This is a genomic window from Chelativorans sp. J32 (genome assembly GCF_000518985.1).
Classification (GTDB): domain Bacteria; phylum Pseudomonadota; class Alphaproteobacteria; order Rhizobiales; family Rhizobiaceae; genus Chelativorans.
In genome coordinates, this window is sequence record NZ_JAEQ01000003.1 from 336559 (window position 1) to 378795 (window position 42237).

A 42237-nucleotide genomic window follows, 5' to 3' on the forward strand; every position below is an offset into this window, starting at 1 on the left:
TGCGTCGTACCGTTGATCGTACCGCGCACCCAACCCCTGCGGGTGCGATCCTGCCACTTCCCGATGACATGCAGGAGACGCCGCTCCTCGCGCCCCTCCGCGCCGAACGCCTTCACCACCGCATTGCAGGAGACGGCGTCGGCGAGCGCGCCGCCAAGCCGTGTATCCCAAGCGTTTGCGAGACTTGCGGCAGGCGCCACATAGCCAAGCGAAAGGGAAACCGTCAGCGCGACATATATGATCGAGCCTATGGCGATGATGGCACCCATCAGAGGCCAGTACCAACCCAATATGATGGTGGAACCCACCAGCATGACAAGCGAGGGGAGCAGGGCCATCAGGAGCGTGTCGTTGAGGAGGTCGAGCGCCCACATGCCACGCGTAATCTTGCGCACGGTCGAGCCGGCAAAGCTGTTGGCATGCCAGTCGGTCGAGAAGCGCTGAATGCGGTGGAACGCATCGGACGCAACCTCCGACATCATCTTCAGCGTAAGATTGACGATCGCGATGAAGGCGATGTGCCGCAGGACGATGGCCCCGGCCGAAAGGCCGAGCAGCACCAGAAACGCGGTGATTGCCGCGTTCCAGGCCAGTTCGTCCGTGGCCGCCCCGCGCGCCACCGCGTCAACGAGCCGGCCTGAATAGAGCGGGGTCAGAACGTCGGCCATCGTAGACAGCAGAAATGCGCCGACGATGACGGCCAGCCTGCGCGGCTGCCGGCGCCAATGCAGGCCACAGAAACGAAACACGTCGCCAAAGGCATTGCCTTTGAGGGCATTGCGAAAAGAAGCCATGATGTTCACCGGATACGCAGGGCATCCGGTCCCAAATAGAGATTTTGAAGAATGGCGTTGGACAGAAGACTGTCCAAAAGCGCTGCCGGTTTAATGAAAATGCGCTTCCTGGTGGAGGCGCACGGGCGGCAGTCGCCTTGAGAACCCGGCGTGGCCGGCGGTCTGTGACCTAACCGTGATGCCGGAACATCAAGCCGCTGCCTTCATGGGAAGAGCCGAATGCTGGCATTCGTGACCTCCTTGGAAGGGCTAAACGGGAGGAGGCTTCTTATACAAAGAAGATGCCCAGGCCAAGCCCTTGGAACCGGTTCGTCCGGATATGTGGCCGTCTTGCAACATATCGACGCCCGGCCCGGGCTGCCGAGAGTAACTTTGAAATTCCAGCTTCTCATGCGGAAAAGTACTTGAAAGGCCGTAGCATTGCCTTATTGCCTGAGAAGTATTTCTGACGGCGAGTCGTCGGACGCGCCGCCGCGTTAAGCCAAATCAATCTGGAACATCATCGTGAGTAGCGAAGCCATCGGCAGCGCGACGAAGCCTCGGGACGCGCTTGCGCATGTGAATGCGGCGAGCTGGGGCAAAGGCCTCAACATACTGGCCCGCATCACGCGCATGAATTTCCGCCATCCCTGGCAGGTGACGTTTGCGATCGGTTCGACCATCATCGCAGCGACCCTGCAGCTGTCGATCCCACAACTTTTGGGCCGCGCGGTCGACCAGGCCCAGAGCGTTTTCGCAGGAGGGGCGGCGGGGGCGGTTGCCGAGCAGGCGCTTTGGACCTCCGCTCTGCTGCTTCTTGCGGTCAGTACGCTACGCGGCCTGTTCACCATGTCGCAAAACTATTTCGCCGAAGCTGTGGGCCACCATATCGGCTACGAATTGCGGCTCGCCTGCTACGAGAAGATCCAGCGGCTTTCTTTCTCGTTCCACGATCAGGTGCATTCCGGCGATCTCATCACCATCGGCATGCTCGATCTGGAAGGCGTGCGGATGTATTTTTCCACCGGCCTGGTCCGCGCCGTGCTGCTGTTCATGCTGATCGGCATCGGCGCCTATTTGCTTCTTTCGACAGATCTCGTGCTCGGTCTTCTGGCTTTGAGCTTCGTGCCTTTTGTGGCGTGGCGCTCCTCGGTGACGCAACTCACGTTGCGCGCCACCTGGCTTGATCTGCAGGAGCGCTTGTCGGTCCTGAGCCGTGTCATGGAGGAAAATCTCGGCGGCATCCGCGTGGTGCGAGCTTTCGCCAGCCAGGCCTACGAGATGCTCAAGTTCGACCGCGCCTCCAAGAATGCGCTCGATCTTGCCCATGAGCGCGTCAACATTCGCGTCCGCAACACGTCGGCCATGACGTTCTCCTTCTTCTTTTCCATGGGGTTGGTGCTGCTCTTTGGCGGCAGGAAGGTGATGGCAGGCGAAATCAGCGTCGGCACGCTCGCCACCTTCCTCACCTTCATGACCATCCTGCAGATGCCGGTCCGGCAGATCGGTCTGATGGTGAATTCCTTCGCACGCGCGTCGACATGTGGCTCCCGGCTGTTCGGTCTTCTGGACATGGAGGTGGCCATCAAGGATGCGCCGGACGCAAAGCCGCTCGAGATCGAGAACGGCACGCTCCGGTTTGAGGATGTCTCCTTCGCTTATCCCATGGCGGCGGAACGGCCGATCCTTAGGAACGTCAGCTTCGAGGCGAGGAAGGGTGAAACGATCGGCATTGTCGGCCCTCCCGGCTCGGGCAAGTCGACCATCGCGCATCTGATCCCGCGCTTCTACGACGTGACGGGTGGACGGATCACGCTCGACGGCCAGGATATTCGCGACGTCACGCTCGGCTCCCTGCGCAAGGCCGTGGCGGTGGTCCAGCAGGATGCGTTCCTCTTCACCACGACCATCGAAAACAACATCGCCTATGGTGACCCCTGGGCGCATGAGCAGCGTATCGAGCGCGCAAGCGGATATGCCCAGCTCCACAATTACGTCCTCGGATTGCCGGCCGGCTACAAGACGGTGGTGGGCGAACGCGGCGTTTCGCTTTCGGGCGGGCAGCGCCAGCGCCTCACCATCGCTCGAACCATGATGCTGCGGCCGTCGGTCATCATCTTCGACGATTCCACCGCTGCCATCGACGCGGCAACCGAGCAGCGCATCCGGTCGGCCATGCGCCAATTTGCGAAGGATCGGGTGACCATCATCATCGCGCATCGGCTGAGCTCCCTCATGCATGCTGATCAAATCCTGTTCGTCGAAAACGGTGAGATCGTCGAGCGCGGCACTCATGAGGATCTTCTGGCCAAAGGCGGCCGCTACAAGGCCCTCTACGATCTGCAGGTGCGCCCGGGCGACGAGGTGCTGAACGAGTATGGGGAGGCAGGCTGATGGCACAGGGCCATGCCGGAGAGCTGGAAGCCGAACGCAATGATGTGCGAGATGACGGACGCCGGCCGCCGCGCGCGGTGGTGGGCTCGCACCGCATCGAAGAGGAGATGTTCGGCAGGGCGTTCGACAAGAACATCGTCAAACGCATCTGGGCCTTTGTGAAGCCCTACCGCGCCAAAGTCTATGTTGCGGTGGCGGCCGTGCTGATCTTCACGGCCACCCAGCTCGTCATTCCGCTGATCATCCGCTACGCGATCGACCACGGCATGGCGCTCGGCGGGATCGACCTCCTGCCGCTCTTCATTGCCTGCGGCGCTTTCCTGCTTGCGATCCTGATCAATTATGCTGCCAGCTACACGCAGGAGACCGTGGTCGGAAAAGTGGCAGAGAATGTCCTCTTCGACATTCGCCGCGCGATGTTCGGTCATCTGCAGAGGGTGTCGCTTTCCTTCATGGACAAGACGGAGGTGGGGCGGCTGATGTCGCGCCTGCAGGGAGACGTCAACTCCATGCAGGAATTCCTGGAAACCTGCGTGCTCTCGGTTGGCGACATCGCACTGCTCTTCGGCATCGTCGTCGTGATGCTGTGGCTCGATTTCCGCCTTGGCCTGCTCACGCTTTCCGTGTTGCCCGTCCTCTTCATCGTGCGGCTCTTCTGGCTGCCGCGCGCCCGTAACGCCTTCATGGCCGCGCACGAGACGAACTCCGTCGCGAACGGCGCGCTCGCCGAGGCGATCCACGGGGTACGTGCCGTGCAATCGATGGACCGGCAGCAGGTGAACTTCGTCCTTTATGACGACAAGGCGCACGCCAATCTGAAGACACATCTGACCGCCGCCAGATACGCCCAGGTGATGGTGCCGATCGTCGACACGCTCACGGGCATCGCCATGGCCGTGGTGATCGTGGTCGGCGGCTCGATGGTCGTGAATGCCAGCCTCGATATTGGCGTGATGGTCGCATTCCTCTTCTACATCCAGCGCTTCTTCGACCCTATCCGCTCGCTGACGCTGCAATATTCGGTGATGCAGCGCGCCATGGCTTCGGGCAAGCGGCTGACGGATGTACTCGACGTCAAGGTGGACGTTCAGGACAAGCCGGACGCCAAGGTGCTTTCGCCCGACATGGACGGCTCGGTCGAGTTCAAGGATGTGACCTTCGGCTACAATCCCAAGCACCCGGTGCTGAAGAACGTCTCGTTCCGGGTCAATCCGGGCGAGACGGTGGCATTGGTCGGGCCGACCGGTTCGGGAAAGTCCAGCGCCATGGCGCTGGTCCATCGCTTCTACGATGTACAGCAGGGGCAGGTTCTGGTCGGCGGCCATGACGTGCGCGATCTCACGCAGGAATCGCTCGGCCGCCAGATCGCCATGGTGCTGCAGGAGCCATTCCTCTTCACCGGCACCGTGTTCGAGAACATCCGCTATCACATGACCGACGCCACGCGCGAGCAAGTCATCGAAGCGGCGAAGGCGGTGGGCGCACACGACTTCATCATGACCCTGGCCGGCGGTTATGATGCGATGCTGGAGGAGCGGGGCGGCAACCTGTCTCTCGGCCAGCGTCAGTTGATCAGCTTCGCCCGTGCGCTCGTTGCCGACGCGAAAATACTGGTGCTGGACGAAGCCACTGCCAATATCGATAGCTATACGGAGATGTTGATCCAGAAGGCGCTGGTGAAACTGCTCGAAGGGCGTACCGGCCTCGTCATCGCCCACCGTCTCGCGACCATCCGGGGCGCCGACCGCATCATCGTCCTGCAGAACGGTCAGCTGATCGAAACCGGCAACCACGACCAGCTCATGGCAAGAGGCGGGCTTTATTCGAAGCTCTATAACCTGAACTATGCTTCCTTCGACGATATCCCCGAAGAGGAACTGCAGGCGAGCGCGCAGAGCGGATCAACGACATGAATGAGGCCCACCCTCCTCAGGGAGGGTGGAGCGGGATCATGGCACTTCGGGATTTTCCTTAATCGGCATGTCGTCATGCATGGGGACTGTCTGGCGTTCGATCATACGGTGAACGCGAGGGGGCCGGTCACCGCGATGCAGCCTTCTGAGCTTTGCGGTGATCTCTGCATCCGCTTTGGTCCGGCGCAGATTGTGGCGGATATATTCCACCCAAGTGGGCACGTGGTAGGTTTCGGTCCAAAGGTTCGGATTTTCCAGGTCGCGAAGAAGCGCCCACTGGCGCGCACCGTCGCGAAGCCGGATACGCCGCCGTTCGGCCATCGCCGCCAAAAAGGCAGGCACGTCCTGCTGCTCGATTTCATAGTCCACCATGATCATGATCGGACCGCTGCGGGCGCGCAGATCGAGTCTCAAGGCGGGTTCCTCGAACTCGCCCAGCGGGTCCAAATTGAGCTTGGCGAATTCAGGCAGTGCAAAGCGCAAGCTTATGACCACTGCGAAGATCAGCGTGGCAGCCGAGGCGACGAGGGCCGTGGTCGGCCCGTAAGTATCTGCCACGAGACCCCAAAGCCAGCTTCCCGCGGCCATGCCGCCGAATGTCGCCGTCTGGTAGATGGAGAGCGCACGGCCGACCACCCAACGCGGCGTGGAGAGCTGCACCGAAACGTTGAAGAGCGAAAGGGTCAGCACCCAGCATGCACCGGCAGGCAGCAGGCTGAGGCAGCTCAGCCAGACCTGCCCGCTCAAGCCCAATATGGTTGCGCTCAGCGCGAATACGACAAAGGCACCGCGCGCGATCGTCTCGTTGTTGAAGGTCTCGCGGACGCGGGTGTTCAGCAGTGCACCGCCGATCGCGCCTATTCCGAAGCTGCCGAGCAGGAGGCCGTAGGTGATGGCACCGCCGCTTATAAGGTCTCGCGCTACAAGGGGCAGCAGCGCCAGGATCGCGACACCGCCAAGGCCGAAAAGGAAGCCTCGCGAGATGACCCGCAGCAGGTTGGGCGACATCACGACATAGCGGACGCCCGCAGACACCGCATGGCCGAAAGCCTCCCGGGGAAGGGACGCCGGAAGCCGGCGATGCTTCCAGCGCAGAAGGGCCAGGATGAGCGGTAAGTAGCTAATCGCGTTGAACGCGAAGGCCATTGCTGCTCCAGCAGCGGCAACGATGACACCGCCTATCGCCGGGCCGACGCTGCGCATCAGGTTGAAAGCCATGCTGTTCAGCGTAACCGCCGCGGGGATGTCTTCCCTGGGAACGATATCGCCCATGGAAGCCTGCCAGGAGGGATTATGAAGCGCGGTGCCGCAACCGATCAGAAAGGTGAAGGCAAGAAGCAGCCAAGGCGTCATCACGCCCAGGATGGTCATCACGGCCAGGGCGACGGAGACGATCGTCATGAGGGTCTGCGCAACCAGCATGATGAGCCGCCGGTCGAAGCTATCTGCCAGCGCTCCGGCCGCAAGCGAGAAGAGCATCACAGGCAGCGTGGTTGCCGATTGAACCAGCGCGACCATGTCGTCGGAGGCGGCGATGGTCGCCATCATCCATCCGGCGCCGACCGCCTGGATAAGGCCGCCTAGATTGGAAACCAGGCTCGCTGTCCAGAGAAGGCGGAAGTCGATGCTTTGAAAGGGCTTTGCGAGAGGCGATCCGGGCACCGTATCCGACCTTGAACGTGACAGCTTGCATAGGGTTCAGGTTGCAGCATCAGGCGTGACGATTAACGACTCGTTCTCGAAGCGCAATCCCCAAGGAGATATAGCGCAGGTTCGGTTTTTGAACCGCCGCCATCGGCGATGCGCCGGTGAAGCTTGCGCTTCGCCTGGTCGGGGTTTATCAACGAGCCCGTATGGTGGCCCTTGCGCTGCCGGTCTGTCCTGTCCTGATTTCACGTCTGGAAGAAAATGCCAGCTTATCGCTCTCGCACGACTACCCATGGCCGCAACATGGCCGGAGCACGCGGCCTCTGGCGCGCCACCGGCATGAAGGACTCCGACTTCGGCAAGCCGATCATTGCCGTCGTCAACTCCTTCACGCAGTTTGTGCCGGGGCACGTGCACCTGAAGGATCTCGGCCAGCTCGTGGCGCGCGAGATCGAGGCGGCGGGCGGCGTGGCCAAGGAGTTCAATACGATCGCGGTGGACGACGGCATCGCCATGGGCCATGACGGAATGCTCTATTCGCTGCCGTCGCGCGAGCTGATCGCGGACTCGGTCGAATATATGGTGAATGCGCACTGCGCCGACGCCATGGTCTGCATCTCCAATTGCGACAAGATCACGCCGGGCATGCTCATGGCCGCATTGCGGCTCAACATTCCTGCCGTCTTCGTCTCCGGAGGGCCGATGGAAGCGGGCAAGGTCGTCCTCTCCGGCCAGAAGAAGGCGCTGGACCTCGTAGACGCGATGGTCGCCGCCGCGGATGACAGCGTAAGCGACGAGGACGTGCAGGTGATCGAGCGCTCGGCCTGCCCTACCTGCGGCTCCTGCTCGGGCATGTTCACCGCCAATTCGATGAACTGCCTGACCGAGGCGCTGGGCCTTGCGCTTCCGGGCAACGGCTCGACACTTGCCACCCATGCCGACCGGCGGCGGCTTTTCGTCGAAGCGGGGCACCTGATCGTGGACCTTGCGCGCCGTTATTACGAGCAGGACGACGAGAGCGTTCTGCCGCGCAAGATCGCCAGCTTCGCCGCCTTCGAGAACGCGATGACGCTCGATATCGCCATGGGCGGCTCGACCAACACCGTTCTGCACCTACTAGCGGCGGCGCACGAGGCGGAGGTGGACTTCACCATGGAGGACATCGATCGCCTTTCCCGGCGGGTACCGGTGCTTTGCAAGGTCGCTCCCGCCACTTCGAATGTGCATATGGAAGATGTGCACCGGGCCGGTGGCATCATGGCGATCCTGGGCGAACTTGATCGTGCGGGCCTGATCACCCGCGATCTTCCGACCGTCCATTCCACCACGCTTGGCCATGCCATCGAGCATTGGGACGTTGCGCGCACGAACAGTCAGAAGGTACGCGAGTTCTTCATGGCCGCGCCGGGCGGCGTGCCGACCCAGCAGGCCTTCAGCCAGGACCGGCGCTGGGACGAACTCGACCTGGACCGCGAGAACGGCGTCATCCGCAGCGCAGAACATCCCTTCTCCAGGGATGGCGGACTTGCCGTTCTGAAGGGCAATCTGGCCGAGGACGGCTGCATCGTGAAGACCGCAGGCGTGGACGAGTCCATCCTCACCTTTACCGGCCCAGCCAGGGTTTTCGAAAGCCAGGACGCGGCTGTCAAAGGCATCCTGAGCAATGAGGTCAAGGCGGGCGATGTGGTCGTCATCCGCTATGAAGGGCCGAAGGGCGGACCTGGCATGCAGGAGATGCTCTACCCCACCAGCTATCTGAAGGCGAAGGGGCTTGGAAAAGCCTGCGCGCTGGTGACGGATGGGCGCTTCTCGGGCGGCACTTCGGGCCTTTCCATCGGGCACGTGTCACCGGAAGCTGCCAATGGCGGGCTTATCGGCCTGGTGCGGGAAGGTGACCTCATCGAGATCGACATTCCGAACCGTAAGATCCGCCTGGCCGTGGACGATGCCGAAATCACGCGCCGTCGTGCGGAGCAGGATGCCAAGGGCTGGAAGCCGGCGGAAAACCGCAGGCGTCAAGTGACAACCGCTCTCAAGGCCTACGCCGCCTTTGCCACGAGCGCCGACAAGGGGGCCGTTCGCAAGCTGCCGGACTGAACCTGCAGCTTGCGTCGCCCATCGCTTCACGCACCCAATTGCGGAAACGATGGCCGATTGCGTGGAAGCCTATCGCTGATCGCCCGGGGGTGTCTGGCACGCAGGCTCCCCCTTTGCGTCCCGTGCCATGCATTCGGCACGATCGAAGCTCTCGCCGGTGGTCCGAACGGCACTCGCCATCCCGCCCATCCCGCAGCCGGAAAGGAACCCGGCAATTGCCGGGAACAGGACCAGGGAGCGGAAAGTCATATTGCGAGACCGCACCGCTCGAAATCTTGCTCTGCCGTCCATCCTAGCGCCTCTGCCATGCCTCATGGAAGTCAGGTAGCGTTAGTGATCCCAAGCTTCAACTGGTGGACGGCGTTTCACGTCGGCGAAGGGGCATCTGGCAGGAATTTCCCCTGCATCGCTTCTCGGAAGCATTTCTATCCCTCCATCAGACTGGCAGTTCCCCCGAAATGGACATAATCCTCATGGGCGCGGGAGAATGCCGCGCTGTTTTCGGAGCCATGCCATGACTGTTCACGATCTCTCACGCCGCTTGCTGCTCAAGGGGAGCACGTTTCTGTTCGCCTCGACCGTGATGCCCAAAATCGCTTTCGCCCAGGCTCCGGGCGGGCGCCTTGTCGTGGCGGCGGATTCGGAACCGAAGAATCTCAATCCGGCCATCGTGGCCTCGAATGGCGTGTTTTTCATATCGAGCAAGATTGTCGAGCCTCTGGCGGAAGCCTCCTACGATGGGCCGGAGGGCCTTGCGCCGCGGCTGGCGGTTTCGTGGGAGGGCTCGGATGACGGGCTTTTCGCGACATTCTGGCTTAGGGAAGGGGTGACCTGGCACGACGGCCAGCCCTTCACCTCGGCAGATGTCGCCTTCTCCGCGCTCCAGGTTTGGAAACCGCTGCAAAATCTCGGCAGGTTGGTCTTCGCCAATCTGGAGGCGGTCGATACGCCCGACGAGCATACGGCGATCTTCCGCTTCTCCAAGCCTACTCCCTTCCAGCTCATCCGCAATGCGCTTCCGGCCGTCACGGCGGTGATACCGAAGCATGTCTTCGCAGACGAAACCGATATCGCGACGAGCCCGAAGAACAACCAGCTCATCGGCACCGGTCCTTTCAAATTTGCGGAGTACCGGCCAGGCGAATACTACCGGCTGGTCAGGAACGAGGATTATTGGGGCGAGGGCCTGCCCAAGCTCGACGAGATCATCTACCGCGTGCTGCCGGATCGTGCGGCGGCTGCCGGCGCGCTGGAGGCCGAGGAGATCCAGCTTGCCGCTTTCAGCCAGGTGCCCCTCTCCGATCTCGCGCGCATTTCCAAGGTGGATGGCATCGTGGTCTACACCAAGGGCTATGAGGCGCTCACCTATCAGCTCGTCGTGGAGATCAACCATCGGCGCAAGGAACTCGCAGACTTGAAAGTCCGGCAGGCGATCGCCCATGCAATCGACAAGGATTTCGTCGTAAACACGATCTTTCTCGGTTACGCGACCGCGTCGACCGGCATCGTTCCGAAGAATGCGCCGGAATTCTACGATCCTTCCGTGCCGACTTACGATTTCAACGTCGAAACGGCCAATGCGCTGCTGGACGAAGCGGGTTATTCCAGAGACGCGAACGGCACCCGCTTTTCGCTGAAGCTTCTGCCCGCGCCCTATTTCAGCGAGACTCGCCAGTTCGGGGATTATTTGCGCCAGGCGCTGGCCAAGATCGGGATCGATGCGCAGATCGTGAACAATGATTCGGCAGCGCACCAGAAGGCCGTTTACACCGATCATGATTTCGACCTGGCGGTGGCTCCTCCTGTCTTCCGCGGCGATCCGGCCATCTCGACCACAATCCTGGTGAGGAGCGGCATTCCCGCGGGCGTGCCCTTTTCGAACCAGGGCGGTTTCCAGAATGGCAAGCTCGACGCGCTGATCGACAAGGCCAACACGACCGTCGATACGGCGGAACGGACTGAACTCTTCAAGCAGTTCCAGAGACTTGTCGCCGAGACATTGCCGCTTATCAATGTCGCGGAATGGGGATTCGTTACCGTGGCACGCAGCAACGTCAAGAATGTCTCGAACAATCCGCGCTGGGCCGTTTCCAACTGGGCGGACACCGAAGTCTAGGAACCTTCGGAGACATCGGCAGAGGGTCTGCGTTCCTTCATGCCTCCCTCTGGCCTGCCTGGTCAGAGAGGGGTACGAATGGGTATGTGTTCCTCCGGCTGAATTCAGCTGAATACCGCTCCCCATCGAGATCCATATGAAACGGGCGTTGCGATTGCTTAGGCGGAGACTGGTGAGCAGCATTCCGGTGCTGCTCATCGTCATCGTCGGCACATTTTTCCTGCTGGAACTGGCGCCCGGAGATGCCGTCGACGCCTATCTCGTCACCATTGGCGGGGGGGATCCGGCGCTCGTCCAGGCGCTCAGGGAGAGCTACGGCCTCGACCAGTCGGCACTGGTGCGCCTCTGGGTCTATCTCACTTCGCTCGCGCATCTCGATCTTGGATGGTCGGTGCAGTTCGGGCGACCTATCCGTGACCTGATCCTCGAGCGGCTGCCGAATACAATGTGGCTGATGGGAGCTGCTCTCGCACTTTCCTTCACACTGGGCTCCTTGCTCGGCATCATCGCCGGGGCGCGCCCGGGCAGCGTGTTTGACCGGTTCTTCTCGATCGGATCCCTTGCGCTTTATGCGGTGCCGAGCTTCTGGCTCGGGCTTGTGCTCATCATCATCTTCGCCGTCCAGCTACGCTGGTTACCGACGTCCGGGATCGAGACCATCGCGTCCGGCAAGACGGGGCTGGCACGGGCAATCGATATCACTCGTCATCTGGTTTTGCCGGTGAGTGCATTGGGCCTCATTTATCTCGCACTCTTCCTGAGGATGATGCGCGCCGGCATGGCCGAGACCTGGCGGCAGGATTTCGTGCTTGCAGCCCGGGCCAAAGGGCTGGCCCGGCGGCGGATCGTGCTTAGGCATGTGGCGCGCAACGCGCTGCTTCCTCTCGTCACGATGCTTGGTCTCCAGGCGGCGGCCATGCTGGGCGGCAGCGTCGTCATCGAGAGTGTTTTCGCGATACCGGGATTTGGCCGGCTGGCGCAGGAGGCGGTGGCTGGGCGCGACGCGCCGCTTTTGATCGGCATCATCATCGTGAGTGCCGTGCTGGTGCTCATCATCAATCTTCTGGTCGACATCGCCTACGCCTTGCTTGATCCTCGCGTCGGCGCATCGGAGGGGAGGGCGTGAAGACGGTCTCTCGCCTCATCCGCTCTCCCGAGGGCCTGGCTGGGCTGATCCTTCTGGCCCTGCCGATTGCAGCGGCCATCTTCGCGAATGTCCTCTTCCCGGCCGATCCGCTCTCCATCGCAGGGCCGGCATTGGTTCCTCCGTTCAGCGATCCGGCGTTTCCGCTGGGAACGGATCGCCTCGGCAGAGATGTGCTCGCAGGCCTTGTCCATGGGGCGCGGGCTTCACTGGCGGTCGGGCTTGCCGCGGCTCTGGTCGCGCTCGCCATCGGTTCACTCGTAGGCACCGTCGCGGGTCTGGCTGGGGGCTTGGCGGACGAGGTCCTGATGCGCGTGGTCGAAGCATTTCAGATCGTACCCGGCCTTCTCCTGGCGCTTGCCTTTGTGAGCGTCCTTGGAGCTTCTCTTCCTGTCGTGGTGCTTGCCATTGCACTCGGCGCCTGGACTGGTCCGGCCCGGCTTGCCCGTGCCGAGGTCCTTTCGATCCGCGAGCGTGACTATGTCGCTTCCGCGCGCGTGATCGGCATGCACCCGGCGGAGATCGCCTTCCGCGAGGTGTTGCCGAATGCGCTACCGCCTGTGCTGGCGCTGAGCTCGGTCATCGTGGCGGGCGCCGTGCTCATCGAAGCAGCCCTTTCCTTTCTCGGTCTTGGAGACCCGAACACGGTCACTTGGGGTGCGATGATTGCGGAGGGCCGCAATGTGCTTCGCTCCGCACCTTATCTCTCGATCATCCCGGGCATTGGCCTCGTTATCACAGTCCTCGGCGTTTACTTCTTCGCGGAAGGCTTGAACAATGCCCTCGCTGTGCGTGGGATCCGCTCATGAGCCTGCCGATCGCTATCCTTCACGGCCTTTCGGTGCGCTACCGTGCGGGCGGAGTGGCGCATGCCGCGCTTTCATCGGTAAATCTCGAGATTCTCGAAGGCGAGCGGCTGGCGATCATCGGCGAGAGCGGTTCGGGGAAGAGCACGCTGGCACTCGCGCTAGCAAGCCTGCTGCCGGAAAACGCAGTCCAGGGAGGTGTGATTTCATGGCCGGGGCTCGGCCGCGAGCCTGTTGCGGGCCGGGATATCGGTTTCATATTCCAGGATGCGAGTGCAAGTCTGAACCCGGTGCTGACAATCGGCGAGCAGATTGCCGAGGTGGTGCGACGGCACAAGGGGCTGGGCTGGCGCGCAGCCTTGGCGGAGGCGCAAGAACTGCTCGCAAAACTGCGGATTCCGCGATCCGAGCAGGTGCTTCGGTCGTTTCCACACCAGTTCTCCGGCGGTCAGCGTCAGCGGATCGCCATCGCTGCGGCAATTGCCGCCGGCCCGAAATTACTGATTGCCGACGAGCCGACCAGCGCGTTGGACACGATCGTGCAGGCCGAGATCATCCGTTTGCTTAACCAACTTGTGCGCGAAGCGGGCACGACGCTCGTGTTCATAACGCATGACATAGCGCTTGCTTCCGGCTTTGCCGACCGCATCGCCGTTTTTCACCAGTCTCGCCTTGTGGAGACGGGGGAAGCACGGCGTCTCCTTACCGATCCGAAGGAGAACTATACGAGGCGGCTGATCGAGAGCAGCATCGACCTGACGACACCGTCTATGGTAGCTTCATGATGCTGCTGTCGGTCGAAGGCCTATCGAAGACCTATCCGAGCGGAGCGCGTCAGGTGCCGGCGCTCAAGGATGTCTCGCTAACGCTCGATCGGGGCAGGACGTTGGGGCTGGTCGGTCCGTCGGGCAGCGGCAAATCCACGCTCGCTCGCGTTCTTCTACAACTGGTGAAGCCTGATGCTGGCAGCGTCGTATTCCGGGGCACCGATCTCTGCGCTTTGAGAGGCGCTGAGCTTCGGGCAATGCGCAAGCATCTCCAGATGGTGTTCCAGGAGTCGCTCACAGCCTTCAATCCGCGCGCAACCGTGGCTGATGCCATCGGCGATCCGCTCCGTATCCATCGGATTGCCGGGCGCCGAGAGCGGCCGAGCCATATCGCGGCGCTGCTGGAGCGGGTGGGCCTGTCCCCTGCGCTCGCGCTTCGCTCGATCCACGAAATCTCCGGCGGACAGCGTCAACGTGTTGCAATCGCTCGCGCCATTGCCACCGGCCCGGATCTCATCGTGCTCGATGAAGCGGTCTCGGCCCTTGATGTGACGGTCCGAAGCCAGATCCTGGAATTGCTGGTTTCGCTTCAACGCGACAGGGGTATCGCTTATCTCTTCATCTCTCACGACCTTGCCGTGGTGCGGGCGATTTCTCACGACATCGCCGTAATGGATGGTGGGCGGATCGTTGAGCATGGACCTTCAGCGGAGGTGACCGACAATCCAAAGTCGGACACGGGACGGGCCCTGGTGGCAGCCGTTCCTCGCATCAATTATCAAGCCGGCGGTGCCAGATAGGTCTTGAGATTATCGGCCTGAGTATGAAAGCTCCGGGCCTCCCTGACGGAGCGACCCGATCCATGTTGCCGTCCCGCAGATCAGCGCCCGGCCAACCAGCTGTTGCATTGTTTATAATAGCCGTTGTTCATGCCGATCCATTTCAAGCCGCCATTGCCGCCGGTGGCCTTATTGGCGCGATACTGGTCCAAGCAAGTAAGCATGCGTGCCGTTCTCGGAGGTTCGTCTGAGTACTGTTCGGAGATGGCAGACGGGAAAACAACATCTCCTGTCCCTGGACTAATGTCGTCGTCGGTGTTTTCCTGGACCTTGATGCTCGACGTTACTTCTTCGCCGGCATCTACCGGCATCATCAGGACCGCCGCGCCGTGCCTATCGCTTTTAACGATGGCGGCATTCCCGCCGCATTCAGTTTTGCGGAATTCGCTCCACCTCCTGGCCTTGAGGATACCAGCCTGCTGGGCTGTTTGATGTTTCGCGCATTCCAACACTGCCATAGCGTTGGATGGTGCCGAAACGGGAAAATGCAACGAGGTAGCCGTGGCAAAGAATATGCTTGCAATCCAAACTATCATAACGCCCTCTAAACGAAACGTCGGAGATTTGCCGCGGCCATGAGCCTGGCAATCCGCCGGCAGGGCTCAGGAGAACGCAAGCAGGCGCCTATCTCAAGGATGTTTACGCATTTGGGTTTAGGGCAACGTAACGGTGCGATTTCAGTTTGCTTAAAGATATTGACAGGTCCGTGCTATTTTACCGCGCCTTCGGTGAGACCGCTGACAAAGCCGCGCCCGACAAATGCAAAGAGCGTTACGACGGGAATGATAGCTACGGAAGCACCTGCCAGAAGCAGGCCCCAGTCGATCTGGTACTGGCCGATAATGCCCGAGAAGCCGACCGGCAGAGTGCGCTTTGCATCGGAAAGGATGAGTACGGAAGCGAAGACATATTCCGTCCAGGCCGTGATGAAGGCATAGATGCCGACGCTTGCGATGCCCGGCGCAATCAGCGGGATCATGATGTGGCGAAGCAGGGTCAGCGTCGGCGCGCCGTCCATGACGGCTGCTTCTTCGATCTCCTTGGGGATGCCGGCCAGGAAAGATCGAAGCATCCAGATCGCAAATGGCAGGGCAAAGGCTGTGTTGACCAGGATCAATGCGGGCAGACGATCAACAAGTCCTACTTTGGCGAAAAGGCCGAAAAGCGGGATCAGGACCACGATCGATGGGAAGGCGTAAGCGAGCAGGATCGTCCGATAGGCGATTGCACGGCCGGGAAAACGCAATCGGAAGAATGCATAGGCCGCCGGCAGGGCAAGGAGCAGGGTGAGTACGGTCGAGGCGGTCGCGACGATAAGGCTGTTTATCAAATAGACCGGATAGTCCGAAGCCGAAAAGAGCTTCTGGTAATGCTGCAGCGTAAAGGAATGAGGGATCATCGTCGGCATGCGCGCGATGATTTCCTGCGGTATTTTGATAGACCCGGTGAGAACCCACCAAAAGGGCAAGCCGATCAAAGCCGCGAAGAAAAGAAGACAGGCGGCAAGAACGACATTCCAGCCGAGACCACGACTCATCGCTCCTCCCCTTTCTCCAAAGTGCGTGTCGCAAGTATGGCGAAAGCCATGAGCAGGACCGTGGCGATGACCGAGATGGCTGCCGCCTCGCTCAGCCGGTAGCCCTTGAAGGCGGTTTCATAGATAAGAACGGGCAGGGTGCGCGAGCCGCCGGCCGGCCCGCCGGCCGTCAAAAGCCAGATGATGTCGAAAACGTTGAAGGAGAGCAGCGTGCCGATAACGGCCAGCACCGAAAGGGTGGGAGCAAGCAGCGGCCAGGTGATGCTTTTGAAGCGTTCCCAGGCATTGGCGCCGTCAATGCGCGCGGCCTCGTAAAGCTCTTCGGGCACGCGTGTGAGCCCTGCCAGTACCATGAGCGCGATGAAGGGAAACCAGCGCCAGGAATTGATGAAAACGAGAGTGGCCATCGCCGTCCAGGGGGTTGCGAAGAAGCCCACCGGCCTTTCTATGAGACCGGCCTGAAGGAGGAGCGGATTTATCATGCCGCCCGAAGTGGAGAACAGCCATCGCCAGATGACCACGACCACGACCGTCGGCACGATCCAGGTGATGATGATCCAGGTACGCGCGATGCGCACGCCCGGGAACTTCTCGTTGAGCACCAGGGCGGCTGCAAGTGCCAGCGCGGTTTGAAGGACGGCATTGGCCAAGACCCAAACGGCGCTGAGGCCGACGGCGCGCCAGAATGCCGGCGCGCCGAGAACACGCTCGTAATTGGAAAGCCCAACAAAGGCGCCGGGCGAACCGATTACCCTCACATCCTGCAGCGAAAGCAGGACCGCCTGAACCAGGGGCCATCCCAGAATGGCGGCGAGGAAGAGGAGCGCCGGCGCTACGAAGGCGAACGCGATGGCTCGGGATTGCAGCATCCGGCGCGGCTTCCTTACTGTTTTGACACTTCTTCCATGCGCGCCTGACCGGCAGCCACTGCCTCCTCGGCGCTCTGGCCATTTACGACCATGTTCTGCAGCGTCTCAGCGATGATGTTCTGTGCCGAGATCGCGGCGATGGAGGGGAAGGTGCGGCCGCTGGTGAAGCCGAACAGGCGCCCATTCGCGGCATTCTGGATGACGGTCTCGATCTGGCTCTTGTATTTCTGCACCATCGGGTCAGACCAGAAGCTCTCAGCCTTGGCGCCATCTGCAGTCACGGGCATGAAGAGGCCAGGTTCCATGTTGAGGAAGCGGCCGTAGTTTTCCGGCTCCAACAGGAAGGAGATGAATTTCTCCGCAGCCTCGCGTTTGGCTTCGTCCTTCGCGAGGATCATGACGGCGTTGGCATAGGAGATCGTGTTATGGCCCTCCTGGCCTTCGGCATGGGGGATGGCTGCCACGCCAAGATCGGCCGCGTCGCCTTCGGCCTGGGTGTCGTAGGTTGCGATGACGGTAAACTGCAGCACCATCGCGCAGCTTCTCGAGGAGAAGCAGGCCTCCGCCTCGCCCCAGGTCCAAGAGGTGGAATCTGCGGGCGACATCTTATGCATGTCCGCGTAGAACCGATAAGAGGCGACCGTTTCCGGATTGTCGAAGCGCAGGCTGCCGTCTTCGTTGTAGATCTCGGTCGCACCGCCGTTCACCATGAAGGAATAGACGGTCTGATCCGTATAGAGCTGCTTGTTGGCCGGCAGGCCGATACCGTAAACGCCGTCCTTGGAAAGTGCTTCAGCCGCTGCCTTCCACTCTTCCCAGGTCTCCGGTACCTCGATGCCCGCCTCCTGGAACACGCTTTTGCGGTACCAGAGGTTCATCGCCATATTGTAGAGCGGTACGGCCCAGACCCCGCCATCATAGCTGTAGGCCTCGACAGCGCTGTCGACGAAGTCGTGCTTGGCATCAAGCTCCTTGACGAAGTCCTCGACGGAGTTGAGCGCCCCGATATCCTTCAGGATCGGCGTAAAGTCGGGAATGGCGAAGAGGAGATCGGGGCCCTGGCCGGCCGCGATGGCAGCCGGTGCTTTTGCATAGACCTCGCCCCAGTTCTGAGGCTCCTGCTTGACGACGATGTCCGGATTGGCGGCGTTGAAGGCATCGATCACTTCCTGCACACGCTGAACGCGATGCGGCGGCTGCTCCATATGCCAGAGTGTCAGCTCCACCTTGTCCTGTGCGAGTGCGGCCGAAGCCGGAGTCATCAGAGTGGCGCCCGCAAGCGCGGCTTTCAGTAGCGTTCTCATTGTTGGTTCCCTTTTCCCTGTTGGCACCCCAATCACATTGTCAGAGATGCGGATTCCGGGGTCGGAATCGCGCAACCAGCTTTGCATTGACCTCCTTCGCGCCAGGCATATTGGCGCTCAGGTAAATCGGCGCGTCGCCGTCAGACGAAAGCCGCGCTGCGACGCCCGCAAAGATCGCGTTGATGATGGCCACGCCAATGGCCGTGGAGACCGGGCCGACCTTGAGCTCGCTTCCGGGAACCGACAGGACCGCGTCGCCCGGAGGCGCTCCATTGTCGAGCACGATATCGGCGAGATCGGCAAGGCGCGTACCGCCTTTGGCTGCCGCCGTGGAATAGTCGAGGGACGTGATCGCGATCACGCGCGCCCCCTTTTCCCGCCCGTACCGCGCGGCTTCGAGCGGCGCGGCATTGATGCCGGAATTGGACGAGACGAAAAGAATATCGTCCGGGCCGATGCCGTAACGGTCGAGGATCGGCCGGACGACACCTTCCATGCGCTCGTATATGGTGCCGGTCACTGCCCCCTCATGCAACATTATGGGAGCGGCGAGGATCGGCACGGTTATCGCAAGTCCGCCGGCTCGGTAGTGTACCTCCTCGGCGATCATATGAGAATGGCCCGTGCCGAACACATAAACCCGGCCATCGCGACGTACCGTCTCCACGATCGCCTCCTGCGCGCGGCCAATGGGTTCGGCAAGATCGCTGCGAAGTTTCGAAATCCGCTCGGCGAGATCGGCAAGGTAGTCGTCGGCAACGGAAGTCATGATGGGTTGGCGGCTCCAATCGAGAGGTTGATTTTCATGACGAAGAAGTCGCCCCGGTATACGGAGCGGACGAATTCCAGCGCCTTGCCGTTCTGATCGCGGGTGAGGCGGGTAAGCTTCAGCACCGGGGCGCCGACTTCGGTGTGCAGGGTCCTGGCCGTCTGGCCGTCGGCGATGCTGGCCGTCAGGCTCTGCTCCGCGCGGGTGGGTATCAGGCCGAATTCAGAGCGGAGGATCTGATAGAGCGATGCGTGGCCGAAATTGGCGAGCTCCAGGAGCCCCGGAGCACGATCCGCGGCGATCTCGGTGTTTTCCAAGGCGACTGCGGTTTCGTCCACGAGGCGCACTCGCACGAGCCTGTGGACCCGCCGCGCGCGGCCGAGGCCAAGCGCCAGACGACACGTCTCGTCGGGCGAAAGGGTTTCGGAGGAGATGACGACGCTTGAGGCTTGCCGCCCCTGCCGGGCCATTTCCTCCGTGAAGCCGGCAAGCGTCTCGAGCCGCTGCTCGATCCTGGGCTGGCCCACGAAAGTGCCTTGGCCGCTGCGGGTTTCGAGGAGGCCTTTCTGCGAAAGGTGCTGAATGGCTTGGCGAGCGGTCATGCGGCTCACACCGAGCTTTTCCGCAAGTGCCCGCTCGGAATCGATCTTCTCGCCGGCGCGCAGCCTGCCGGAACGGATTTCCGCCTCAACTTCCGAGGCGATCCTCAGATAAAGCGGTGCGTTGCCCATTGGCTTCCGCTAGTAACGGTATAGACCGATTGTTACGTGGTCTATACCACTGTCGCGCCGGCTTGGGCTGGAGTCAATTTAATTTTCGCATTTCAGCAGCTTGTCGCGTGCTTCGCGATACTGGGCGAGGGCGGTGCGGAGCGCTTCCGCGCCCTCGGAATCCGGTTGGTAGCGCGTGCCTCCGCCCGAAACGGAGGAGGAAGCCTCGACGATCGAGGGGAAATGGCCGGCGGCGGTCGCCGCGAGCAGGGCTGCGCCACGCGCACCGAACTGCGTACCCTTCGGCACCAGCACGTCTTTTTCTGCAAGGTTCGCGATCATCTGGGCCCAGAGCGGGTTCTGCGCTCCACCGCCAGTGAGAAGAACACGGTCTCCGGTGAAATCCAAAGCGTCGAAAAGGTCGCGCATCGCGAAGGCAACGCCTTCCATCACCGCGCGGAAAAGCGCTGCGCGATCGTGGCGTGGGCTGAGGCCGTAGAATTGAGCGCGGGCGTGGCGGTCAACCACAGGAGCGATGATGCCGCTTTCGGAAAGGTATGGCAGGTAAACCAAACCATGAGCCCCGGCGGGAACGACGTCGATCATCTCGTTGATCATATCGAACCGCTCCGGATGCGAGGCAAGATCCGGTGCGAGCGCCGAGAACGCCCAATCGAGATTGAGCGTGCCCGCGACATTCACCATCGCGCGATACCAGCGATGGCCCGGCAGCGTGAAAAGAAGGCCCAGATCCCTGGGTTCGAAAACCGGCCTGTCATGGCAAACGCCCACCATGCAGGTGGTGCCGAGGACAGCGGTCGCCGTGCCTGTGGACAGCCCACCCGCCCCAATTATGGTGGCCGGTACGTCGCCCGCGCCTATTCCGACCGGCAAGCCGGCACGCACGCCGATAGCTTCCGCCACAGTCGGGCTGAGGCCGCCAATGAAGCTCTCGGAATCCATGACCGGCGGCAGCAGATGGGCCAGTGCCTCGAGATCGAAAAGCTCGATCATTGCCGGATTGCGGGAGCGCTCCCGCGCGCTGCCGGGGACGACGGAAGCCTCGCTGCGGTCGGTCGCAGCAAGGCCGGTCAGCCTCATGCGAAGGAAATCCTTGTAGCTCATGACGTAGCTGGCGCGGGCGAGAATTTGCCCTTCGTTCTCTGCCAGCCAGGCGAGCACGGGAAGGGTGCACCCCTGCTGCAGCATGGAACCGGAGGAGAGGAAGATGCGGCTGAGGAACTGCGGATCGGCGGAAAGACGACGGTCGATCCAGCTTTGAGCGCGACTGTCCTCCCATGTGATGCCTGGCCGCAGGGCATTGCCTTTGCCGTCGACGACCCAAGCGCCCACCATCGCCGCCGTCAGGCCGATGGCTGCAATCCGATGCGCATCTTCGCCGATCAGCGCGGCCACCTCTTTCAGGACCGCCAGCGCAGCCTGCCACGCCTCCTCGGGATCCAGTTCGCTCCAGCCGGGATGCGGGCGCGATAGAACGGTCCTGCGGCTTGCCTCTGCAAGCTGTCGCCCGGTCAGATCAAAGACGGCAGCTTTCGTAACCGACGTGCCCGCGTCGAGGCCGATGAAGAGCGGAGCGCTCATTGTGGGTCGAAGCTCCCGTCCTTCAGTTCGGCGACAAAATCATAGGCGTCACCGCGATAGAAGGATCTCGTATATTCCACCGGACGCTCGTCCTTTCCGTAGGAAACACGTTCCATGAGAAGGGCCGCCGATCCGCGCGGGACCTCGAGCAGCTTCGCCGAAGCGCCGTCGAGCGAGACCGCGCTCAAACGCTGGGTGGCCCGCACGGGGCGGTGGCCGCGGTCGGCGAGGAGCTGATAGAGCGAGCCCGTGCCGGGGTCTGCGCCATCCAGGATATGTGCCGGCACGGCTGCAGTCTCGATCGCCAGCGGAATCCTGTCCGCAAGCCGGAGCCGCTTCAGCCGCATGATCTTCTCCTCGCCGGAAAGGGCGAGCGCGGCCCTTTCATCAGCCGCCGCCTCCAGGACCGCCAGGGCCAGGACAGTTGTCATCGGGCGATAGCCGCGTTTCGTCATGTCCTCGGAGAAGGAGGAAAGCTTCCACAAAGGCTGCTCGATACGCGCCGGCACCGCGCGGACGAATGTGCCGCTGCCCTGGCGCGTCTCGAGAATGCCGACCTCGCACAAATTTCTGTAAGCGGCCCTCACGGTGACGCGGGCGATGCCAAGCTCCTCCGCCAGGCTGCGCTCGGTGGGAAGCGCGCTGCCCACCGCGACCTTACCCTCGCTTACCCGCTTTGCCAGGGCATCGGCGAGCCGGCGGTAGGCCGGCCCCGGGCCGTCCTCGATTTGAAGTTCCATCCTTGCCTCGGATTTGGGCTTCGGCATGGGTGGGGATCTAATGCCAATCTAGGACCGATTGCAATCGAGGCGAACTATGTCACCCAGGCAGCATGCTGCGCAGGCGGGATAGCACGAGATCGCACTCCGCTTGATTCAGGATATCGGTTCCGAACACCTTATGGCATCGCAGGCCTTCGAGCGCCAGGAAGATGAGCAGTATGGAGTGGTGCTCGCCCGCCGACTTCATCCGGTCGAGCATTTCGCGATTGAAGGTGCGGATGGGCGCCAGCAATTCCGGGTCTTCCGCCATCGCGGCAAGCAATCCCGAAGGAGGCGGCGTCGCCTTCTGAAGTTCCTCCATGACGACCGCAAAATATTCCGCGGCCAGTGAATCGCCGCCTTTCCCTAGCCTTTCTTCGAGTGCGGCCCTAAAATCGTCTATATACTGCTGAACGAGGGCCTTCAGCAGAGCCGCCTTGGTGGGGAAGTTGTAGAGCAATCCCCCCTTGGAGATGCCCGCGCGGGCGGCGACAGCATCCAGCGAAAGGTGCGCCGAGCCTTCCATTTTGGCGAGCTCGGTCGCAGCATTCAGTATCTTTTGTCTGGTGTTTCTACCGCTTGCCATTGCCGATTTCCGCCGGGCCTGTTGACAGAACCGTCCAGACGGTACAGTAACTTCGCGACTTTCACAACTTGCCGCTCGGATGCCCGGTGCCAAGGCGTTCAACACAGATTTCCGCGGACGGAAACCTACCCATGGTCAAACGTTTCATAATCGCTTTCGTGCTCGTTGCAGTGATCGCCGGGGCGCTCATTGGCTTCAACATCTTCCGAGATAATGCGATCGAGCAGTATTTCGCAAATATGCCGACGCCGACGCTGACCGTGTCGACCACGACCGTGGAGCCATCGACCTGGACGCCCAACATTGCTGCCATCGGTACCATGGCTGCGGCGAACGGCGTGGACCTCACGGTTGAGACGAACGGCGTCGTCGAGGAAATACTGTTCGAGGCGAATGGCCGGGTGAATGCCGGGGATATTCTTGTCCGTCTCAACGACGAGATGCAGAAAGCCGACCTCGCTGCGGCGCAGACCCAGGCCGCCTTGGACCAGCAGACGCTGGAACGCGCCCGCGCGCTTCAGCAGCGCGGCGTCGGCACGCAATCGAACCTCGATCAAGCGGAAGCGGCGGCTTCTGCTTCGGCCGCCCAGGTGCAAAAGCTTCAGGCGGCGTTGAACCAGAAGGTGCTGAAAGCCCCGTTCAGCGGCACAATCGGTATCCCGCGGATCGATCTCGGACAGTTTCTGACCCCGGGAACGATCGTTGCCACGCTGCAAAACCTCGACACGATGCGGGTGGACTTCACGGTTCCGGAGCAGCGCTTCGCAGAACTCGAGATGGGACAGCCGGTAAGGCTAGGGCTGACCGAGGACAACATGCCTTTTGAAGGCAGGATCATCGGCATCGATCCGAAGATCGATCCGTCGACCCGACTTGTTTCGGTGCGGGCCGAGGTGACCAATCCGGAGGGCCGCCTCAATCCGGGCCAGTTCGTGCGCGTACAGGTCGGGCTTCCGGCGGAGGACAATGTCATCGCGGTCCCCCAGACGGCGCTCGTGACGAGCCTCTACGGCGATTATGTGTATCGGCTCCGCCCGGCTGAGGACCAAAATACCTCCAGCGCGCCGGCGGCCGACCAGGCCCAAGCAGCCGAGCAGGAGCAGGCCTCTACCGAGGGCAACGCGGACTCCGCTTCAGGGCAACCAGCAGGCCAGTCCGGCGAGGAACAGGTCTTCGTCATAGACCAGGTTTTCGTGAAAACCGGTCGCCGTTCCACGGGATCGGTGGAGATCGTCGAAGGCCTCAAGGCGGGCGACGTGGTGGTCAATGCCGGACAGAACCGCTTGACGAACGGCGCTCGCGTTCGGATCGACAATTCGGTGCAGCCGGTACAGGTCGGTAGGAGCGAGCAATGAATATTTCCGCTCTTTTCATAAGGCGGCCTGTTCTTTCCACGGTTCTCGCCTTCCTGATCCTGCTTCTTGGCATCCAGGGCCTCTTCAATCTCTCCGTGCGTGAATATCCGGAGGTCGAGGAAACCGTCATCACCGTGACGACGACTTATCCCGGCGCAAGCCCCGACCTCATTCAGGGCTTCATCACGTCGCCGATCGCGGCGGCGGTCTCGACCACGGAGAACATCGACTACGTCTCCTCTCAGAGCCGGCCATCCGCGAGCGTGGTGACGGTGCAGATGCAGCTCGGCTCGGACCCGGACGCTGCCTTGACCGAGGTGATGTCCAAGGTTCAGCAGGTGCGTGGGCAGCTCCCCTCCGAGGCGGAGGACCCGACCATCGTCAAGGGCACGGGCATGCAATTCGCGATCATGTACATCGCGTTGCAGAATCCGAACATGACGCCCGAGCAGCTGACGGAATATATCGAGCGCGTTATCCGGCCGCGGGTGTCCACCATCCAGGGCGTGGCTGAAGTGCAGATCATGGGCGCCCAGAATTACGCGATGCGCGTCTGGATCGATCCGGTCAGGCTTGCCGCCCGTGGTGTTACTGCCGGGGAGGTCGTAACGGCCATCAACGCCTCCAACTTCCTTTCGGCACCCGGCAAGACCAAGAACGAGTATGTCGCCTATCCGATCACGACCGAGACGACGCTGCAGACCCCCGACGCCTTCGCTGCGCTGCCGCTCAAATCGGAAGGGGACGAGGTGGTTCGGCTGCGAGACGTCGCCGATGTGGAACTCGCTGCCGAGAGCACCGAGACCATCGTGAATTTCAACGGGCGGCCCGGCACCTTTATCGGCATTTTCCCCACGCCGTCCGCCAATCCGCTGGATACCGCCGATGCCGTAATCGCGGAAATGCCGGCAATTCAGGCCACGCTGCCGGAAGGCATGACGATGGAAGTGGTCTATGATGCGACCGACTCCATCAGCGCCTCGATCGAAGAAGTGTTCAAGACCATCGCCGAGGCGGTCGCCATCGTCGTGGTGGTTATCCTTCTGTTCCTCGGATCTTTCCGCTCCGTTCTGATGCCGATCGTGACGATCCCGCTGTCGCTGATCGGCGTCTGCTTCCTGCTGTTCGTTGTCGGCTTCTCGATCAACCTGTTGTCTCTCTTGGCGATGGTGCTTGCGATCGGCCTTGTCGTCGACGACGCTATCGTGGTGGTCGAAAACATCCACCGCCACATGGAAGAGGGCATGGGGCCGTTCCAGGCTGCCTTCACCGGCATGAAGGAGATTTCGGGACCCGTCGTGGCCATGACGATCACGCTTGCCGCCGTGTTCGCGCCTCTCGCCTTCACCGGCGGCCTGACAGGCTCTCTGTTCCGTGAATTCGCTTTCACGCTGGCTGGTGCGGTCATCATCTCCGGTATCGTCGCGCTGACGATCACGCCAATGATGAGCGCCCGCATCCTCAAGTCCGGGTCTCATAGCCGGTTCCAGAGCTTTGTGGACCGGACCTTTACTCGGCTCGAAAACCGTTACGAGCGGCTGGTATCGGGATCGCTGAAATACCGCCCGGTGACGCTCATGATCGTCATCGCGCTGGTGAGCCTCACCGGGTTCCTCTTCTTCAAGACGTCGAGCGAGTTGGCGCCGGAGGAGGATGTGGGCGCTCTCTTCTCGCTGGTGAATGCGCCGCGCTACGCAACCTCCGAATATACAAAGCTCTACACCGACCAGATGCGCGATCTCACCGAAGACATTCCCGAACTGAGGGTGGACTTCTCCGTCGTAGGCTTTGGTGGTCAGACCAATAGCGGCATCGCGCTCTGGGCTTTCAAGGACTGGGCCGACAGGGATCGCTCGCAGAAGGAGATCCAAACCGATATCCAGGAGCGCCTGAGCAAGGTGGCTGGTGTGCAGGCGCTTGTCTTCGCGCCGCCCACGCTACCTGGTACAGGCGGCGGTTTGCCGATTTCTGTAGTGGTCCAGTCGACGGGCGATCCGAGCCAGGTCTATGAGATCGCCGAGGAGATCAAGAACAAGGCGCAGCAGAGCGGCCGCTTCATCGTGGTGCAGAACTCGATGTCTTTCGACGCTCCACAGGTCACCGTTTCGGTGGATCGCGAGCGCGCCGCCGCCCTCAACATCCCCGCTAGCGAAATCGGCCGCACGCTCGGCGCTCTCGTGGGCGGGGGCGCGATCTCCCAGTTCGACCGGGACTCGAACAGCTACGACATCATCACCCAGGTGCCCCAGGCCTATCGTGCAAATCCGGAGGATCTGGGCAGCTATTTCGTACGCAGCGCGAGCGGGGATATGGTGCCATTGTCCGCGGTGGTGTCTATCCAGACAAATGCCTCGCCGGCCTCCATCGAGCAGTTCAACCAGCTCAACTCGGCCACGATCTCGGCGCTGCCCTTGCCTGGCGTTACCACCGGCACGGGCCTGCAGACGATCGAGGACATTGCGCGCCAGACGCTGCCGGAGGGCTTCTTCCTGGATTATTCCGGGCAATCGCGCCTGGAGAAGGAGCAGGGGAACACCATCCTCATCGCTTTCATCCTGGCGGTCATCGTGATCTATCTGGTTCTCGCGGCGCAGTTCGAAAGCTTCCGCGATCCGCTGATCATCATGATGTCCGTGCCGCTGTCGATCTTCGGCGCAATCGTGCCGCTCAATCTGGGTCTGGGAACGCTGAACATCTATACGCAGGTGGGTCTGATCACGCTGATTGGCCTGATCACGAAACACGGCATTCTGCTGGTGGAGTTCGCGAACCAGCAGCGTGAGATGCATGGGCTTTCCCGGCTGGAAGCGATTATCGCTTCCGCGAAGGTGCGCCTGCGCCCGATCCTCATGACGACCGCTGCGATGGCGCTGGGTGTCGTGCCGTTGATCCTCGCACAGGGCGCCGGTGCCGCGGCGCGGTATTCCATGGGCATCGTCATCTTCTCGGGCATCCTGATCGGCACCCTCTTCACGCTTTTCGTGGTTCCGATGTTCTACACCTTTATCGCGAGCAAGCATGTTCACATACGGGGCCAGGTGCCTGAGGAGCCGGCACCGGCACATGCCTGAGCGTGTGGTGACGCAAGATCAAGAAGGGGCCGCCAAGGCCCCTTTTTTCTTTGGCATATGATTGATCAGTGCTCTGCGAAGGCCCGCGACATGCTGTCTGTGACCGGCTTTGTCAGATAATTAAAGAAGGTCCTTTCCGCGGTCTGGATCAGGATCTCTGCCGGCATTCCGGGCGTGGGGGTGAAGCCGACCACCCGCGAGATTTCGTCCGGTGGGAGCCGGACACGGGCCAGGTAGAATTCCTGCGGCGCCGTCGGCTCGCCCTTCAGAGCATCGGCGGACACGTAGAAGACCTCGCCATTCAGAACGGGCGTGGTTCGCTGGTTCAGCGACACCAGACGTACGATTGCCTTCTGCCCCACCCTGACATCGTCGATCTCGTTTCGAGGCACGTGCGCTTCGATGATGAGGGGCGCGTCCGCCGGCAGGATTTCCATGATTCCCTTGCCGCTTTCGATCACGCCGCCGGGGGTGTGATAGTTCATGCGGATAACGGTGCCACCGACCGGCGCGTTGATCGTTGCGCGCTGGAGAACGTTCTTCGCCGCGCGAGACTGTTCCCGCACGGAATCCAGTTCCGCCTGAATGCCCTGGAGTTCATCCAGCACCGCCTCTCGGTAAGCGGTCTCGGTCTGGATGATCTGCTGCTTCTCCTTGTTCATCTGCGAGCGGGTTTCGGACACTTCCGCGGCAAGGCGCGCGATCTGGCCCGTCGCCTCCGCAATTGCCCGCTGAATGGCCTTGATTTCCGTCTTGCGGATCAGCCCCTTCTTCAGCAGCACCTCTTTCCCTTCGGCTTCCTCCCGCAGGAGACTGAGCTGTATGATCGTTGCTTCCCTTTGCTTCTCATATCCTTCGGCGCGGTAGCGCAGCGCCTCGATGTTTTGTTCGAGAAGCGCGATCTCGCTGCCAAGCTTGGTCTTCCAAGCTTCGAAATTGAGCCGTTGCGCCTCCAGAATAGGCGCGACCTCGGGGTCGGTGCGATTGTCGGCGAGGATCGCGGGAAGATCGAGTTCATCTCTGCCGTTCAGCTGTGCGTAGAGGCGGGCCGACATTGCCTCCAGCCGTACCTGCCGAAGGAATAGCTCCCGCTCCTTGGCAAGGGCGGCCGTTTCGTCGAGCCGGATCAGCGGCTGTTCAGCTTCGACGCGATCACCTTCGTTCACCAGGATTTCCTTGATGATGCCGCCTTCAAAATGCTGGACGATCTTGTTCTGCCCCGTGGCGACGAAACTGCCCTGCGCGATCACCGCTGCAGCAAGCGGCGCGGTGATTGCCCAGCCTCCGAAGCCGCCGAAGGTCACGCAGAGCAAGACCAGGCCGAGCGTCGTCTGCCGCCTGATGGAGCGGGGCACCTCTGAAAACCACTCGATATCATGGACCTTCGCTATATCAGACATGGTGCACCCTCCCGCGGAACGCGCCGGACGAGAGACAGATTTGTTTCGGTCCCACCATGAACGGCTCTCAGTGAATTTGCTGATGACCGAAGGCGCCGCCTTCGATGCTCACGCCGCGCGCTTCAAGGGCCTGCACGACATCTTTACGCATGCCGAACAGAGCCACGGTGCCGTTCACGAGCAGGAGAACCTTGTCTACTGCCTCGAGGAGGGAAGGGCGCTGCGTGATCGTGATGACGGTGATCTTGTTTTCCCGAGCGTGCTGAAGCGCACGCAGCAAGGCTGCATCTCCGGCGCTGTCGAGGTTCGAATTCGGTTCGTCCAGAACGACAAGGCGCGGGTTGCCGAAGAAGGCGCGCGCAAGTGCGATCCGCTGCTTCTGTCCGCCGGATAGCGGTGAGCCGTCCGCCGCCACCAGCGTCTCATAGCCGTGCGGCAGATTGGCGATCATCTCATGCACATCCGCCAGCCTCGCGGCCTCGTAGATCTGAGCGTCCGTCGCGTCATCCCGCATGCGGGCAATGTTGGCCTTGATTGTGCCAGGGAAAAGCTGAACATCCTGCGGCAGATATCCGATGTTCTCACCGAATTGCCGCTGGTCCCAGTTGCGAAGATCCATAAGATCGAGCCGTACGCTTCCCGAAGTGGGCAGGATCGAGCCCACCAGCATCTTGCCGAGCGTTGTCTTTCCCGCACCGGAATTGCCGATTACCGCGAGGGAATCGCCAGGGGAAAGGGCAAAGGAGACGCCGTTGAGCACTACCCGCTTCGTTCCCTGTGGCACATAGAGGAGCCGCTCGACGTCGAGCCGACCCTCCGGGCGGGGCAGGTTCAGGCGTTCTAGATTGAGAGGCGAGGATTTCAGGAGGTTCGAGATGCGCTCGAAGGCGGATCGCGACTGGCTGTACTGGTTCCATCCTTCGATGGCGCCCTCGATGGGAGCCAAAGCGCGGCCCGCGATGATAGAGGCGGCGATCACCATTCCTCCGGTGATCTCCCCTTCTATGGAAAGATAGGCGCCCCAACCAAGCATGCCGACCTGAGTGAGGAGCCGGGATGCCTTGGAGAGCGTGGCAAAGACAACGTTGCGGTCCTGGGCGATGACCTGTGCCTTGAGGGAGCTCGCCGTGTCCTTGCCCCAGATCTGCACGGCTTCCGGGATCATGGCCAGCGCGTTGATGATCTGTGAGTTGCGGGACATGGATTCCAGATGAAGATTGGCTTTCACCTGTGCCGCATTGGCTTCGCTGAAAGGCTTGGCCGTTGCGCGCTGGTTGAGCTGGGTGAAGGCGAGAAGCAGAAGCCCCGTGAGCACGACGATAAAGCCGAGATGCGGATGGATGAGGAACACGGCGACCACGAAGAGTGGGGCCATGGGCGCATCCAGAAAGGCGAGCAGCGTGCGGGAGACCAGGAAAGAGCGAACTTGCTGGAGGTCGCCGAGGGTCTGATACTCACGCCCGTTGCTGTAGAGCGAGGCGCGCGCCGCCGCACTCAGGATCGGTGCTCCGAGTTGAGCGGCAAATTCCACCGCAGTCCGCATCAGGATGACGCGGCGGATCGCATCGAACACCGTCTGGAGGAGGACTGCGCCGATGATGACGAGCGTCAGCATCACCAGCGTGTCCAGCGACCGGCTGGTCAGGACGCGGTCTGAGATCTGGAAGAGGTAAATCGGGATGGCGAGAACGAGGATGTTTGTCGCCACGGTGAAGAGCATGACGATCGCAAGGTTTCTGCGGACGGCGGTGAGGCCCGCCTGCAGGCAAGCGGCGAAGTCGATCGGACCCAGCCGCTTGTGAAACACGCCGTCGCCGCCGCCCGCTGGCAGGGTCCCCGGTCCTCCGCCCCCCGAAGCCGCCGGTTTCTCAGGGGCACGCGCCTTGGCCTCGATGGAATGTTCCTCTCGCTCCGGAGAGATCATCCCGGCCGAAAGCGCTGCTCCCTCGCGTACTTCCTTGACTGGTTCCTCGACCAGCACCTTCTCTTGCTCGACCGATCTGCCGGGTGGCGCTTTCCTTCGGGCGGGTGCGGCTTCATCAGTGTGAGCGATCGCTTCAGCGCCATTCATAGCTGATGGCTTTTGCGTTTCTTGCGTGCCGGCGGCGGGTCGCGCGGCTACCGCGGCCTGCCTCTCTCTTTCGACCGTGTCGAAGACCTCCAGGACCAATTGGTCGATCAAGGTATCCTTTCGAGAAACCCGCTCCTGCTCCGAGGACATGGGATGGGAAAGACGGTCATGGCCGGCCGAAAAGCCGTCACCCGTCGAAGGCGGGCGCGGAAACCCATGCTTCCAGGTGCTGGGAGGCGTTGCGGCGGGGATTATTTCCGACATTGAGGTTCTCGACCAATCATCCGAGCATTGTGTTCACGCCGTCGGAATGAAGGTAATCGACCTCGCCCTGATGTGCTGGAACGTAGTCGGGTGAGTCTGCCCCGGCCATGTCGTCATCGAGGAAGGCGACTGCTTCATTGACGAGGGCGTCAGGGTTCTGGCCCCAAATATCCGGCTCGGTGGAGATGATATCGGCCTGGATCAGGACTTCGGTGGAGTAATGCCCTTCGCCGACATAGGTCTTGCCGAGGGCGTCGAGGTCCATGATCGCGGCGTTGTTTGCAAGCGTATTGCTGCCAGTGGTTACAGACCAATCGGCGCCGGGATAGCCTTTCGTCGCGTCCATAGCCAAGGCGAGCTGGTCGCTGTCGCCCAGGATATTGGTCTGCTTAATATACTGCAGGTTGAGGAGGTCTCCGCTGATATAGAGGACACGCAGCGCGCCGATGCCCGCGAAAGCGCTGTCCGAGAGAACTCCGCTATTTATGTAGTCTTCGCCGGCCGCAAGCTTTTCAGCCGTTTGGCGGTAGGCTTCGGGCATCGCCTCGAACCGGTCGGCGTCGCCGACATTGTAGATATAAGCCTGGTTCCAGAGCAGGTTGCCGGCGGTCGACAGCGACCCTTCGCCGGTGGTCTCAAAGCCATTGACCGCCCCAACGAGATCGTTGTCGTTCAGGATGTTCAGCTGCTGGATGATGCTGGCATCGTAAACATTGCCGCCGATGATGATGAGGTCGTAGCCGAAACCGATCTGCTCCAGCGAAATATCGTTATAGGCGTTGTTTTCTCCCGAATAGATGCGGCTGGTGACGCCGGACGAGGAGAGGATGCCGATATCGTTGTCGGTCATGAGGGTGAGCTGCTGAAGCCAGTTCATGATCATGAGATCGCCTTCAATCCGGGTGACCACCCAATGTTCGGGAAAATCCGGCTCTGGATCGAGCGTCGAATTTTGTTCGCCGAAATCACCGAAGCGTTCGAACGTGGCGATGTTGAAGCTCTGCGTCGGGTCGCTCTGGCGTATCCAATCGCCGACGGCAGAGCTGACATAATCCCCGTCACACCAGGCATTGACCTGGATGATCGCGTTGATCTCCACATGCTCGCCCATCACCGCGGTGACTGGGGCGCCGGTCCAGTAATTCTTGAGGATAGCGTTGTTGACGAGGGTGTTGCTGCCGGTGTCGACCGTCACGGATACGTCGATTTCGACGCCATGCTCCGTGAGCTGGACATTGCCCTGGCTTTCTTCCTCGCTCTCGTCCTCGAAACTATGGTGGTCCTCGAATCTCGGTATGTCGCCCTCGATCCTAGCTCCATTCACGAAGGATCCGACGATCTGTTCCGATTTGACGACCGTGACGTTGTCCGGTTGATCCTCGGGCAGGGCGTTCAGGATATCGGCAGCGGATTTGACGAACGCGACGACCTCCTCGGCCGTTCCCGGCATCTCGAGCTCGTCGAGCGGCATCAACTCGGCGGCATCTTCGGCAAGAGCTGCCAGCTGCGAATCACCCACCGCGTCGGGAGAGAACACCAGGCCATGTCCGCCCACGCCGAAATAATCGTCGTCGGACAGCGTGATCTCCTGGAACAGATAGCTCGCGACCGAGCCGACCGGCTCGATCTCCGGCAGAAGGATACGATGAGACCCGCCATAGATCACATTCGTGAGGGAAGACTCGCCGGATAGCGGGTCATAGCGTCCGCCCAACGGAACTTCGAGCCTGTTGAAGGCGAGGTTCTGCGCCGGATAGATCGGAATGATTGGCTGGGGCGGAGCCTGATAGGCAAGTCCAGGCTCATAGCCCAAAAGCTGATAAGGTGCCTCGAACGGGACGTGCTCTTGAGGCAGGTCGGGGATTGATGTCTCCGCGGTTTTTCTTGCCTCGAACTCCCGGTACGCCTCCCTGAGGCGCGCTTCCTCGATCGTGATCCCGAACAGGCCGATAAAATGTGCAATGGCTTCAGTGACCCGATCCATCTGCATGAGTGCTATCTCCTCTCAAGATCGGCTGACTGCTGGCCATGAAGACTGCGCGGTGACCCGCGCAGTCCCAGTTTCATCGGCTCGCGCCGGCGAAGCCGACAAAACGCCCCCCTTAGGTGGTTGCGTCGTCGAAGTCTTCGCCTGCGACGGAACTCGTGAGGTCGCCGCCGACCACGGTCATGTCGATCGCGTTCTGCTGCAGGTTAGCCCCCATCACGATTTCCTGGTTGAAGGCGCTCGTGCTGACGATGGAATCGGCCGTTGCCGTGCTGTGCCCGTAGACATAGCCGTCGTCCCCATTACCAGTGCCCCAGCTTCCGCCGTCGCCGCCTGCGCCGCCGGCGCCCGTGAAGGCCGAGCCGCCCGCGCCACCTGCGCCGCCGGGACCGGCTGATGCCCAGCCGCCGAAGCCGTCGCCGCCGTCACCGCTTACCCAGGCGCCGCTCAACGCGCCGCCACCTACGCCACCGCCAGCCGTTGCATCGCCGGCCGTGGGATCTCCGCCCGTTGCGGCGCCGCTGGCAGCAGCCCCGCCAATGCCTGAACCGCCTGCGCCACCCGCGCCGCCAGTTCCTACACCGCTACCCGTTCCGGTGCCGTCTCCGGTACCGGTTCCAGCAGATGCGCCGCCAGCACCGCCTGCGCCACCCGGACCAGCGCCTCCACCAGCGCCGCCCGCAGCGCCGCCTGTCGTGCCGCCATCGCCAGCGGTATTGGTGCCGCCAGCACCGGCAGCACCGGTGTCGCCGCCGATATTCAGGATGGGGATGATCGGCAGGAAGCCATCAACGCCGTCGCCGGCAATGGCGTCGCCGCCATTCGCGTCGTCTGTGTCTCCGCCATTGGCGTTGCCGCTCGATCCGCCGTCACCGCCATTGCCACCATCTGTGTCGCCGCCACGGGCTCCGTCACCAGCGAGTGCAGCTCCGACCCCCAGCCCGAGGCCGAGGCCGAGCCCGGTACCCGTTCCGATACCGCCATCGCCGCCGCGCGCGCCATCGCCGCGGCCGCCATCGGCACGTCCGCTGTCTGCATTGCCACCGGCGGCATCGCCGCCCGTTGCCGCGCCGCCTGACGCCGCGCCGCCAACTGCCGCACTTGTAGCCGTGCCGCTGCCATTGCCACCAATGCCGCCGCCCGAAAGGGCAAGGCCGCCGAAGCCGCCATTCCCGCCGTCGGCGTCGGCATCTGAACCGCCGTCACCACCGATACCGCCCGCGGAGATGCCGTCATCCGATTCTGCGATGCCGCCATCGGAATCGATCGTCTGGCTAAAAGTACCGTTGTTGGTGACCTGGGCGTTCTCGAGATAGTCATCATCCGAGATATTGGCATTCTGACTGATGACGTTCCCGACATCATTGCCCGCACCGTTGAGGGCATCGTTCAGCACGTCAGCGAAATTGACGTTGAACATGCCTTCGATGGTGCTGTTGTCGATATCAGCAAAGTCGTCGTCGGAGGGCTCATAGCCGGTCAGGTCAATACCAACGTCGACCGTCACCGCGGTGGTGCTGGTATTCGTATTCGTGTTGCCGTTGGTGTTGCTGTTGACGCCAGTGCTGCTGCTGGTGGCCGTGGACGTGCTGTCGGACGAATTGTCCGTCGTATTTGTGTTTGTGTTCGTGCTCGACTGCGTCTGTTGCTGCTGCTGTTGCTCGCGCTGCTGCTGTTGTTGCTGTTCGCGCTGCTGTTGCTGCTGCTCTTGTTCCTGCGCAGGATCGAACCAACCAAAAAGATGGTTGTTGTTGCTGCTCATCGTCGTGTCCTCTATCGGAGGCCGCGACAGCTTGACCGCTATTCATCTCCTTAGGGTCTTCGCCGTGCTGCCGTTGGATTTTGGTTGATAATGGCGGCCGGACGCGTAGGGCGCGGCGGACGCCTGCCAGATCATCTTCTCTTCTCTTGCAGTCCTCCCGTTGGCTCCAGCGGGGCGCGGTACCCAAGGCTCGATCGGGCGAAATGAGCCCGGCTCGATCCGCATTCCCGGTGGTCAGAGGTGGGAGTCTCTCGCTGGAGGGGCTCTGAAAGAAGACGGCAGTTCGGCCTAGCGAGGTCTTAATAAGAGGCGGTTGAAGGGTAGTTTGCCAATCAGAAGCGAGGCGTCTGTCATCAAAATCGATTGCCTCACAAAGCTACGAATCCGCCCCAGATCTGGCTGAATGGTCGAGCCAATACCCCATTCGGCGGATTTCACCTCTCTTGCGATAAGCTAAACTCGCGCGCTCGCCACGGGGTGCAGCGCGGGGAACGTCATGCCAAGACTCCAGGAAATCCTTCTGCTGGTCGGACAGCTCAACTATACGTGGACCAACACGGAAAGCCTGCTCATCTATCTCATTGGGGGGCTTGCGCGGGTAGACAAGGAAACCGCCATCGTCATCTTTCTGACGCTCAATACGACCCGCGCCCGCATCGATCTGGTGGAGCGGCTTGCCAAGATGCAGAAGACGCCGGCCGAATGCCGGGCCGAAATCCTCGAAGTCACCAACCGTCTTCTGAAAGAGGCAGGGCTGCGCAACAAGTTCAATCACTGCATCTATTCGTTCGATCCCGAAAGCGGACGCGGCATCACGCAGCTGATGCGCATCTTCGAGAGCAGGGAAGAGATCAAATACGGTAAGGTGGAGAGATTGGACGAGCGGGAAATGGCGCGGATCCGGAAGAGCATTGCCTCGCTCGTCGACCTTAACAAGGCGATCTGGGCGATCGCCCGCAAATACGAGTTCCCGATCTCCTGAACCTAGCTCGCTTCCGACCCGGCCTCGTCCCCGGTGGTGCCGTTGAACCGTTGCGCGAGCCCTTCCGGATCGAGCGGTTGGCCGGCCATCAACATCTCGGCCGACTTGAACGCTCCGGCCACCAGACGCAGAAGCGGTTCTGGGCCGAGCATTTCCAAGGGCATACCCATCTGCCCTTTCCCGGGGCTACGCGGCGGCCAGACCCTCAGCCCGAAATATCGTGCGGCCTTGCGGTCGATATCCCCCCAATACTGGATGATCGCGGTGCCAGCGGCGGCTTTGGCAAGCTTGCCCAGCGCGGTGATATCCAAACGCATCTTGTTGGTCGGGCGTTGCGCCAGGACGACGGCGTCCCAGGGATGGGCAAAGACGACATCCGAGTTCTGGAAGACCACCACCTGCGCTCCGGCATCCCTCAATCCGCGCTGGAGATTATAGGCGAGCGGATTATCGCATATGAGCGCGATCACGGCCCGGTCCACTTTCACGCCCGCAGCCTCGAACATTCTCAGCAGCAGCGCGGGCTGGAACTCGGCGCCGCCGATCAGATCGTGCGACTGGTTGATCGCCGCAACCTGCACCTGGTGCTCGCGGACGGCCTCGATGTCGAGATCGTCTTCCAGCACCATCCACGCCTCGCGCATGGTGGCGATGACGCCGTTCTGCGGCAACAGCTCGATCATCGATCGGGTGATCGGGCGTATCGGCTCGCTGTTGAGCAGAAGATTGGCGGTGCTGCAGGTGTGATGGTCGATGCGCTCGCGCATGCTCAGCGCCTGCTCCACGCGGGCGAGCGCGGCGAGCGAATGAGTGATTTCCGCCGCCTCCTGGGCCGAGTAATAGCGGTTGGAGGGTCGGGTGACGGCGGTCACTCCCGCAGCTCCGGCGAGGAGCGCGATGGTCGCCGCCGCGGCCATATAGCCGCTTGCGGCCGGCACGACCACGTTTAGGCCCTTCAGATTGAGGTTGAAGCTCTCGGTCATTCGGTGAATGAGCGACAGCATCAGGGGCATGTCCGTTTGCGAGATCGATCTCTGGGAACTGCTAGCGTGCCACATTACCCGCTCGCAACCCGTTTGCCGACACTCATCTGCCTTCGCTCCTGCTTCGCTTGTCGTGGCCGCATGAACGATCCCTCGGTGAAGCGGCTCACCGGAGATACGGAAAAACCTTAGGTCTCTCAGGGCTGTATCGCTCATGCCTTGCCCACACGCCCCCCCATTTGCGCATCAGCAAGGCAATCATAGAGCCGCGCTTTTTCGATGTTGACCGAATATTTGGGCAGAATTACCAACGCATAGGTGTTAGCGGTCTCATCTAGTGAGCGTATCCGCTGTCCTGATCTAATCATTTGGGACCGCGGCAGGCCGTTCGCGGTGGATGAACGCCGACAGGCAGCCTTTGCTGTCGCAGGGCTGCCTGTCGGCGGTTCATGGCTGTTCTAATTTGGGCCTCGGGCGAAGCCGCGCTATGCCGCCGCTTGAGCTGGGAAGACCGGCTGATCGGGCTGCAACGGGTTCAGTTTTTCGTCGATGATCTGCTGCATGCGCAGCTTGAAATTGGCTTCGCTGAACTGGGCGGCGTGATCGCGAATAAGGTCAGGGCGGAATGTTCTTTCCATGGACTGGAATCGCCGTACCGCCTCGACCAGTTCCTGCACGGACTGCTCATGGAACAGCAGGCCCGTGCGCCCTGGAATGACGCTGTCCAGCGCACCTCCGCGCCCATAGGCGATCACCGGCCGGCCGCTTGCCATGGCTTCGACGGGCACGATCCCGAAATCCTCTTCACCCGGAAAGATGAGCGCGCGGCACCTGGAGAGCATCTCCTTGAGAAGCGGGAAGGGCGCGCGCCCGAGGAAGCTCACGGTCGGTCCGGCAATGCGCCTCAACCGCGCCATCTCGTTGCCTTCGCCAATGACGACGAGGTTCTCTCCCATTCGGGTGAATGCCTCGACCGCCAGATCGGCCCGCTTGTAGCCGACGAGCTGGCCCGCCAAGAGAAAGAAGTCCTTGGTGGCGGTTGCGGGGGCGAATTCGTGAACGGAGACGGGCGGGCTCAGGACCGTCGCGCTGCGCCGATAATACTTCCCGATGCGATCGGCGACGTGGCGCGAGTTCGCGACGAATTGGTCCACCCGCGCGCTGGTGCTCACGTCCCAGGCGCGCAGGGGCGGCGCCATCAGCGTGAGGAGCGAACGCGTAAGCACGCCGGAGTTGGCGCGGTAGAAATGATAATGGTCCCACAAATAGCGCATGGGCGAGTGGCAGTAGCAGATATGCACCGATTGCGGGCCGGGCACGATGCCCTTGGCGGGTCCGGACTCACTTGAGAGTATGAGGTCGTATCCCGACAGGTCGAAGCTTTCGAGCGCGAAGGGCATCAGCGGCAGCAGCGACTGGTAGTGCTTCACCGCCCCCGGGATCTTCTGCAGGAACGAGGTCGTCACCTTATGGCGCCGGATCTTTTCCGATACCTTGCTCTCATCATAGACAAGGGTGAAAATGTCGGCATCCGGATACATGTCGCAGAAGGCTTCCACCACCTTCTCGCCTCCACGCATCGACACCAGCCAGTAATGGACAATCGCAACCCGCACGCTCGTTCCCCCAAATCGCCCGGAACGGCAATGATGGGCGGAAAGGGTCGCTCAGGCACGCTATACATCCCGCCGCGCCCCTCAGCCGAAAGATCACCCGTTTGGCGCAAAGGTCCGATGGTTTCCACCGATCGGCGCCGCCTCCTGATTTCGCGCGAGCTTTCCTACCCCAAAGACACAGGACACTCGCCTATTCTCGCCAAAAGTGAGTAGGGCGCTCGGTATTTTACCCTGTGGGAATTCGAAGGATGATCGAAGGTGGCCAGGGCCTTCTCGTGAGCCCTGTCATCGCGGTGCCACAGGGGGTTTCTTCATGCGCAGGATCGATGCGGGCAACACTCCAGCATATTCCGTTCGGCGTTTTGGCCTTGCAGCGGTCATGCTGTTTACATGGCTCGGCACATCGCCGGCAGTGGCGGATGGGCTGTTTCTGCTTCGCCCCCAGACACGCGTCAAGGTGACCGTCCTCGAATGGCTCGCAAATACGGGAGAGTATCGCGAATGGACCGCGCTCAACGGTGAATATGTCGTCTCGCCGGCAGGCTCCATCTCGGTGCCGCTGGTGGGCGAGGTCTCGGCCAATGGGCGCACCGTTTACGAGGTGGCGGGGCGCATCGCCGAGGCGCTGAGGCGCCAGACCGGTCTGGTCAAAGCGCCTGCCACGACGGTCGAGGTGGTCCGCTATCCGTCCATCTATGTGAATGGAAGCGTAGACCGGCCGGGCGAGTTCGAATATCGCCCAGGGCTCACCGTGCTGCAGGCGCTTGCCATGGCTGGCGGACGCGTACGCCGGACCGACCCGCTCGGCGGTTACTCCGATTTGGAGCAGATCCGATATGTAGGGGAACTTGGCCGTATCGAGCTTGAGCTGACGCGCAGCGCCATCAAGCAGGCGCGCCTTGAGGCGGAACTTCAGGAGAAGCCCGCAGTGGAGCTGCCGCAGGAAGCCAAGCAGGCGGATTCCCAAGAAGCCGTCGCAGCGATCCTCCGAGAGGAGGAAGCCATCTTCAGTGCCCGAACCGACGCCTTTGCGCGTCAGCTCAGCTCTCTTGAGGAATTGGCGACCCTTTTCGCCGAGGAGATCAAGGTGCTCGACGAGAAGATGGTTGCGCAGGAGCGGCAGGTTTCCATAGCCGAAGCGGAGCTGAGGGATGTCTCGAAGCTCGTCAATAGCGGCACCGTGACCAAATCTCGCGAGACCAGCCTGGAGCGGATCCTGGCCGACTTGCAAAGCGACCGGCTGGATCTTGCCATCGCTTCGATGCGTGCAAAGCAGCGGTTGAGCGAAACCGAACGCGACGTGGTGAACCTCAAGAGCCAGCGTAAGACGGAGATCGTGCGTGACCTGCAAACCGTGAACGCCGAACTGGAAGAGCTCAAATTGAGGCGCGAGATCACACGGCAGCTCCTTCAGGCCACCGGAGCCTCGATTTCAAGGCGTGGCATGGAGCTGACGATGGAAGACCAGCCGCTCAGTTTCGCCATCGTGCGCGGCGGTGAGGGCGGGCAAACTTTCAAGGCGTCTCCGGCCACTCTTCTGGAGCCTGGCGACGTGCTCGAAGTGCGCTTGGACCTGAAGGGCATGGTGGGGCAGTCCACGTCGCCGGCGTCCACAGCCGCCATCTCCGGCGGGGTTCTTTCACGATGATGACGAGAGTTCATATGGCGGGGGGGCGTTGAGATGGTGATTCAGGAAATCCGGAAGTTCGGGGGGGAACGTGCGGGCGCGGCGGAGGGCAAGGAGTATCTCTCCTTCCGGGACATCTGGCTCTTCCTTCGCCGCCATATGCTCCTCCTCGTATTGGCAAGCATGGGTGGGATCGCTCTCGGTGCGCTCTACATGATCAAGACCGTGCCGACCTACTCGGCCGTGTCGCGCCTGGTCATCGACCGCGAGCAGGCGCGGATTGCCTCGCAGGATGCTTCCACGGGAACGATCATCATTGAAGCCGCCGAGATCGCGAGCGAGGTGGAGATCGTAAAATCCGAGGCGATCGCGCGAGCTGTCATCGAGGAGCTCGACATGGTCGGCGACCCGGAGATCCTGGAGAGCCGGTCGTGGCGATCGGTTGTCCGCTCGGCATTCACCTCCCTATTGTCCTACTGGAGCGCTCAACCCGAGGAGGAGGCGGTGGAACTGCCCGACCGGGAAGCGCTCTTGCGGCGCACCATGGTGGGCTTCCTGGGACGCATGTTTGTGCACCGGGTCGGGCAGTCCTACGTCATCGAGATCGGCTATACCTCGACGAATCCAGAGAAGGCGGCGCGCGTGGCGAACGCCATCTCCCAAGCCTATATGCGCGCAAATCTCGAGTCGCGGTCCGAAGCCTTGAGCCGCGGCGCGACATGGCTCGAAAGCCGGCTTGTGGATCTCGGCGAACAGGCCCATTCGGCAGCGCTTGCGGTGGAGCAATACCGCAATAGGAACGATATAACCCAGATCGGGCAGACAACTTCGCTGGATCACCAGCAACTCGCCGAGATCAGCTCCCAGCTGCTCGTCGCGCAGGCAAATACCGCGACGGAAGCGGCCAAGCTCGCCACGATCAACCGCTTGCTCGCGGGCGATATGGACGAAGGCTATGTCGGCGAGGCGTTGAACAACTCGGAAATCTTCAAGCTGCGCGACGATTTGCGTGCAGCGACTGTCAAACTCGAGGGCTTGCAGAGCCGCTACGGCCAGGACGGTGCTCCGGTGACCGCGGCGAGGGAGGAGATCACCCGTCTCGAGGGACAGATCCGTCGTGAATTGTTGCGTATCCAAGGCGTCTACAAGTCCAATCTGGAAACCGCGAGGACGCGCGAGCAACTCCTGAACGAGCAGCTTCAAGCGCTGAAGAAAACGGCCGCCGGCACCAATCTTGCGCGCGTTGAGCTGGCAGAGCTTGAGAGCCGCGCCACGACCTATCGGCGGATGTATGAGACCCTTTTGCAGCAGCTGGTCATTGCGCTGCAGAAGCAATCCTTCCCGGTGGGCGAGGTGCGGATGGTCACCGCCGCCACTGCGCCGCTTGCCAAGACATGGCCGAAGACGACTTTGATCATGCCGTTCGCTATGCTGCTCGGACTGGCTGCGGGCATCAGCCTTGCGGCGCTACGGGAGGTCTTTGATCGCCGTGTGGGTTCGGGGCAGAGACTCGGCCAGGAGCTTGGTTTGCCGATCCTGGGCCGCGTGCCGGTCACGCGTTTTTCTCCCGGTCTCGACCGGCAGGGCTACCCGCTCCGCTATGTGCTCGATGCTCCCTATTCGGGATTTTCGGAGGTGCTGCGCAGCGTCAAGAACTCCATCGATGCGACGTTCCCACCAAACAGCCCCATGGTGATCGGCGTCACTTCCGTAAACAAGGGAGAGGGCAAGAGCACGATTGCCGCCAACCTTGCGCAGCTTTATCTCAACGAAGGAACCCCAGCCGTCCTCGTGGACGCCTGCTTCTCCGATCCTCATCTGAGCCGACTGGTTGAATTGCGGGGCGAAGAACTCGGACTTGCCGTCGTTCAAGCCGCGCCCGTACAGGGACCGAAAAGGGAGCGCAAGCGAGCCTCCACTTCTGCTGCGCAACGCTCGGGAGAACTGGAACTGAAGGAGGCCCGCAGCAGGACGGTCGTGGAAAATACCGATGATGCGCCACTGGTTCCGGTTTTGACCGCCGAGCAGATCAAGAGGTCGGCCAATCCGGCACAGCAGTTCGCCTATCTGCCCGCGCTCAAGGTTCAGCTCGAGCTACTGCGCCGCCGCTACAATGTCATCATCCTGGATCTCGCCGCTTTCGAGAATTCGGTCGATGCGCGGGTTGCCAGCACCTATGTGGACGGGCTCCTGCTCGTCGTGGGTAATTCGGAGAAATTGACGGTCGAGAGGCTTGCCGATGCGCTCTCCACCTTCGGCAAATCCCGCGTGGGCATTCTTGGCGCAGTCTTCAATCGCAACATGAATCGACGTCAGCGGGCCGGCGCCATGGTTCGCCGTGTCCGCTCTTCGTGCGCGCATCTGGTGAGGTCTTGGAGGCAGCTCGATGCACGGGTTAGCAGCAAGTTCTGGGAGCGCTGATGGCGCCCTTCATATCGCGATCGGCATTGCAACCACCGGCCGGCGTGACATACTCCGCGACGTC

General features: G+C 61.6%; 30 protein-coding genes (1 of these 30 only partly in view). 13 read left to right on the forward strand and 17 right to left on the reverse strand.

Going from position 1 to position 42237, the window contains the following annotated elements; all coding sequences use genetic code 11:
• A protein-coding gene (locus tag CHEJ32_RS0107130) for an ABC transporter ATP-binding protein (protein WP_028033244.1) crosses the window boundary here: on the reverse strand, positions 1–794 show its beginning. It extends 1009 nt beyond the left edge of the window; only the first 794 of its 1803 coding nucleotides appear in the window; it begins with the start codon at positions 792–794; the stop codon falls past the left edge of the window.
• Positions 795–1298: 504 nt separating this feature from the next.
• On the opposite strand from CHEJ32_RS0107130, the gene CHEJ32_RS0107135 reads away from it, so the two are divergent.
• A complete protein-coding gene (locus CHEJ32_RS0107135; protein ID WP_028033245.1) occupies positions 1299–3167 on the forward strand; it encodes an ABC transporter ATP-binding protein in 1869 nt (622 codons plus the stop codon).
• Positions 3167–5080 (forward strand): ABC transporter ATP-binding protein, encoded by a 1914-nt coding sequence (locus CHEJ32_RS0107140; RefSeq protein WP_028033246.1) that lies wholly within the window; start codon positions 3167–3169, stop codon positions 5078–5080. Before CHEJ32_RS0107135 ends, CHEJ32_RS0107140 begins: the two co-directional genes overlap by 1 nt.
• 36 nt (positions 5081–5116) lie before the next feature.
• On the opposite strand, the gene CHEJ32_RS0107145 is transcribed toward CHEJ32_RS0107140, so the two are convergent.
• A complete protein-coding gene (locus CHEJ32_RS0107145; RefSeq protein WP_028033247.1) occupies positions 5117–6742 on the reverse strand; it encodes an MFS transporter in 1626 nt (541 codons plus the stop codon).
• A 246-nt stretch (positions 6743–6988) separates the two neighbouring features.
• Between CHEJ32_RS0107145 and ilvD the strand changes: the two genes are divergently transcribed.
• The 6 genes from ilvD to CHEJ32_RS0107175 all read left to right on the forward strand — a co-directional run bounded on the left by ilvD (position 6989) and on the right by CHEJ32_RS0107175 (position 14457).
• Positions 6989–8824: a dihydroxy-acid dehydratase gene (gene ilvD, locus CHEJ32_RS0107150; RefSeq protein ID WP_028033248.1), complete on the forward strand. Its 1836-nt coding sequence runs from the start codon at positions 6989–6991 to the stop codon at positions 8822–8824.
• 514 nt (positions 8825–9338) lie between these two features.
• Complete coding sequence (locus CHEJ32_RS0107155) at positions 9339–10940, forward strand: ABC transporter substrate-binding protein (RefSeq protein ID WP_028033249.1); 1602 nt, start codon at positions 9339–9341, stop codon at positions 10938–10940.
• 136 nt (positions 10941–11076) lie between these two features.
• Positions 11077–12066 (forward strand): ABC transporter permease, encoded by a 990-nt coding sequence (locus CHEJ32_RS0107160; RefSeq protein ID WP_028033250.1) that lies wholly within the window; start codon positions 11077–11079, stop codon positions 12064–12066.
• Positions 12063–12893 carry an ABC transporter permease gene (locus tag CHEJ32_RS0107165; RefSeq protein ID WP_028033251.1) on the forward strand — a complete coding sequence of 277 codons (831 nt, stop codon included), beginning with the start codon at positions 12063–12065 and terminating at the stop codon, positions 12891–12893. Before CHEJ32_RS0107160 ends, CHEJ32_RS0107165 begins: the two co-directional genes overlap by 4 nt.
• Complete coding sequence (locus CHEJ32_RS0107170) at positions 12890–13675, forward strand: ABC transporter ATP-binding protein (protein WP_028033252.1); 786 nt, start codon at positions 12890–12892, stop codon at positions 13673–13675. Before CHEJ32_RS0107165 ends, CHEJ32_RS0107170 begins: the two co-directional genes overlap by 4 nt.
• Positions 13672–14457, forward strand: a complete 786-nt coding sequence (locus CHEJ32_RS0107175; RefSeq protein ID WP_028033253.1) for an ABC transporter ATP-binding protein — start codon at positions 13672–13674, stop codon at positions 14455–14457. The genes CHEJ32_RS0107170 and CHEJ32_RS0107175 overlap by 4 nt, the downstream gene beginning before the upstream one ends.
• 80 nt (positions 14458–14537) lie before the next feature.
• On the opposite strand, the gene CHEJ32_RS24140 is transcribed toward CHEJ32_RS0107175, so the two are convergent.
• The 9 genes from CHEJ32_RS24140 to CHEJ32_RS0107220 all read right to left on the reverse strand — a co-directional run bounded on the left by CHEJ32_RS24140 (position 14538) and on the right by CHEJ32_RS0107220 (position 22634).
• Positions 14538–15032, reverse strand: a complete 495-nt coding sequence (locus tag CHEJ32_RS24140) for a hypothetical protein (RefSeq protein ID WP_051469525.1) — start codon at positions 15030–15032, stop codon at positions 14538–14540.
• 173 nt (positions 15033–15205) lie between these two features.
• Positions 15206–16033, reverse strand: coding sequence for a carbohydrate ABC transporter permease (locus CHEJ32_RS0107185; RefSeq protein ID WP_028033254.1), 828 nt, complete (start codon positions 16031–16033; stop codon positions 15206–15208).
• Complete coding sequence (locus CHEJ32_RS0107190) at positions 16030–16902, reverse strand: carbohydrate ABC transporter permease (protein ID WP_028033255.1); 873 nt, start codon at positions 16900–16902, stop codon at positions 16030–16032. Before CHEJ32_RS0107190 ends, CHEJ32_RS0107185 begins: the two co-directional genes overlap by 4 nt.
• Positions 16903–16916: 14 nt before the next feature.
• Positions 16917–18206, reverse strand: a complete 1290-nt coding sequence (locus CHEJ32_RS0107195) for an ABC transporter substrate-binding protein (RefSeq protein WP_028033256.1) — start codon at positions 18204–18206, stop codon at positions 16917–16919.
• Positions 18207–18246: 40 nt separating this feature from the next.
• On the reverse strand, positions 18247–18975 hold the full coding sequence (locus CHEJ32_RS0107200; RefSeq protein ID WP_028033257.1) for an SIS domain-containing protein: 729 nt from the start codon (positions 18973–18975) through the stop codon (positions 18247–18249).
• Positions 18972–19706 carry a GntR family transcriptional regulator gene (locus CHEJ32_RS24145; protein ID WP_051469526.1) on the reverse strand — a complete coding sequence of 245 codons (735 nt, stop codon included), beginning with the start codon at positions 19704–19706 and terminating at the stop codon, positions 18972–18974. Before CHEJ32_RS24145 ends, CHEJ32_RS0107200 begins: the two co-directional genes overlap by 4 nt.
• 78 nt (positions 19707–19784) lie before the next feature.
• Positions 19785–21287, reverse strand: coding sequence for an FGGY-family carbohydrate kinase (locus CHEJ32_RS0107210; RefSeq protein WP_028033258.1), 1503 nt, complete (start codon positions 21285–21287; stop codon positions 19785–19787).
• Positions 21284–22027 (reverse strand): GntR family transcriptional regulator, encoded by a 744-nt coding sequence (locus tag CHEJ32_RS0107215; RefSeq protein WP_156936639.1) that lies wholly within the window; start codon positions 22025–22027, stop codon positions 21284–21286. Before CHEJ32_RS0107215 ends, CHEJ32_RS0107210 begins: the two co-directional genes overlap by 4 nt.
• Before the next feature lie 79 nt (positions 22028–22106).
• Positions 22107–22634: a TetR/AcrR family transcriptional regulator gene (locus CHEJ32_RS0107220; protein ID WP_028033260.1), complete on the reverse strand. Its 528-nt coding sequence runs from the start codon at positions 22632–22634 to the stop codon at positions 22107–22109.
• A gap of 131 nt (positions 22635–22765) precedes the next feature.
• On the opposite strand from CHEJ32_RS0107220, the gene CHEJ32_RS0107225 reads away from it, so the two are divergent.
• The gene (locus CHEJ32_RS0107225) at positions 22766–23989 is read left to right on the forward strand and encodes an efflux RND transporter periplasmic adaptor subunit (protein ID WP_028033261.1); all 1224 of its coding nucleotides are present in this window, start codon (positions 22766–22768) and stop codon (positions 23987–23989) included.
• Positions 23986–27060 (forward strand): efflux RND transporter permease subunit, encoded by a 3075-nt coding sequence (locus CHEJ32_RS0107230; RefSeq protein ID WP_028033262.1) that lies wholly within the window; start codon positions 23986–23988, stop codon positions 27058–27060. The genes CHEJ32_RS0107225 and CHEJ32_RS0107230 overlap by 4 nt, the downstream gene beginning before the upstream one ends.
• A gap of 65 nt (positions 27061–27125) precedes the next feature.
• Here CHEJ32_RS0107230 and CHEJ32_RS0107235 read toward each other — a convergent pair whose 3' ends face one another.
• The 4 genes from CHEJ32_RS0107235 to CHEJ32_RS0107250 form a co-directional block, all read right to left on the reverse strand.
• Positions 27126–28460 carry an HlyD family type I secretion periplasmic adaptor subunit gene (locus CHEJ32_RS0107235; RefSeq protein WP_028033263.1) on the reverse strand — a complete coding sequence of 445 codons (1335 nt, stop codon included), beginning with the start codon at positions 28458–28460 and terminating at the stop codon, positions 27126–27128.
• A 67-nt stretch (positions 28461–28527) separates the two neighbouring features.
• Complete coding sequence (locus tag CHEJ32_RS24150; RefSeq protein WP_084032719.1) at positions 28528–30681, reverse strand: type I secretion system permease/ATPase; 2154 nt, start codon at positions 30679–30681, stop codon at positions 28528–28530.
• Positions 30682–30811: 130 nt separating this feature from the next.
• Entirely contained in the window at positions 30812–32785 is a 1974-nt protein-coding gene (locus CHEJ32_RS0107245; protein ID WP_034658008.1) for a hypothetical protein, read from the reverse strand.
• A 112-nt stretch (positions 32786–32897) separates the two neighbouring features.
• On the reverse strand, positions 32898–34544 hold the full coding sequence (locus tag CHEJ32_RS0107250) for a hypothetical protein (protein WP_028033265.1): 1647 nt from the start codon (positions 34542–34544) through the stop codon (positions 32898–32900).
• 496 nt (positions 34545–35040) lie between these two features.
• On the opposite strand from CHEJ32_RS0107250, the gene CHEJ32_RS0107255 reads away from it, so the two are divergent.
• Positions 35041–35526: a hypothetical protein gene (locus CHEJ32_RS0107255; protein WP_028033266.1), complete on the forward strand. Its 486-nt coding sequence runs from the start codon at positions 35041–35043 to the stop codon at positions 35524–35526.
• Positions 35527–35528: 2 nt separating this feature from the next.
• Here CHEJ32_RS0107255 and CHEJ32_RS0107260 read toward each other — a convergent pair whose 3' ends face one another.
• Entirely contained in the window at positions 35529–36530 is a 1002-nt protein-coding gene (locus tag CHEJ32_RS0107260) for a hypothetical protein (RefSeq protein WP_051469535.1), read from the reverse strand.
• Between the two features lie 464 nt (positions 36531–36994).
• Positions 36995–38125 (reverse strand): glycosyltransferase, encoded by a 1131-nt coding sequence (locus tag CHEJ32_RS24155; protein WP_084032713.1) that lies wholly within the window; start codon positions 38123–38125, stop codon positions 36995–36997.
• A gap of 313 nt (positions 38126–38438) precedes the next feature.
• Between CHEJ32_RS24155 and CHEJ32_RS0107275 the strand changes: the two genes are divergently transcribed.
• On the forward strand, positions 38439–39773 hold the full coding sequence (locus CHEJ32_RS0107275) for a polysaccharide biosynthesis/export family protein (protein WP_028033268.1): 1335 nt from the start codon (positions 38439–38441) through the stop codon (positions 39771–39773).
• 33 nt (positions 39774–39806) lie between these two features.
• Positions 39807–42173: an exopolysaccharide transport family protein gene (locus tag CHEJ32_RS0107280; protein WP_028033269.1), complete on the forward strand. Its 2367-nt coding sequence runs from the start codon at positions 39807–39809 to the stop codon at positions 42171–42173.
• Positions 42174–42237: the final 64 nt, after the last annotated feature.

Coding starts and splice junctions, on each gene's coding strand:
- CHEJ32_RS0107140 (WP_028033246.1), top strand. CDS start 3,167: ATGGCACAGGGCCATGCCGGAGAGCTGGAAGCCGAACGCAATGATGTG.
- ilvD (WP_028033248.1), top strand. CDS start 6,989: ATGCCAGCTTATCGCTCTCGCACGACTACCCATGGCCGCAACATGGCC.
- CHEJ32_RS0107155 (WP_028033249.1), top strand. CDS start 9,339: ATGACTGTTCACGATCTCTCACGCCGCTTGCTGCTCAAGGGGAGCACG.
- CHEJ32_RS0107160 (WP_028033250.1), top strand. CDS start 11,077: ATGAAACGGGCGTTGCGATTGCTTAGGCGGAGACTGGTGAGCAGCATT.
- CHEJ32_RS0107170 (WP_028033252.1), top strand. CDS start 12,890: ATGAGCCTGCCGATCGCTATCCTTCACGGCCTTTCGGTGCGCTACCGT.
- CHEJ32_RS0107175 (WP_028033253.1), top strand. CDS start 13,672: ATGATGCTGCTGTCGGTCGAAGGCCTATCGAAGACCTATCCGAGCGGA.
- CHEJ32_RS24140 (WP_051469525.1), bottom strand. CDS start 15,032: ATGATAGTTTGGATTGCAAGCATATTCTTTGCCACGGCTACCTCGTTG.
- CHEJ32_RS0107185 (WP_028033254.1), bottom strand. CDS start 16,033: ATGAGTCGTGGTCTCGGCTGGAATGTCGTTCTTGCCGCCTGTCTTCTT.
- CHEJ32_RS0107190 (WP_028033255.1), bottom strand. CDS start 16,902: ATGCTGCAATCCCGAGCCATCGCGTTCGCCTTCGTAGCGCCGGCGCTC.
- CHEJ32_RS0107195 (WP_028033256.1), bottom strand. CDS start 18,206: ATGAGAACGCTACTGAAAGCCGCGCTTGCGGGCGCCACTCTGATGACT.
- CHEJ32_RS0107200 (WP_028033257.1), bottom strand. CDS start 18,975: ATGACTTCCGTTGCCGACGACTACCTTGCCGATCTCGCCGAGCGGATT.
- CHEJ32_RS24145 (WP_051469526.1), bottom strand. CDS start 19,706: ATGGGCAACGCACCGCTTTATCTGAGGATCGCCTCGGAAGTTGAGGCG.
- CHEJ32_RS0107210 (WP_028033258.1), bottom strand. CDS start 21,287: ATGAGCGCTCCGCTCTTCATCGGCCTCGACGCGGGCACGTCGGTTACG.
- CHEJ32_RS0107215 (WP_156936639.1), bottom strand. CDS start 22,027: ATGGAACTTCAAATCGAGGACGGCCCGGGGCCGGCCTACCGCCGGCTC.
- CHEJ32_RS0107220 (WP_028033260.1), bottom strand. CDS start 22,634: ATGGCAAGCGGTAGAAACACCAGACAAAAGATACTGAATGCTGCGACC.
- CHEJ32_RS0107225 (WP_028033261.1), top strand. CDS start 22,766: ATGGTCAAACGTTTCATAATCGCTTTCGTGCTCGTTGCAGTGATCGCC.
- CHEJ32_RS0107230 (WP_028033262.1), top strand. CDS start 23,986: ATGAATATTTCCGCTCTTTTCATAAGGCGGCCTGTTCTTTCCACGGTT.
- CHEJ32_RS0107235 (WP_028033263.1), bottom strand. CDS start 28,460: ATGTCTGATATAGCGAAGGTCCATGATATCGAGTGGTTTTCAGAGGTG.
- CHEJ32_RS24150 (WP_084032719.1), bottom strand. CDS start 30,681: ATGTCCTCGGAGCAGGAGCGGGTTTCTCGAAAGGATACCTTGATCGAC.
- CHEJ32_RS0107245 (WP_034658008.1), bottom strand. CDS start 32,785: ATGCAGATGGATCGGGTCACTGAAGCCATTGCACATTTTATCGGCCTG.
- CHEJ32_RS0107250 (WP_028033265.1), bottom strand. CDS start 34,544: ATGAGCAGCAACAACAACCATCTTTTTGGTTGGTTCGATCCTGCGCAG.
- CHEJ32_RS0107255 (WP_028033266.1), top strand. CDS start 35,041: ATGCCAAGACTCCAGGAAATCCTTCTGCTGGTCGGACAGCTCAACTAT.
- CHEJ32_RS0107260 (WP_051469535.1), bottom strand. CDS start 36,530: ATGCTGTCGCTCATTCACCGAATGACCGAGAGCTTCAACCTCAATCTG.
- CHEJ32_RS0107275 (WP_028033268.1), top strand. CDS start 38,439: ATGCGCAGGATCGATGCGGGCAACACTCCAGCATATTCCGTTCGGCGT.
- CHEJ32_RS0107280 (WP_028033269.1), top strand. CDS start 39,807: ATGGTGATTCAGGAAATCCGGAAGTTCGGGGGGGAACGTGCGGGCGCG.